A 54,523-nucleotide genomic window follows, 5' to 3' on the forward strand; every position below is an offset into this window, starting at 1 on the left:
GGCGGTACACCCGCCTCCGGCGGGCCCAACCCACCCCCCCGCGGCCCCCCCCCCCGCGGCCGGGGGGCCCCCGGCGGTGCCGTCTCGGCCGACGTACGTGACGCCTCGACCGACGGGGGTGACGCCTCGGCTGGGGTCAGCCGCCGAAGGCGTGGGTTGCGGTGGCGCCGCCGTCGATGGCGATCTCGGCGCCGGTGACGAAGCCGGACTCGTCGGAGGCCAGGTAGACGTAAAGGGGCGCGATGTCCGCGGGGTGGCCGACACGCTTGAGAGCGACCTTCGAGGCGCCGAACTCCATGGCGGCATCATCGGCGCCGACACCGCGGGTCATGGAGGTGTCGATCATCCCGGGATGGACGGAGTTGACCCGGATGCCGCTGGGGCCGAGCTCGAGGGCGGCGGCCTTGGTCATGCCGCGGATGGCGAACTTGGTGGAGGTGTAGCCGGCCACGAACGCCATCCCGGCCAGGCCCTCGATCGAGGAGGCGTTGATGATCGAGCCGCCGCCGTTGTCCTTCATGGTCGAGATCACCGAGCGCATCCCGAGGAAGCAGCCGAGGGTGTTGACCCGCCACAGCAGCTCGAACTCCTCGACCGGCTGGGTCAGGATCTCGCCGAAGCGGAGGATGCCGGCGTTGTTGGCAAGGATGCTGACCGGGCCGTACGCAGCGGTGGTCTCGGCCACCAGCGAGGTCCAGGACTCCTCCGAGCTCACGTCGTGGTGCACGAAGAGCGCGGACTCCCCCAGCTCCTCGGCGAGCAGCTTGCCGGGCTCGTCGGCGACGTCGGCGATGACCACCTTCGCGCCCTCGGAGACGAAGGCGCTCGCGATGGCGGCCCCTTGTCCTTGCGCGCCACCGGTCACGATCGCGATCTTCCCGTCGAGGCGGAGCCCTCGACATCCAGCATCGTCGAGACGTGCCATCACTGCTCCTTGTCGTCCTTCAGCTTGAGCTGCATGATCGAGTCGGCCGAGAACCCGGCCGCGGGGTCACGGTCGGCGAACCAGCCGCCGACCTGCTTGTCGAGCGAGTCCTGGTCCCAGGCGGCGTTGTCGAAGCGCTCGGCCACCGTGGGCGGCGCGAGGACGGCGATCATCCCGCCGTAGACGACGAAGACCTGCCCGGTGATCGCGGCGGCCGCCGGCGAGGCGAGGTAGGTGACCAGCGGCGCGACGTGCTCGGGCCCGTAGGAGTCGCCCGAGAGCACACCCTCGGTCATCGCGGTCGCGGCCCGCGGGCAGATCGCGTTGGCGCGTACGCCGGAACGGCCCATCGAGCGCGCCGTCGACATCGTCAGCGCGGTGATCCCGGCCTTCGCGGCACCGTAGTTGGCCTGTCCGGGAGGTCCGGACAGGAACGCCTCCGAGGAGGTGTTCACCACCGCGGCGTCCACCGGTGCGCCCGTCGACTTCGCCACCGAGCGCCAGTGCGCCGAAGCGTTGCGGGTCAGCAGGAAGTGGCCACGGAGGTGGATGCGTACGACGAGGTCGAACTCCTCGTCGGACATGTTGAAGAGCATCTTGTCGCGGGTGATGCCCGCGTTGTTGACCACGATGTCGAGCCCGCCGAGGCCGTCGACCGCGGCAGCCATCATCGCGTCGGCGGTGGCACGCTCGCTCACGTCGCCGGCCGCGATCACCGCCTCACCACCGAAGCCGCGGATCTCCTCGGCCGTCTCCTCGGCCGCACCAGGCAGGTCGTTGAGCACCACCCGGGCCCCGGCCCGGGCCAGCGCGACGGCCTCGGCACGCCCGAGACCCGCTCCGGCGCCCGTGACGATCGCCCGCTTGCCATCCAGATCAACGCTCACGTGGTGCTACTCCTCGATCCTCAGGGCCGCCTTGGGGCAGCCGGCCACGGCCTGCTCGACGCGGTCGCGGTTCTCGTCGGTCACCGTCGGGTCCTCGATCTGCAGGTAGTCGTCGTCATCGATCTCGAACACGTCGGGAGCGAAGGCCTCGCACATCCCGTTGGACTCGCACAGGTCGAAGTCCGCGATCACCTTTGCCATGTCGGTCTCCTTTGTCCCTTCGCCATCATTGAACTCAGCCTTGGCCGGGCAGCGCACCCAGCTTGCGGTGGTCCCAGCTTGCGATCTTGTCGGGCTCGATGACGATGCCGACGCGCTTGTGCGCCTGCTTCGAGACCAGGTCCTCGCCGAGCTCACCCAGGTCGGCTCCACCGGCCATCCGGGTCATCACCCGCGACCCGATGCGCTTGATCTCGTCGTAGTCCTCGACGAGTCTCGCCCGCCCGGTGATGCTCACCCCGCGCAGCTCGAAGTAGTCGACGCCGTCCTCGACCAGGCAGGTGACCCGCGGGTCACGCCGCAGATTGCGGACCTTCTGCGATGACCCGTAGGTCCAGAAGACGATCTGGCCCTCGTCGAGCACGTAGAACAGCGTGGTCAGGTGCGGAGCCCCGTCGGGACCGACGGTCGCGACCTGCACCTTCATCTGCGAGCCGAGGAAGTCCTCGATCTCGGCCTCGGTCAGCTGTACGGACTGGCGGGAGCCGGCCATGTGCCCTCCTCGAGCAGAAAAACTAGAACACGTTCTACCATATCAGGGTGGAGCGACCCCGAGACGGGGTCTCATGGTGAGACTAGGCCCCGCCTCGGGCTCCGCTTCGACTAGGAGGCGGCCTTCATCTCGGAGATCAGCCAGCCGCCGTCGCCCTTCACCAGCGTCAGCACCTCCCAGGTCGGGCTGACCACGGTGTTCTTCGTCTTCGGCGCGGTCGCGCTCTGGTTGACGAAGAGCAGCACCTTCGCCGACTCCTCGGTCGCCGAGATGATGGAGGCAGCACAGTCCTCGTCGACGCAGGCCTTGCCCTCCTCGGCGGCCTTCGCACCCTCCTCGGAGAGCGGCGCCACCTCGGCGTCGACCTTGATGCCGAGGTCAGCCTGCTCCTCGCGCTTGTCCTCGCCGGGCAGCGTCTTCTCGTAGTCCTTCTGCATCGCCGGCGTCATCAGCTTCTTCGCTGCCGCGATGTCCTTCTCCGCGCTGGCGGCCTGGTACGACATCACCGTCTGCGCCAAGTCGACCGAGTGCTCCATGATCGCCGCCCGGGACCCGGCCGCGGTCAGCTCCCTGCTCGGCGACACATCGTCGTTCGACGCCATGTCGATGGCCAGCCACAGCAGACCACCGGCCACCAGGAGGAGTACGCCGAGAACGGCCGTCAGCACCCGGCTGCCGTCACCCAGCCACCGCTCGGCGAGCCCGGTGCGCTCCTCGAAATCTCCCTCACCCTCAACCTCAGCTTGAGGCTCCATCTCGGTCTCGTCGGCCCCGGAGTCCACCGCAGAGGCCTCGCCCTCCTCCGGAGCAGCGACCTCGTCGCGTACGTCCTGGTCCTTCTGCTCCTCGGCAGGAGGAAGCAGGTCGGACCCGCAGTAACGGCACTTGATCGCGGCGGCCTTGATCGTCTCCGCGCAGAAAGGGCACTCCTTCTGGCCGGTGGAGACCGATCCGTTCGCTCGTACGCCTGTCATCAGTTGACTCCTGCCAGGTCGGACATGCGCCATCCGTCCTTCGTCTTGGCCAGCGACACCTTGAAGCGGTACTTCGAGCACCGCGCACCCTCGTAGGGGCAGGTGTCGCTCTTCTTCAGCTCAGCGGTCTGGCTGCTGGTGACGACCGAGTCCACGGCGACCAGCACGACCGCCTTCTTCGACCCGATCGCACGGATGCCGACCTGCTTGACCTTGCCCTTGGAGATGGTCTGTGCGGGGATCGCGGCCTGCCGGATCTGCTCGGCGATGGCGGTGTACTCCTTGCCGAAGGTGCCGGTGGAGATCTCCTTGACGGCCTGGATCCTCGGATCCATGTCGCGGTAGTCGACATCGAGGAAGGCGATCACGCCGTCCTCGGCGACCGCCTTCACCTCGTCGTATTCGGCGGCCGCGGCCTCGGCGGGCGTCGTCCAGGGCAGCACTCGGGCGCCGCCGATGAAGACGGCCGCGGCCAGCACCACCAGGATCACCACCACCGCCGCGAGCACGGTGTTGACCCGCCCCAGTCTGGCAACGGAGAGCCTGACATCGAGGGGGTTGTCGGCAGGGTCGGCAGGTTCAGGCACCGGACTCACTCCTCTCCCAGGATCATTGATCGCCAGGAGTCGTCGGACAGGGCGGAGACGAGGCCTCCGTCATCGGTCGGGGTGGACATCGTGACCGTCTTTCCATCGGGAAGCTTCGTGCGGCCGGTCTTCGGGTCGTAGGTCGTGACGTACTTCCCCACACCCTCCGGCTTCGGCACCATGTTGACGCCCCGCTGCATGATCGGGTTGTCGCCCTCGTAGCCGGGCTGGGCACGCTCGTCGGTGCACTTGGCCGGATAGAGCGGCTGGTCCTCCATCACGGTGCCGGGGATCCATTGGTCGGCGGGCTTGTAGCCCTCCTGGCACGGCGGTGTTGTGTAGACGAAGCCCATCGACAGGTGACCGTAGCCGTCGCCGGGCGAGCCGGTCCACCCTGTCGCCACGACGCGCGGGAAGGTCACCAGGGTCTGCTCGATCGCGGGCAGCCGGGCGGTGAGCACCTCGTTGACGGTGCTGAGGTTGGCCAGGAAGACCGGCAGGAGCGGCTGCAGACCGTCGAGCAGCGACTGCACCTGCACCGCGGTCGCCTCGCCGCCCTGCAGGATCTCGCGCAGCTCCGGGTCGCGCTTGTCCAGGGTCGCGGTGACCTCCTCGAGCCCGTCGGCGAACTCGCGGATGTCGCCGCTGTGCTCCTTCTGCGTCTGGAGCACGGTCTGGCTGGTGTTGAGGAGACGGATCGTTTCCTTCTGGTGCGCCGAGGCCTCGTCGACCAGCGTGGAGCCCGAGTCGAGCAGCGTACGCAGGTTCTCGGCGTTGCCGCGGAACAGCGTGCCGAGCTCGGCGACGACGGTGCTCAGGTCCTCGCCGTTGATCGAGGTGGTGAAGCTGTTGAGCTCGGTGAGCAGCTCGTCGGTGGTGCCGGGCATCGACTCCGGCCCGGCGGTCACGACGTCGCCCTCGGCGAGGTAGGGCCCGGCGGCCGAGTCGGGGATGAAGTTGATGTACTGCTCCCCCACCGCCGAGAGGTTGTGCACCTCCACCTCGGCGTCCCGCGGAACCTCGGTGCCGGGGTCGAGCTCCAGCTCGGCGCGTACGCCCTCGTCGGTGACGGTCATCGACGCGACCCGGCCGATGCCGACGCCGCGGTAGTTGACCTCGCTGCCCTCGTAGAGGCCACCTGACGCCGGCAGGTCGACCGACACGTCCACGTGGCGGCCCAGGACCCGGTCGACGAGGCCGAGGTAGGCGGCCGAGACGTAGAAGATCCCGACCGCGGCGAGGATGAGGAAGATGACCAGCTTGTTCCGGACGCTCCGTGTCATCAGCTACCGCCTCCCAGCAGTCCGAGGAGGCCGGCCAGGCCTCCGGTCGTCGGCTCGGCCGTCGGCGACTCGGTCTCGGTCGGGCCCGAGAGACCCTCGGCGATCTCCGGCACCAGATCGTTGAGCCCCGGCGTCTTGGTAGAGGTCGAGCTTTTCGGCAGCAGGTCGGAGATGTCGGGCAGCTTCGGCGTCTTCTCGCCCGGCTTCGCCGCGGTGTCCTCCTTGCCGACCACCGAGCAGACCAGCTGCAGGTTGGTCAGGTCGCACAGCGCCTTGGCCAGCGGCTGGATCGCCTCGCAGCCCTTGGAGTAGGACAGGCAGATCTGGAAGACCTGCGGGAGGATGCCGCTGGACTTGCCGTTGGTGAGGCTGCCGACCAGCTTGCCGAGGTCGAGGTCCATGTGGAACAGCGCGTTGGAGTAGTCACCCATCGCCAGCCCGGAGGCGTTCTCGGGGAACGGGAAGCTGGCCGCCATCATCAGGCCGCGCGGCAGCGAGTCACCGGCGTCGGCGAGCTCACGCAGCGTCGGTGCCAGCTCGTCGAGCGCGGTGGTCAGGTTGGCGCCGCTCTGGTTGATCACCCGGGTCGCGACGACGCCCAGCTTGTCGAGCGACTTCATCATCTTCAGCAGGTCGGCGTGCTGCTGGCGGAGCACCTCCAGCGCCGGACCGAAGGAGTCGATCGCGGCCTCGATCGACTTGGACTCCTTGTTGAGGGTGCGGGTCAGCCGGTCGACCTGCTCCATCGCCTTGATGATGGAGCCCTTCTGCTGGTTGAGCGAGGCGACCGTGGTCTCCAGGTTGCCCAGCAGCGCGCGCATGTCGCCAGTGCGCCCGTCCATCATGGTGTTGAGCTCGTCGCTGATCGTCTTCAGCTGCCCGACGCCGCCTCCTGCCAGCAGGAAGGAGAGCGCTCCGAGCACCTCCTCGACCTCGGGGTTGCGGTTGGTGCGTTCGAGCCCGATGGTGGCGCCGTCGCCCAGCTTCCCGGCGCTGGCGATGGTGGACCCCTCGGGCGCCACCAGGGCGATGTACTTCTCGCCGAGCAGGCTGGTCTGGCGTACGTTGGCCAGCGCGTCGGCCGGGAGCTCGATGTTCTTGCGCAGCGTCATGGTGACCTTCGCGTGCCAGCCCTCCCGCTCGACCTTGTCGACCTGGCCGACAGGTACGTCGTTGGCCATCACCTTGGTGCGCGGCACCACGTCGACGACGTCGTTGAACTCCGCGGTGACGACGTAGCCGTCACCCTCGCCGACCTCCTTGCCGGGAAGCGGCAGGTCATAGGCCTGTACGCCGCACCCGCTCGCCACCGCGACGATGCCGAGCATGGCGATGACTGCCCATGAGCGCTTCATTTCTTGCCTCCCGACATCAGGTCCTGGAGCGAGCCGCTGAGCTCGGTGATGCCACCCTGGGTGACCACCTCGGGCTCCACCTCCGGCTGCTTGGACTGGGTGCCGGTGTCGAGCGGCAGCCCGGTGGCGGTGTCGCGGTCGGTGGGGGCGCTGGCATCGGTGAGCGCCTTGCCGGCCGGTGCGGTCGACCCGGTCGGCAGCAGCGCCTTGAACAGGGCGCAGATCTCCTTGGCCCCCGGGATCTTGTCGTTCTCCACGACCATGCACAGGATGTTGGACAGATCAGAGCCGATCGGCCCGACCTGCAGCCGGAAGCCGACCGAGCCCGACGCCGGGTCGAAGGACTCCGCCAGGTTGCCGATCCCGAGCGGCGCCAGGTCGATGACGGTGCCGAGGGTCTCCTTCTCCTTGGCCAAGATGTTGAGCGTCTTGTTGAGCTCCTTCACGTCGCCGACCAGGGCGTCGCGGTTGTTCTCGACGAAGGACTTCGTCACCTTGACCGCCTGCGCGATCGCGGCGAGCGCCTGGTCGAGCTCGTCGCTCTCCCCTGCCAGCTGGGTGGAGACGGTCCCGAGGTCGGTCAGGAACTTCTCGGTGGTGTCGTCGTTGCGGGCCAGCGTCCGGGTGACCTCGGAGAGCTGGGAGAGGGTGCTGAAGAGCTGCTCGGAGTTGCCGCCGAGCACCTGCGCCGCCTCGGACATGTCGGCGATCGCCTGGTTGCCGATCTTGCCGTTGCCCTCCAGGGCGTCGGCGCCCTCACGCAGGACGTCGCTCAGCGCGCCGTTCTTGTTGGCGCCGTTGGGTCCCAGCGCAGTGGTGAGCTCGGAGAGGCTGGCGTAGATGCGGTCGAGCTCGACCGGGACCGCCGTACGCTCGATCGGGATCGCCCCGCCGTCGGCCATGGCCGGCCCTCCGGTGTAGGCCGGGGTCAGCTGCACGAACCGGTCGGCGACCAGCGTCGGGGTGACGATCGCCGCCTTCACGTCCTTGGGGAGCTTGTAGTCGCTCTCGTACTCGATCACCGCGTCCACGTGGTCGCCCTTCGGCTCCAGCGAGGTGACCTTGCCGACCTTGACGCCCATGATGACCACGTCGGAGCCCTCATAGACGCTCACCGCCTGGGGGAAGCTGACGGTCACCATCTTGGTGTCGGGCGCGGCGACCTCGGAGACGAGCAGCAGCCCGCACATCACCACCAGCGCGATCGGCAACGCGGCCCACTTTCGGCCCCAGAAGTTCTTTGTCATTCCACGATCCCTGGTCGTCGTCCGGGCACGAACTCGCCGCTCACGATGCCGGTCAGGTTGGCGAGGTAGGCGTCGAACCAGGGGCCGGTGCCGATGATGTTGATCAGGATCGACGCGTACGGCCCGTAGTTCTGGATGGTCTTGGTCAGGTCCTCGTCGCGGGCGTTGAGGAACTTCAGCGCCTGGTTGAGCGCGTCCAGCGCGGGCCCGATCTGCTTCTGATTCTCCTTCACCAGGGCCTGCAGCTGCTCGGCCAGGGCGGTGGCGTTGACCAGCAGCTGGTGGATCGCCTGCCGGCGTTGGATGAGCTCGGCGAAGACCTGGTCGCCGTTCTCCATCACGCTGACGATGTCCTGCTTGCGCTGGTTGACGAGCTGGACAACCTTCTCGGCGTCCTCCAGCAGCGACTCCAGCTCGTCGCCGCGGGCGGCGATCGTCTGGGAGAGCGCGGCGATGCCCTGGAAGGCGCCCTGCACCTCGGGCCCGGCCTTGTCGAGCGTGCCCGACATCGTGGTCAGCGCCTTGGCCAGCTGCGGGGTGTCGATCGCCTCGGTCGTCTCGGCGAGATCGCCGAAGGTGCCGACGATGTCGCTGCCGGCGCTGGTGCGGGCCAGCGGGATCTTCGAGCCGGCATCGAGCATGCGGCCGCCCTGCGGAGTGATGTCGAGGTATTTCTCCCCCAGCAGGTTGAGCACGCCGATCGAGGCCTCGCTGCGATGGCCGATCTCGGTGCCCTCGACCGAGAAGGAGACGACCACCTTTGCGCCCTCGATCTCGATGTCGCTGACCCGGCCGACCCGGATGCCGGCGATCTCCACCCGGTTGCCCACGTGCAGGCCGCTGGTGTCGGAGAACTCGGCCTGGTAGGTGGTGCCGGAGAACCACGGCAGCTTGCGCAGGTTGAACGCCGCGGTCAGCGCCAGCGCGATCGCCACGATCGTGATCACGCCGGTGCGCTTGAGCTGGGTGTCGCTGTGATGTGCCATCAGAGCTTGCACCTCTCTGCGCGGCTGTAGAAGGCCACGTTGTCGAGCTGCTTCTGGATCGCCTTGACGGCGGGTGAGTTGTCGAGCAGCTCACCGAGCGAGGGCAGCTTGATCGAGAAGTCGAGGTCGCAGAGGTAGTAGTTGTACCAGGAGCCGTAGCTGCCGATCCGCGCCTGCGACTCGAGGGTCTCCGGGAGCCGCTCGAGCGTCTTGTCGAGCAGCTTCTGGTTGCCCGGCTTGTTGAGGATGTCCACCACCCGCTTGAGCTGCTTGATGTCCTCCTTGAGGAACGGGCGTACGTCGGTGAGCAACCCGGCCAACTCGTCGGTGAGGTCGCCGATCGAGGAGATCGAGTCGCCGATCGCCTCCTTGTCGCGCGCCAGGTCCTTCATCCAGCCGCTGAGCTGCTGGATGAGCTCAGCCAGCTCGGTGTGGTGCTCGTTGACGGTGTTGAGCGTCTTGGAGAGGTTGGTGATCACGTCGCCGATCAGCTGGTCGCGCTCGGCGAGCGCACTGGTCAGCTCGGCCGTCTCCGAGAGGAGGCTGGCGACCGTGCCACCCTCCCCCTGAAGCACCCGGATCAGGTTGAGGGAGAGCTTGTTGACGTCCTTGGGCTGCAGCGCCTGGAAGAGCGGCTGGAAGCCGTTGAAGAGCTCGGTCAGGTCGAGCGCCGGGGTGGTGTTGGCCATCGCGATGGCCTGCCCCTGCCGCAACGGGCTCGCATCCGCTCCGGCGTCCTTTGCACCGGCGTCCTGGGTCAGCGCCAGGTAGCGGTCGCCGACGAGGTTCAGGTAGCGCACCTGGGCGCCGCTGGCGGTCGTCAGCGGCACCGTCCTGTCGACCCGGAAGGTGACCATCGCGTGGTCGCCGTCCTCGATCTCGACGGCGCGCACCTCCCCCACGGTGATGCCGGCGACGCGTACGTCGTCTCCCTCGCTCAGGCCCGAGGCGGTCGTGAACTCGGCCCGGTAGGGCACCCGGTCGCCGAAGCCGACGTTGCCCATGATCGAGGCCAGGGTGCCGGTGACGATGATCGAGAGGACGGTGAAGATGACCAGCTTGGTCCCGGCCGCCGCGGTCTTCAGATCGCGCTTGTTCACTGCAGACCCCCGTTCCCGGGTGCCCACGGGACGTCCTCGGTGCCGTTCTCCAGCTCGTTCGGGCCGGCCGGCACCTGCGGGTTCGGCAGGCCGTCGCACCACGGGCCGTGGCCGATCTCGCCCCATTCGGGGCGGTCGTCACGGCCGTACGCCGGCTTCTGGGTGCCGTCGAGGACCATGGTCTGGCGCACGCGGTTCTGCTGGAAGACAGTCGCCAGCAGCTCGGTGTAGTCGTCGAGGCCCTTGAGCAGGCAGGTGTACTCCGGTGAGTAGTCGGAGAGCAGCTTGAGCAGCGGGACCGCCAGCTCGGTCTCGTACCTGATCGCCTTCTCGTTCTCGGCGAGCAGGTTCTTGGAGGTGTCGGCGACTCCGGTCACGGAGGTCAGCAGGCCGCCCAGACGGGCGCGCTGCTCGGTGACGGTGTTGGCGGTGGTCGTGGTGTTCTCGAGGACCTTGACCAGGTCGGGCGCGGCCATGGAGTAGGTCTCGGCGACGTCGGCCATGTCCTCGAGATCGCGTTCGAGTGTGGGGAGGTGGACGTTCATCTCTTCGAGGTAGTCGTTGAGCTGGACCATGGTCTCGCCGAGCTTCTCCCCGTTGCCGGAGAGCGCAGTGGCGAGGGCGTGCAGGGTGCTGTTGAGGTCCTGGGGACGGATCGACTTCAGCAGCGGGAAGAGCCGGGCCAGGATCACGTCGAGCTCGACGCTGGTGCGGACCCGGTCGGCGGGGATCACGGTGCCGTCGCTCAGCGCGCCGGTGCGCTCCCCCTCGGGGTCGATGAACTCGACGTACTTCTGCCCGAACAGCGTCGTCGGCTTGATCGCGACGCTGACGTTGGCGGGGATCTGCTCGGCCTGCTCCGGCTCCAGACCGAGCTCGATGACGGCCTTCTTGCCGTCCTGGTCGATCTCGCGGATCTGGCCGACGATCACGCCGTGCATGCGTACGTCGCCATAGCGAGGCAGCTGCAGGCCGGCCCGGTCGGCCTCGACGCTGACGGTGGTGAACTGCACGAACGCCTTCTGGTAGATCGCGATGCACAGCGTGATCAGCAGGGCGAGGGTCACCGTGAAGGCGATCCCGGAGACGAAGAGCTTGGTGTGTTCGGCGCGGGTGTCGCGCTGGATGCCCATCAACATCTGGCTGCCCACCTCATCCCGTGATCCGGACCGTGGTCGTCGAGCCCCAGATCGCGAAGCTCAGGAAGAAGTCCGCGACGACGACGGTGACGATGGACGTACGGATCGCCTTGCCGACCGCGATGCCGACCCCGGCCGGGCCGCCGGAGGCGGTGTAGCCGTAGTAGCAGTGGATCAGGATGATCGCGACCGCGAGGATGATCAGCTTCAGGAAGCTGTAGAGGATGTCGATCGGTGGCAGGAACGCCAGGAAGTAGTGGTCGTACGTCCCGCCCGACTGCCCGTACATCAGCGTCGTGATCAGCCGCGGGCTGAGGTAGGAGGCGCACAGGGCGACGATGTAGAGCGGGATGACGGCCAGGAACCCGGCGATCATCCGGGTGGTGACCAGGTAGGGAAGGCTCGGTACGCCCATCGCCTCGAGGGCGTCGATCTCCTCGCTGATGCGCATGGCGCCCAGGCGGGCCGTGTAGCCGCAGCCGACGGTCGCGGCCAGCGCGATCGCGGAGATCAGCGGGGCGACCTCGCGGGTGTTGAAGAAGGCCGAGATGAAGGCGGAGAACTTCGCGACGCCGATCTGGCTCAGGCTGGCGTAGCCCTGGATGCCGACCTCGGACCCGGCGAAGAAGGCCATGAACGCGATCACGCCGACCGTGCCGGCGATCATCGTCAGGCCGCCGGCACCGAAGGCGACCTCGGCCAGGATGTTGAGCACCTCCCGCTTGTAGCGGCGGATGGTGCGGGGCGCCCAGGCCAGGGCCTTGACGTAGAAGAGCAGCTGGTCGCCATAGCCCTCGACGGCATGGCGCTGCTCCTTGACGATCTGGTTGCCCACCTGGGCAATCGTGTTGGTCACCGGGGGATCACAACCCGTCCTGAGGAACGATCTGGAAGTAGACAGCGGTCATGATGGAGTTGAGGACGAACAGCATCATGAACGCGATGATCACGGCCTCGTTGACCGCTCGGCCGACGCCGCTGGGACCACCCTGGGCGTTGAGGCCGTTGTAGGCGCCGATGATCGCTGCCAAGAACCCGAACAGGGCCGACTTGACCATCGAGATGTAGAGGTCGGGAAGGCTGGCCAGCGCGGTGAAGCTCGACAGGAACGCACCGGCCGAGCCGCCCTGGATGATCACGGTGAAGAAGTAGCCGCCACCGATGCCGGTCGCGATCACGATCCCGTTGATCATCACCGAGACGAACAGGCACGCGAGGACCCGCGGGATCACCAGCCGGATCACCGGGTCGATGCCCAGCACCTCCATCGCGTCGATCTCCTCACGGATCTTGCGCGATCCCATGTCGGAGCAGATCGCCGACCCGGCGGCCCCGGCGATGATCAGCGCGGCCGCCATCGGCGCCGCCTCCCTGACCACCGCGAGCACCGCCGTCGCCCCCGCGAACGACTGCGCTCCGAGCTGGCCGGCGAGGTTGCCGACCTGCAGCGAGATGACCGCCCCGAACGGGATCGAGACCAGCACCGCGGGCAGCAACGTGACGCTCGTGATGAACCAGGCCTGCTCGAGGAACTCCCGCATCTGGAACTTGGTAGTGAACGTCCCCTTGACGACCTCTCCGGTCATCAGGCCCATCCCGCCGACACCTCGGACCAGCGATGCGAACTGCACTGCCATCCTTCACCTTTCGCGTGGTCTTGTGACTCGGCTCACGTTTCAAGCCTGTAGTAGAACATGTTTCAGTTCTGAGGGCAACGACCCGCCGCGACATGCCCGGGAACAGGGTGGGAGGTATTCCTGCACAACGACTTACCGGCCGGTAGGTGACGCGGATCACAGGATCCACCACCCCTGCGCCACGGTCGGAGAAGGCCTGCTCTCGCATGCCGGGTCTGAACGTGCGATCGCACCCGCCGGAGCCCTCGACGGGGCCAGAAGTCCGCACCGGTGTGTCTCGCCGCGCCGAGCCAGTTAGATTGGGGACTGTGATGAGACTGTCGCCGGGGGGCGTCATGAGGTTCCTACGCCGCCTGCTCCTCGCCGTCTTCGGCGTGCCGGTGGCGCTGGCTGTCGTGATGAGCCTCGTTGACGGCTACCGCACCCGAGGAAAGCGCGGCCTCAGGGGCAAGCCGTTCCCGGTGACGCCACCGCTGACCAACAGCGTCGGCGACGGCACGGTCACCACCTACACGTTCGGCAACGACCTCTACGAGGACATGATCGCCGCCATCGACGGCGCGAAGAAGCAGATCTTCCTCGAGACGTACATCTGGAAGGGCGACGAGGTCGGCCAGCGGTTCAAGCAGGCGCTGGCCTCGGCGACGGAACGAGGCGTCGACGTCTACTGCATCTACGACGAGCTCGCCAACCTCGTGGTGCCCTCCCGGTTCAAGCGCTTCCCCGAGGGGATGCACGTCCTGCGCTATCCCACCTACGCGGCGGGGTGGCGCTTCTTCGACCTCTCCCGCTACGGACGCGACCACCGCAAGATCCTGGTCGTCGACGACACGGTCGGGTTCGTCGGCGGCTACAACATCGGGACCGCGTACGCCACCGAGTGGCGCGACACGCACGTGCGCATCACCGGCCCCGGTGTATGGGACCTGCGGCGCGCCTTCGCCGACTTCTGGAACCTCAACCGGCGGCGGCCGCACCCGCTGACCCACAGCAACGGCACCGAGGGGCCGCTGCTCATCGAGACCGCACCGTCGTGGGAACCCGATCTCCGGTTCCACCGCAACGTGCCCCGGTTGTGGATGTTCCCGATCCGGTCGATGTACCTGGAGGCGATCAACCGGGCCTCCCGCAACATCTACCTGACCACCGCCTACTTCGTCCCTGACGAGGACTTCGTGGACGCGCTCAAGGCCGCGGCGCAGCGCGGGGTCGACGTACGCATCCTGCTGCCGCTGAAGTCGAACCACATCGTCGTCGACTGGATCTCGCGCGGCTACTTCTCCCAGCTGCTCGGTTCAGGAGTGCGGATCCTGCGGTTCAAGGACGCGATGATCCACGCCAAGACCGCCACCGTCGACGGCTTCTGGTCGACGGTCGGCACCGCCAACATCGACCGGCTCTCGCTGACCGGCAACTACGAGATCAACCTGGAGATCTTCGACCGCGACGTCGCCAAGCAGATGGAGGAGATCTTCTCCCGCGACGAGTCCAACGCGATCGAGCTGACCGCCGACGAGTGGGCCTCCCGCGAGATCCACCGCAAGTTCACCGAGCTGGTCCTGACCCCCCTACGCCCCCTGCTCTGACGCGCGGGCCTGTCGAGTCGACTCGGCAGTAAATCAGGTGGTCAAGAAGGCAGATGCGTCCGCGGCGACATCCTCGGCCCCCGGCGAGGCCGCTTCCCGGCACCTCGATAGATGAGCGCGACCACGCGAGCACGATGCGGGCGAAAGGCTTCCAGATAGTCGCGAAGCCGGTCGTCGTCCCAGGCCTCGTTGGTCAGCGCCCAGCCGACGTCCTTGGCCAGGTGGTAGTCGCCGAAGCTGACCGCGTCCGGGTCGCCGAGCGCGCGCTGGCGCACCTCGGCGACGGTCCACTCGCCGATGCCCGGGATGGTGGTGAGTCGCCGCTCGACCTCCTCACCCGGGAGACCGGCGGTCCGCTCGACCGCTTTCGCGACCCGGGCGGCCTGGAGGACGGCCTTGGACCGGGCCGGATCGACCGGCAGGCGCAGCCAGTCCCAGCTGGGGATGGTCCGGAGCGTCTCGGGTGTCGGCTGCAGGCGCAGCCCGTGGTCGGCGCCCGGGCCGGGGGCGACCTCACCGAAGCGCCTGACCAGGTTGCCGAAGCCGCGGAACGCCTCGTTACTGGTCACCTTCTGCTCGATGATCGAGGGCACCAGCGCCTCCATCACCAGTCCCGTACGCCCGAAGCGTGGCACCTCGAAGCGCTCCAGCAGGCCCGCGAGCAGCGGGTCGTCGGCATGGAACTTCTCGGGGCGGTCGCCCGCACCCAGCAGTCCGGGGACATGCTCCAGCGCCCACTCCGCGCCCTCTCCCCAGGCCTCGGACTCCACCTCGGCGTCGCGCTGGCGCAGCCTGAGCGTGGCGGGGCCCTGTGGCGTACGGATGGCTCGCCAGTGATCCTCGCCGAGGATCTTGTACGTCGGGTCGCCCAGCCCACGCCGAAGCGGCCGCAGCATCGAGGCGAGGCCGACGGCGTAGCCGGGACGGACCGTCCGCTGCGCGCTCATATCCCGAGGTTAGCCCGCGGGAAGACCCGGCTGGTGGTCAGATGGGTCGCCCGGCCGGCGGGGTCGCGGCCGGTGAAGCCGAAGACCCGGTGTACGCCGTGGAGCGCGTGGGCGATGACCAGGCCGTCCGGGAGCACTCCGACAGCCGCCGAGGGCACGCGGTGCCGGGCCAGCAGAGCGGGCAGCGCTTCCAGGAGCCAGGCTTGGGCGGCGGCGAGCGTCATCGGGCGAGGGCCGTCAATGCGCGCTCGAACGCCGCCCGGTCGGCCGGGTCGAGATCGGCCAGCAGCTCGGTCTCCATGGCGCCGATGGCGTCGCGGCAGCTGCGGAGGACCCGAGAGCCGGCCGGGGTCAGGGACACGATCCGGTTGCGGCGGTCGGCCGGGTCGGGCTCGCGCTCGACCATGCCCTGGGCCTCGAGGCGGTCCAGGTTGCCGATCAGGCGCGTCTTGTCGCGGCCGGTCGTGGCGGCGAGCTGCGCCTGGGTGGGTGCATCCGAGTCGGCCAGCGCGCTCAGCACCGCGTAGTCCCACATCTCCAGCCCCGCGGCGTCGAGGATCGGCTTCTCGCGGGCCATCACCTCGCGCATCAGACGGGACAGCAGGAAGCCGAGCTCGGGTCGATCCACCGCAGAATCCTAACCGCTCGACTTATCATCTACGTCTGCTTACGATCTACGTATGCTTACTTTTACGGAGATGCTCACTGCCTACGACCGCGCCCTAGACGACATCACGGTGCTGGCTTCCGGGGCCGGCGATCTGACGGCGCCCACCCCGTGCGCGGGGTGGGACCTCGCGGACCTGTTCGGCCACATGGTCGGACAGAACCTCGGCTTCACCATCGCGGTCGCCGACGGCGACGCGCCGGTGGGTGCGTACGAGTCCGTGCCGGTCGTCGGCGACGACGTCGCTCGGACGTGGCAGGACTCGGCCACCCGGGTTCGGAACGCGTTCGGCACCGCCGACCCGGAGGCGACGATCCACCTCGCCGAGTTCGGCTTCCACCCGACCGTCACGGTCGCACTGGGCATGCAGCTCCTCGACGCCGCCGTGCACGCCTGGGACGTTGCGACGGCACTCGGGCAGACCTACCGGCCGACCGACGCCACTGTCACCGTCGTCCTCGACATGGCCCGGCAGATCGCTGCGAGACCGGGTGGGACACCGGTGTTCGCCGCACCGCTCGCCGCGGGCGGAGAAGACCCTTGGGGCGACGCGCTGCGCCTTCTCGGTCGCGATCCGAACCAGGCGGCGGCCGCCTGACGTTCCTGGGAACTGTCGGTGGTGTGATGTTCACTGGAGGCATGCTGCTCGCCGACATCGTCTCCACCTCGAACGCCGTCGCCGCGACCCGGTCGCGGAAGGCGAAGGTCGCCGCGCTGGCGGAGTGCCTCGGCGCAGCAACGCGCAACGAGCTGCCGGTGGTGACCGCCTACCTCGCCGGCACGCTGCTGCAGCGACGTACGGGGCTGGGGTGGCGCTCGCTCACCACACTCCCCTCGCCCGAGGCCGAGGCGACGCTCACGGTGAGCGACGTGCACGAGGCGTTCGAGCGGATGTCGCTGCTGGCGGGCTCAGGATCGCAGGTCGCCCGGGCCGCCGAGGCCGAGACGCTCTTCGGCGCGGCGACCACGGCGGAACAGGTGTGGCTGCGAGGCGTGGTCACCGGCGAGGTACGCCAAGGGGCGCTCGACTCGCTGGTGCAGGAGGCGCTCGCGGTGGCCGCCGGGGTGCCGTTGCCCGCCGTACGCCGCGCCGCGATGCTGGCCGGCTCGACCGTGGTGGTCGCCGGGCTGGCCTTCGACGGCGAAGAGGCACTCGCCGAGGTCGGCCTGGTGGTGGGGCGGCCCGCACTGCCGATGCTCGCCTCGTCGGCGGGCTCGGTCGAGGAGGCGATGGCCAAGCTCGGCGAGGCGGTCGTGGTCGACACGAAGCTCGACGGCATCCGGATCCAGGCCCACAAGTCGGGCTCGGAGGTACGCATCGCGACCCGCACCCTGGAGGACATCACCGCGCGGCTGCCCGAGGTGGCGGAGATCGTCGCCTCCTTCCCGGCCGACACGCTGGTGCTGGACGGCGAGGCCATGACGCTCGGTCCCGACGGGCGGCCGCGGCCGTTCCAGGAGACCGCCTCCCGCACCGCGACCCGGTCGGCGGCGGACACGGTCGTCGCGCCGTACTTCTTCGACATCCTCCACGTCGACGGCCGCGACCTCATCGACCTGGCGCTCGACCAGCGCCTCACCGAGCTCGACCGGGTCGTCCCCGAGCGGCATCGGGCGCCGCGGCTGGTCACCGTGGACACCGAGGAGGCGGAGCGGTTCGCCACCGACGTACTCGCCGCCGGCCACGAGGGCGTCGTCGTCAAGGGGGTCGGCCTGCCCTGGGAGGCGGGGCGGCGCGGCTCGGGCTGGATCAAGGTCAAGCCCGTCCACACCCTCGACCTGGTCGTCATCGGCATCGAGTGGGGCTCGGGACGTCGCAAGGGCTGGCTCTCCAACATCCACCTCGGCGCCCGGGGCGCCGACGGCGAGTTCGTGATGATCGGCAAGACGTTCAAGGGCATGACCGACCAGATGCTGGCGTGGCAGACCGAGCGTTTCACCGAGCTCGCCGTCGGGGGCACCGACGACTGGCAGGTGAAGGTCCGCCCCGAGCAGGTGGTCGAGATCGCCTTCGACGGGGTGCAGCGCTCGACGCGCTACCCGGGCGGCGTCGCGCTGCGGTTCGCGCGGGTCGTGCGCTACCGCGACGACAAGACAGCCGCCGATGCCGACACGATCGACACCGTCAGAATGTATCTTCAGTGACCTGATCGGGATACCGGGTGCAGGTGGCCCCGATCGATCCTTTAACCTCACTGCGCGTGCCCCCACACGCCTATGCCCGCCTCGCTGCGATTCTCGCGACGCTGACGCTGATCCTGGGGCCTGCCGCCGTCAGCCCGGCCTCAGCCGCCACCGGCGCCTCCACCGAGCTCTCGGTCGCCGCACCGAGCGCCAGCGTCTCCCGGCCGATCTTGGGTGAGTCGTTCAGGCTGAGCGGCTCGCTCGGGCCCAGCGTCAGCCGGGTGGTCCGGCTGCAGCGCTACCACGACGGCGACTGGGAGCCCGTACAGAAGCAGTTCGCCGCACGGACCGGTCACTACTCCTTCGTCGTGAGCCAGTCCTCATGGAGGATGCGCTGGCGAGTCCTCGCCCCCGGCGTCGCGCGTGAGGGGCGGAACTGGGCGGAGCGGGTCTCGGCCCCGCGTACGCTCTTCGGGCAGCAGCAGGCCGTCACGACCAGCATGGCGAGGTCGGTGCGTGCCGGAGGCGCGGTGCGACTCACCCTCTTCGCCGCTCCGGCCCGCCCCGGACGGGTCCTCACCCTCCAGCGCGACAGCGGCGACGGGTGGACGAACATCGCCCACCTCACCACCGGTCCGACCGGCCATGCGGCGTACGCCTTCAGGACCCGGGAGGTGGCGAAGACGCGATTCCGGACGATCGCCCGGGCGCATCACGGGGCGCCGGCGTTCGTGGGGTCCTCGGCGGCCGTCTACGCCCTCGGGAGCAGACCGGTCGGGGTGATGGCCTGGCGCGGCGACTCGCTCAACCACCCGGAGAACACCCTGGACGCGTTCCGCAGCGCCGTGCGGCAACGTGCCGACTTCATCGAGATGGACTTCCAGCCGACGGCCGACGGCGAGTGGGTGCTCCTGCACGACGGCGACTTCAGGCGTACGACCGATGTCGAGGACCGCTTCCCCGAGCGCCGGAGGGCGAGCCCGCGAGAATTCACCCTCGCCGAGGTGCAGTCGCTCGACGCGGGCTCGTGGATGGGGTCGCGGTTCCGGGGTGTCCGGGTGCCTACCATCGAGGAGACCTTCGACGCCATCGAGTCGGCCGAGCGACTCCACGGCCACCGGGTCCAGCTCGTGGTCGAACTGAAGGGCGAGAGCGCCGCCGAGATGCGCGCGCTCTACCGCAAGGTCGTCTCGCTGCGTCCGGACTGGGTCTCCAGGAAGGGCCACGGCGACAAGGCGATCTTCATGAGCTTCGAGGCGAGCCACTTCGACTTCCCCGGCTTCGAGCGGACCGGGATGGAGACGGTCGCCGTCAAGGACGAGCCCGATCCCACGGATCTCCACGACGGCGAGTTCACCCAGGTACACCTCCACACCCGGCTGCTCGACCCGGCTCTCGTGGACCGCTACCGCAGCCAGGGAGCCGAGGTCGGCACCTGGCCGGCGGTCAGCACCGCGTCCGTGCTCCGCGCCGCGGTCTCGGGGGTCGACTACGTCACCACCGACGACGTCGCGGGGGCCCGCCGAGCACTGCTCCACTAGGCCGATGTGAGGACGGACACTCACAGTGCAACTCCGAGTTGCACACCGCGTACAGTGTTCTTGTGAGCAGCCGAACAAGCACCTCCCAGTCCGCCTCGGGCTCCGCTTCGGCCCCCGGCTCCGGGTCTGACGGCCGCCGCTCGGCCGCCGCCGCCCGGCGCCGTGCGCGCGAGGCAGACATCGTCGCCGCGACCCGCAAGCTCTTCGACGAGCGCGGAGTGAGCGACGCCCAGATCGAGGACATCGCGAAGGCGGTCGGCATCAACCGCGCGATCGTCTACCGGCACTTCACCGGCAAGGACGAGATCTTCGCGCTGACCCTGGTCGGCTACCTCGACGAGCTCCGCGGGCGGATGCTGACCGCGACCGAGGGCGACAGCGCGCCTACCGACGTGGTCCGCGACGTCGTCGGCACCTTCGTCGACTACGGGATCGAGCATCCCGCCTTCGTCGACTGCGCCCAGACGCTGATGCGCCGCAGCGGCTCCGACCTGCTCGACGAGCTCTCCGAGAGCGCCCTGTTCCGCCTGGGCCGCGCGATGAACGGCTGCCTCACCATCCTCACCACCGTCTTCGAGGACGGTGCCGCCACCGGCGAGCTCCACGTCAAGGACGCCAACCTGCTCGCCAACACCCTCTACGCCTCCGGCCTCGGCGCCCTCCAGCTCGCCCGCGTCGGCATCCTGGTCTCCGAGTCCGCGCCCGGCGTACCCACCGTCGGCTCCGTCTCCCCCGACCAGGTCCGCGACTTCCTCGTCACCTCCGCCCTGGCCCTCACCGCCAAGTAGCCCTCGCCGAGGCGTCTCTCCCGTCGGCCGAAGCGTCACGTACGTCGGCCGAGGAGGCAGCCAGATGCCAACTCGGCCGACGCGAGTGACGTCTCGAACGACGGGGTTGACGTCTCGGCCGGGCAGGGTTCTACAGCGCCACGGACGAAGGGCTGAGACGTCACGTACGACGGCCGAGTTGGCAATCAGGTGCCAACTCGGCCGACCGGAGCGCCGCCTCGACCGACCGGAGCGCCGTCTCGACCGACCGGGGTGACGCCTCGGCTGACTCGGGTCGCCTCGGCGCGAGGTTCTACTTCTCCAGGATGGCGACGACGCCCTGGCCGCCGGCGGCGCAGACGGAGATGAGGCCGCGGCCGGAGCCCTTCTCGTCGAGCAGCTTGGCGAGGTTGTTGATGATCCGGCCGCCGGTGGCGGCGAAGGGGTGGCCGGCGGCGAGGCTGGAGCCCTTGACGTTGAGCTTCTCGCGCGGGACGGTGCCGAGCGGGGCGTCGAGGCCGAGCTTGTCCTTGCAGAAGTCCGGGGACTCCCAGGCGGCGAGGGTGGAGAGGACCTGGGATGCGAACGCCTCGTGGATCTCGAAGAAGTCGAAGTCGTCGAAGGTCAGGCCGTTGCGGGCGAGCAGGCGCGGGACGGCGTAGGCGGGAGCCATCAGCAGGCCTTCGCCGCCGGCGACGTAGTCGACAGCGGCGACCTCGGCGTCGACGAAGTAGGCCAGGACCGGCAGCTTCTTGGCGGCGGCCCACTCCTCGCTCGCCAAGAGCACGGCAGAGGCGCCGTCGGTCAGCGGCGTCGAGTTGCCGGCCGTCATGGTCGGGTTCTCGCCCTTGACCCCGAAGACGGGCTTGAGCGTCGCGAGCTTCTCCACGGTCGAGCCCGGGCGCAGGTTGTTGTCCTTCTCCAGACCGCGGAACGGGGTGATCTGGTCCTCGAACCAGCCGGCCTCGTACGCAGCGGCGAGCTTCTGGTGGGAGGCGGCGGCCAGCTCGTCCTGGGCCTCGCGGGTGATGCCCCACTCCTGTGCGGTCAGCGCGGCGTGCTCACCCATCGAGAGCTTGGTGCGCGGCTCGACATTGGCCGGGATGTTGGGGATGACGTCGGCGGGGCGGAGCTTGGCGAAGGCCTTGACGCGGTCGATGTTGGTCTTGGCGCGGTTGGCCTCGAGCAGGACCTTGCGGAGCTTCTCGCCCAGCGCGATCGGCGCGTCGGAGGTGGTGTCGGTGCCACCCGCGATGCCGGAGTCGAGCTGGCCGAGCGCGATCTTGTTGGCGATGTAGGTCGCGGCCTGGAGGCCGGTGCCGCAGGCCTGCTGCAGGTCGACGGCGGCCGTCTCGGGGGCCAGCCTGGAGCCGAGAACCGACTCGCGGGTCAGGTTGAAGTCGCGCGAGTGCTTGAGCACCGCGCCGGAGGCGACCTCACCGATGCGCTCGCCCTCGAGGCCGAAGCGGGCGGCGAGGCCGTCGAGGACGGCGGTGAACATCTCCTGGTTGGACGCGGTCGCGTACGCACCGTTGGAGCGGGCGAAAGGAATACGGTTGCCGCCCACGATGGCGACACGACGAGTGGTGGTCATGAGTTCATCCTTGTCTGATGAAGCGCTTTGGAGAAGGGTATGTCAGGGAGATCACGAAAAGTGGACACCGAGTTACACCTGTAGTTACAACTGGCCAGTAACATACCAACGTACGCCTCAGAGACCACGTCCAGAAGGATCAGAGAGACCATGAGCGACAAGTACCAGAGCTTCACCCAGTCGGCGATCGGCAAGGTCCTCGTCAAGAACCTCGGGCTGCCGAGCCCCGCCAAGCTCGAGCGGTACGCAGCCGGTGCCCCGCTCGTGAAGGGCCCCGTCCTCGTCGGCGGGCGTGGTCGTCTGGCCGAGTCGCTGGGCGGGCTCCTCGGCGAGCTGGACATCACCTCGACGGACTCCGCCACCGCCGGCGCCAAGTTCAAGGGCCTCGTCTTCGACGCCACCGGCCTCACCTCGACCGCCGACCTGGTCGCGCTGCAGGAGTTCTTCACCCCGGTGCTTCGCAGCCTGGAGAACAACCCGCGCGTGGTCGTGATCGGCACCCCGCCCGAGCAGCTCGAGGGCGCGGAGCGGGTCGCCCAGCGCGCTCTGGAGGGCTTCACCCGCAGCCTCGGCAAGGAGATCGGCAAGGGCGGCACCGTCCAGCTCGTCTATGTCGCCGAGGGCTTCGAGGGCTCGCTGCTCTCCACGCTGGCCTTCCTGCTCTCCCCGAAGAGCGCCTACGTCTCCGGCCAGGTCGTGCGGATCGGCACCAAGAACGCCTCCCCCGCCGCTGAGCAGGTGGACCCGAAGAAGCCGCTGACCGGCAAGGTCGCGCTCGTCACCGGCGCCGCCCGTGGCATCGGCGAGGAGATCGCCAAGGTGCTGCAGCGCGACGGCGCGACCGTCGTCGGTCTCGACATCCCACCGGCCGAGGACGACCTGAAGAAGGTCACCCCCGACTACATCACCGCCGACATCACTGCCGAGGACGCGCCCGCCAAGATCGCGGAATACCTCCAGGAGAAGTTCGGCGGCGTCGACATCGTCGTGCACAACGCCGGCGTCACCCTCGACAAGAAGCTCGCAAACCAGAAGCCCGACCGGTTCGGCAAGGTGCTCGAGATCAACATCACCGCGCCCGAGCGGATCACCGCCGAGCTGCTCGAGCAGAAGCTGGTCCGCCCCAACGGCCGCATCATCGGCGTCTCCTCGATCGCCGGCATCGCCGGGAACCTCGGCCAGACCTCCTACGGCGCCTCGAAGGCCGCCGTCATCGGCTTCGTCGACTCGCTGGCCGAGGAGCTTCCCGACGGGATCACGATCAACGCGGTCGCGCCGGGCTTCATCATCACCCAGATGACCGCAGCGGTGCCGTTCGCGACGCGTGAGGTCGGCCAGCGGCTCAACGCGATGGCCCAGGGCGGCCTGCCGGTCGACGTAGCCGAGACCATCGCCTGGTACGCCTCGCCTGCCTCCACCGGCGTCAACGGCAACGTCGTGCGGGTCTGCGGCCAGATGATGCTGGGGGCCTGATGAGCACGCCCAAGACCGAGCCCAGCTTCACCGGCAGGTCCGGTCCCGCCCTGCTCGTCCGGGCGGCGCTGCCGGCCATCCCGGGCATCAACGCGCTCCCGGGGATCAAGAAGACCGGCGTCGCCTACGAGGAGCTCAGCCTCACCCGCGAGCCGGTCGCTCTCGAGCGGACGGCGGTCGACGCGTACGCCGAGCTGTGCGGCTTCCCGATCAAGGACACCGTGCCGCTCCCCTACCCGCACATGCTGGCCTTCCCGCTGCACATGGCGCTGATGTCCTCGCCCGACTTCCCCTCGCCCGCGATGGGGATGGTCCACATCGAGAACTCGATCAGCGGCTACCGCCCGATCTCGGTCGGCGAGGCGGTCGCGGTCACCGCGACCGTGGGGCAGCCCGAGCCGCACCCGGTCGGCAAGGCGTACCGGTTCCTGACCGTCGCGACAGTCGAGGGCGAGGTCGCGTGGGAGTCCACCTCGACGTACCTGGTCCGGGGGAAGCGCAACGCCGACGTGACCTGGCTGGGTCCGACTCCGGGCCGAGATCTGATCGAGGTCGACCCGTCCGGTCCCGTGTTCCCGCTCAAGGCCGACCTCGGGCGGCGCTACGCCAAGGTCGCCGGCGACTACAACCCGATCCACCTCTACCCGCTGACCGCGAAGGCGCTGGGCTTCAGGCGCCAGATCGCGCACGGGATGTGGACCAAGGCGCGCTGCATCGCGGCGCTGGAGAACCGGCTCCCGGGCGCGGTGCGGGTCGATGTCGCCTTCAAGAAGCCGGTCTTCCTGCCGTCCTCGGTGGCGTTCGGGTCGCTCAAGGACCTGGACGGCTACGACTTCTCGCTCCACAGGCGCGGGTCGGACACGCTCCATCTGGTGGGGCGTACGACCGCGCTCTGAGCCCGGCTTGCGGTTCAGCGGCGAACGGCGGTGACCCAGTAGGGCGTGTCGGGCTCCGGGGTGGTGGTGAACCGGGCGTTGGGCAGGTAGAGCCGGTCGCGGTAGGCGGCGACGGTCGTCGGCACGTCGAAGTCGTCGCTCGTCAGGGTATCGACCTGGACACCGCGGGAGCCGGACCTGTCCAGATGGATGACGGCGATCTGGTTGAGGCGGTTGCGGACGACGTACAACGTCCTGCCGAGCAACAGCATGCCGTCGCCGCTTGTGAGGCTGGCCCCACCGAGGCCGACGACACTGGTCGCGCCGGTGCGCGGGTCGACGCGGTGAAGGAGACCCGTGGTCGAGTTGACCACCAGCAGGCCGCGACCGTCTGGAGTGGCGGTGATGCCGTTGGCGTTGAAGCCCTCCACCTGCTCCCAGTCCCCGGTGAGCGGGAGGGTCCGGACCGGGCCTCGGCCGAGCGGCACGGCGTAGAGCTGGGCCTGCTGGGAGTCGGTGAACCACGCGGAGTGGCGGGTGAGGACGACGTCGTTGACGAAGCTGGTCGCGGTGGTGAGCTGGTGGTCGGCGAGGAGACGGCCGGTGCGGGTGTCGATCACCCGGGCGGTGCCGCTGGGGCCGCCAGAGGCGAAGAGGCGACCGTGGCGGTCGACCTTGATGCCGACGGTGGCGGTGCCGGGGCCTTGGGAGACCACCTTGCCGCGGCCGGTGCGCAGGTCGACGCGGTAGATGTCGCCGTCCACGCGCGACCCGAACCAGGCCGTCGGCCCGCCTCCGATCGCGATGCCTTCGGGCTGGAAGCCGGGCGGGAGGTCGAATCTCTTGGGGAAGACCGTGTGTGCGTCGGCCGTGGCTGGGACGAGGGCCGCGACCATTGCCGCGGCGAGCAGGGCGATACGAATCCGGAACATCGTTTGCTCCTGACGGGGGTCGGCGCCGCCGAGCCGGCGTGGAGGACGGCTGCTAACGCCTACCGTACGCCGCTGACCCGATAACCCGTGGCGACTCAGGGTGAGCAGGTGGGACCGTGTGTCTCATGACCCCGATGACCCTTCCCACCGGCTATGCCGAGCGGCCGTTGGTGCTGGCCGATGCCGCCACCGTCACCAGGGTGATGGCCGCCAACGAGCTGGCCACCGTCGGCGAGGTCGTCATCGAGCTGGCCGACATCGTTTCGGAGTGGCAGCGGCCTTCCTTCGACGTCTCCGCCCGGACGGTCGGTGTCATCGATGCCGACGGCGACCTGGTCGGCTACGCGGAGTGCTCCGGTGGCTCCCGGGCCGATGCCGCGGTACATCCAGACCACTGGGGCCGTGGTCTCGGCACCGCCCTGGCCGGCTGGCTCGCCTCGAAGGCGGGTGAGCTCGGGGAGCCGGTCATCGGCATGCCGGTCCCCCAGGGCTCACCTGGCGACCGGCTGCTGGAGTCCCTGGGCTGGTTCCCACGCTGGGAGTCCTGGGTGCTGGCGCTGCCGCCGGACGCGGCGATCCCGGTGCGGGAGCTGCCGGAGGCGTACGCCATCCGGGCCGCCACGCAGCAGGACCACGAGCAGGTGTGGACCGTGATCGAGGACGCCTTCCTGGAGTGGTCCGAGCGCGAACGCGAGCCCTACGCAGACTGGGTCGCCACGACCATCGAACGGCCAGGCGCCGAGCCGTGGAACGTCCGCGTGGTGACGGGCCCGGACGGCGCTGTGGTCGCCGCCGCGGTGCTGGTGATGACCGAGGACGGCGGGGAGGGGTACGTCAGCAGGCTGGCCACCCACAAGGACCAGCGCAACCGCGGCCTGGCCCAGGCGCTCCTCGCCGACGCGTTCGGTGCTGCCCGCGCTCACGGAGCCACACGCGCGACCCTGTCGACGGACTCCCGCACCGGCGCCCTCGACCTCTATCTCCACGTCGGCATGGAGGTCGAGTCCACCTGGGTCCACCGGGCGACCCGGCCCTGATCCCACTTCGACGCCCCGGCCTCGGCTACCATCTTGCGTCCAGGAGGTGGACAGACATGTCCGACGTACTGATCCGAGGACTCTCGGATGACGAGCTCGCGCGCATCGACACCGAGGCGACGCGGCTCGGGCTCACCCGCAACGAGTATCTCCGCCGATGGTTCACGCCTGACGCTCTGCGTCCGCTGCCACCGGCGCGACCCGTGGCCGGCGGCGACTTCGCGAAGTTCGCCCCGCTCGCCGACCGGGGTCTGATGCGTGACGCATGGTCGTAGCCCGACCCTGGCTGATGCACCGGTCGGCCCTCGCCCGGATGTCCACCAGCCCCGACGCTGAGAAGTGGTCCCGCCTGATCGAGCTGGGACAAGTACGCATCACCACCACCACACTGCTCGAGATCGGCCATCTGGCCCGATCCGAGCGGGAGTGGTCCGATCTCGTCGAGGACGTGCCGGTGATCCACATGCCGCTCGCGACCCTCACGCCGCGTACGGAGGCACGGGCGCTGGAGATCCAGCGCATCGTGCTGCGCGACGGCCGCCACCGGGCGCCGTCGGTGCCTGACCTGCTGGTGGCGGCGGTCGCCGAGGAGGCAGGTCTCACCGTCCTCCACGCCGACAACGACGTCGATCTCATCACCCGCACGACCGGCCAGCCGGTCGAGCGGCTGCGTGCCTGAGGTTCAGAAGAGCTCGCGGACCTTCTCGATCGGCCGGGCGAGCACGCCGCGGTCGCCCTTGAGCACGATCGGGCGCTGCAGCAGAGCAGGGTGCTCGACCATCAGCGCGACCAGCTCATCCTCGGAGAGGTCGCGATTGCCCAGGTCCAGCTCCTTGTAGACCGGCTCCCGCTTCCGCAGCACGTCACGAGCACTCAGGCCGGTCTTGGCGAGGATGTCCTTGACCTCCTCGGTCCGCAGGCCGAGCACGTGGTAGTCGACCTTCTCGAAGTCGACGCCCTCCTCCTCGAGGAGAACGAACAGGTTCCGACACGTCGTGCAGGTCGGCTTCTCGTACACGGTGATCTGATCCACGGCGCCACCTTAGCCCGCGGTTCGGGTGCGCTATCGCGGCAGGCGACCAAGGTGTGCGATAGTGCGCCGACCTATTTCTGGGCGCGATGGTGAGACAGACGAGCCGAGTCGACGAAGGGTCAGGCTCGGGGCGGGCGGATGAGGCCCTCTTGAGCGACCGTGGCGGCCAGGATGCCGTCGGCGGTGAAGACCCGGCCGATGGAGAGGCCGCGGCCACCGTAGGCCGAGGGGCTCTCCTGGTCGTAGAGCCACCACTCGTCGGCACGGAAGGGGCGGTGGAACCAGATGGTGTGGTCGAGCGAGGCCATCTGGATGCCCTTGTGGTCCAGCGAGTGGGCCGCGAGGGAGGCGCCGAGCAGCGAGATGTCGGAGGCCCAGGTGAAGGCACCACGCTGGATGTCGGGATCGTCGGGCAGCGAGGCGCCCAGGCGGATCCAGAGACGCTGCTGCGCGGGATGGACCGCATCGGGCTTGATGCCGAGCAGCGAGTTGCCGACGGCACGCACCTCGACCGCCTCCCACTCGCCCGCCAGCGAGACGGCCTCCGGGCTGCCGGAGTCGGCCATCATCTTCAGGAAGTCGATGCACTTCTCGGGCGCCGGGACCGACGGCATCGCATCCTGGTGCTCGAACCCGGACTCCTCACGCTGGAAGTTGGCGGTGAGGTAGTAGATGTCGCGCCCCTTCTGGCGCGCCCGGACCCGCCTGGTCTCGAAGGAGCGCCCGTCGCGGATCCGCTCGACGTCGTAGACGATCGGGTAGGACGGGTCGCCCGGCAGCAGGAAGTAGGAGTGCATCGAGTGCACCGTGAAGGCCGGGTCGGCCGACCGCACCGCGGCCATCAGCGCCTGAGCTGCCACCTGGCCGCCGTAGGCGCGCCCCCGCGAGTTGCGGGTGGTGGTGGCACCGTGGAAGAGGTCCTTGTCGATCTCGACCAGGTCGAGCACGCCTACCAGCTCGGCCACTGCCTGATCCGCCGCTACGGCGTCGGTCGTCATGCGTTGAGTTTCTCTCAATCCTTCTCAGGGCTGTCATCGGGGTCGGGACCGTTGAGCCCGGCCAGGAACTGCTCGAACTGCTCACCGAGCTCGTCACCGGTCGGCAGCGGCTCGTCGGGTGCCAGCAACGAGCGTCCGGACTCCTCGCCGCGCTGGAAGGTGTCGTACTGCTGCTCGAGAGCGGCCACGACCTCCCGCACCTCGGCATTGTCCTCGATGTAGGAGGCGATCTCCTCCTCGCGGCGCTGGGCCTCCGCCTCCAGGTCGGAGACCGGGATCGTCAGCCGGGCCGCGCGCTCGAGCTCCTCGACGAGCACGACCGCAGCGGCCGGGAAGTCGCTCTGAGCCAGGTAGTGCGGCATGTGCACCACGTAACCGCCCGCAGGGTGGCCCCACTCCCCCAGGCGTACCTCCACCAGGGCCTGGGCTGAGGCCGGGATCCGGATCTCGCCCTTCCACGGGCTCTCCCAGACCTGGCCGGCGAGCTCCTGTGCCGGGTCGTTGGCGTGCCTGGTCGCGGTCAGCGGGCGGGTGTGCGGCACCGCCATCGGCACCGACGCGAGCGAGATCACCTCGGTCACGCCGAGGCGCTCGATGACCTCGCGTACGGCGCCGGCGAAGGCCTCCCAGCGGTTGTCCGGCTCGGGGCCGTGCAGCAGGAGGTAGGGATTGTCACCGGTGTCCTTGAGCAGCCGGACGACCAGCCGCGGCGCATCGAAGGACTCGTAGTGGTCGCTGACGAACGAGATCGCCGGTCGGCGGGCCCGGTAGTCGTGGAGCTCGTCGACATCGAAGGTCGCCACCACCGGCGCTCGCCTCGACGTCTGGATCAGATGAGCCGCGGCCCGCTCGGCGGCCTTGCCCGCGTCGAGGAAGCCGTCCAGGACGACCACCAGCGGAAGCTGGTCACCTCCGGCCAGGATGATCTCCTCGGGCAGGTCGTCAACGATGTGCACCAGTCGTGATCCGGCCATCGGTGTCTCCTCCCGTTGCGTACGGCCCTCGTGGGCCTCGTCGTCGCTCGCCTCGCCAGGGATCGCGACCCTGGGGCTCAACCTTCTCAATACACGCTTCCACATGACGACAGCGCAGCATCCTGGACGCCCCAGTTATTCCCAAGCCGACGCGCGGAGACCGGCGACCTCAGCTGCGAGAGGCCGTGTGACCTCCCCCTCGGTGCGGCCGTTGTTACTAGCGGGTAATGTAGGCGCCGGGCACCACCCGTGCCCGCACCAACAGCGCCGCCAGGCGACAACCGACCGGCAACCCACATGGAGTGACACGGTGACCCGACAGCTGCGAGAAGTCGTCTTCGTCGACGGCGTACGCACACCTTTCGGCAAGGCCAAGGGCCAGTACGCCGAGACCCGCGCAGACGACCTGGTCGTCAAGCTCATCCGTGAGCTCACGCGCCGCAACCCCGAGCTTCCCCCCGAGCGGATCGACGAGGTCGCCATCGCCGCGACCACGCAGATCGGCGACCAGGGCCTGACGATCGGCCGCACCGCCGGCCTGCTCGCCGGGCTCCCGCAGTCCGTCCCCGGCTACGCGATCGACCGGATGTGCGCCGGCGCGATGACCGCCGTCACCACCACCGCCGGCGGCATCGCCTTCGGTGCCTACGACGTCGTCATCGCCGGCGGTGTCGAGCACATGGGCCGCCACCCGATGGGTGAGGGCGTGGACCCCAACCCGCGGATCATCTCCGAGAAGCTCGTCGACCCCTCGGCGCTCGTCATGGGCAACACCGCCGAGAACGTCCACGACCGTTACCCGGCGATCACCAAGGAGCGCACCGACGCTTTCGCCGTCCGCTCCCAGGAGCTGGCGGCCAAGGCGTACGCCGACGGCAAGATCCAGCCCGACCTGGTCCCCGTCGCCACCCGCTCCGCCGAGAACGGCTGGGGCCTGGCCACCACCGACGAGCCGATGCGTCCCGGCACCACCACCGAGGACCTGGCCAAGCTGAAGACCCCGTTCCGCCCGCACGGCCGCGTCACCGCGGGCAACGCGGCGGGCATCAACGACGGCGCGACCGCCTCGCTGCTGGCCTCCGAGGACGTCGCCCGCGAGCTCGGTCTGCCGATCAAGATGCGGCTGGTGTCCTACGCCTTCGCCGGCGTCGCCCCCGAGGTCATGGCCGTCGGCCCGATCCCGTCGACCGAGAAGGCGCTGGCCAAGGCCGGGCTCACGATCGACGACATCGAGGCCTTCGAGGTCAACGAGGCGTTCGCGATCCAGGTGCTCGCCTTCCTGGACCACTTCGGCATCGCCGAGGACGACGAGCGCGTGAACCCGTACGGCGGCGCGATCGCGTTCGGTCACCCGCTGGCCTCCTCCGGTGTGCGGCTGATGATCCAGCTCGCGCGCCAGTTCGAGGAGCGCCCCGAGGTCCGCTACGGCCTCACCACCATGTGCATCGGCCTGGGTATGGGCGGCACGGTCATCTGGGAGAACCCGAACTGGACTGGGGAGTCGAAGTGACTGACATCAACACCCTTCTCGCTGATGTCGAGAAGCTCTTCTCCGACGACGAGGTCGTGACCGCGGCCAAGCTGGCGAAGGTCACCCTGCCCTCCGGCAAGGTCCTCGGCCTGGTCACCCTCGACAACGGACACGACCACACCCGGCCGAACACGTTCGGGCCGAAGTCGCTGGTCGAGCTCAACACGGCGTACGACGCGGCCCTTGCTGATCCCGAGATCGACGCGATCGCGGTGACCGGCAAGCCGTTCATCCTCGCGGCCGGCGCCGACCTGACCTCGCTGCAGGCGGGCGGCCCGGACGGGATCCGTACGATCGCCGAGCTCGGTCACGCGGTCTTCCGCAAGCTCGGTGACGGCGCCAACGGCGTCAAGAAGCCGTCCTTCGGCTTCATCAACGGGCTCGCGCTCGGCGGTGGCCTCGAGGTCGCGCTGCACGCCGACTACCGCACGATCCAGGACTCGGTGCCGGCCGTCGGCCTGCCCGAGGTCATGCTCGGCCTGATCCCGGGCTGGGGCGGCGGCTACCTGCTGCCGAACCTGATCGGTCCGGCCAAGGCCGCCAAGGTCTTCATCGAGAACCCGCTCAACAACGGCAAGGTGCTCAAGGGCACCGAGGCCTTCGAGCTGGGCATCGCGGACGCGATGTTCGGCGGCGCCGACTACCTCGAGCAGTCGCTGCTGTGGGCCGACGGCATCCTGTCCGGCGCCGTGTCGGTTGAACGTGAGGAGATCGACCGGGGCGAGGCCTGGGACGAGGCCGCCAAGAACGCCAGCTTCTTCGCCTGGGCCAAGACCGGCGACGCCTCCCCGGCCGCCAAGAAGGCCGTCGAGCTGCTCACCCTGGCCAAGACGGCGACCCGCGACGAGGGCTTCGCGGCCGAGGACGACGCCCTCGTGGCGATGTCGAAGACCCCGCAGCTGCTCGCCTCGCTCTACTCCTTCGACCTGGTGCAGAAGCGCGCCAAGCGTCCCGCCGGCGCCCCCGACAAGGCGCTCGCGCAGAAGGTCACCAAGGTCGGCATCATCGGTGCCGGTCTGATGGCCTCGCAGTTCGCGCTGCTCTTCGTCCAGCGTCTCAAGGTGCCGGTCGTCATGGTCGACCTGGACCAGGACCGTGCCGACAAGGGCGTGGCGTACGTCCACGCCGAGCTCGACAAGAAGCTCGCCAAGGGCCGTGCCTCGCAGGACGCGACCAACCGCCTCAAGGCGCTCGTGACGTCGTCGATCGACTACGCGGAGGCCTTCTCCGACGCCGACTTCATCATCGAGGCCGTCTTCGAGGAGATGGGCGTCAAGAAGACCGTTTTCGCCAACGCCGAGGCCGTCGCGCCGGAGACCGCGGTCTTCGCCACGAACACCTCGAGCCTCTCGATCACGGAGATGGCGGCCGACCTGAAGAACCCCGAGCGGGTCGTGGGCTTCCACTTCTTCAACCCGGTCGCGGTGATGCCGCTGCTGGAGATCATCCGCGGCGAGAAGACGTCGGATGCCGCCCTGGCCACGGCGTTCTCCGTCTCGAAGTCGCTGAAGAAGACCTCGATCCTGGTCAAGGACAGCCCGTCCTTCATCGTGAACCGGCTCCTGGGCCGCTTCATGGGCGAGGTCTCCAAGGTCGCCGACGAGGGCACCCCGATCGACGTCGTCGAGTCCGCCTTCGCCGGCGTCGCGCCGATGGGCCCGTTCGCGCTGATCGGCCTGGTCGGTCCGGCGATCGCGTACCACAACAACGAGACGCTCGCGAAGGCCTTCCCGGACCGGTTCCACCTCTCCGAGAACCTGCACCGGGTCGTCGAGGCCAAGAAGAGCTCCTTCTTCGGTCCTGACGGGCGCACCCTCGACCCCGAGGTCGAGGCGCTGCTCGTCTCCGGCGACACGGTCAAGACCGCCGAGGAGGCCCGCCAGCAGGCCCTCGAGGCCATCGCCGACGAGATCGGCCGGATGCTCGAGGAGGGCGTCGCCCAGGCCGCCGAGGACATCGACCTGGCGATGATCACCGGGGCCGGCTTCCAGTTCTGGAACGGCGGCATCACCCAGCTCCTCGACCGCGAGGGCATCTCCGAGAAGGTCACCGGCAAGAAGTTCCACTGACCGACGCAAGTCCGCCCCCGACCGATCTGATCGGTCGGGGGCGGTCCCATGCTGGGCCGGGTCAGTCCCGGACACACCTCAGTAGGGACTCAGGCCTTGTCGGTGGCCACCTTGCCGCCTCCGACCGCCGTCTCCGGCTTGCCCATGTTCTGCCGCGCACGGGGCCGCTGCTGGCGACCCGAGGCCTGCGCTGAGCCGCGCCGGCCCTCGATCTTCTTGCGGATCTGTTCGTCCGCCGCTCTGAGGTCGAACGGCGCCGACATCTGCTCAGGTGACCAACGGAACTCGGCCACGAGGTCGTCATAGAGCATTGAATCCCCCGAGTGCTGTGTGGTGACGATACCGAGGGCCCTCGTCGCCCCCGACAGACCCACCCTAAGCCCAGAACGATCGATCTTCGCCAGGGGCTCGACCAGAGAGACCGACCCCGTAGGGTCAAAATTCGACGTCTCGGCGTCAGAAACTGACGTCTCGGGGCAGGGGGGTGGGGGTCAGGGCGCCCAGACGTTCGATGGTGTCGAGCGCGACCGCCTGGGGGGTCAGGCCGATGCTCTCCAGGATCTTGGGCCGCTTGGCGTGGTCGAGGAACTCCTGCGGGATGCCGTGGATCTTCACCGGGGTGCGTACGTCGGCAGCAGTCAGGGCCTGCAGGAAGGACGCGCCGACACCGCCGGCGACGCCGTTGTCCTCGATGGTGACGACCAGGCTGTGGTCGGCGGCCGCCTCGATGAGGGCCGGGTCGATCGGCTTGACCCAGCGCGGGTCGACGACGGTGACGCCGATGCCCTGGGCGGTGAGCCGCTCGGCGACGCCCACGGCGACCTCGGCCATGGAGCCGACGCCGAGGACCAGGACGTCCTTGGTGCCGTTGCGCACGAGCACGTCGGCCTCGCCGAGCTTGGCGATCGTGGCGATGTCCTCGGGCGGCGGGCCCTTCGGGAAGCGAACGACCGTGGGCGCGTCGTCGACCTCGACGGCCTCGTCGAGGAGCTCGTTGAGGCGAGCGATGTCGCGCGGCGCGGCCAGGCGGAGCCCGGGGACGACCTGGAGCAGCGACATGTCCCACATGCCGTTGTGGGAGGCGCCGTCGTCGCCGGTCACGCCGGATCGGTCGAGGACGAACGTCACCCCGGCCCGGTGCAGCGCGCAGTCCATCAGCACCTGGTCGAAGGCACGGTTGAGGAAGGTAGCGTAGACCGCGAAGACCGGGTGCAGGCCACCCATCGCCAGGCCGGCGGCCGAGGTGGCGGCGTGCTGCTCGGCGATGCCGACGTCGAAGGTGCGCTCGGGGAACCTGGCCTGGAACGCGTCGAGGCCGACCGGGTGCATCATCGCCGCGGTGATCGCGACGATGTCCTGGCGGCTCTCCCCCAGCCGCACCATCGCGTCGGAGAAGTGGTCGGTCCAGATCCGGCCCTTGGGCTTCTCGGCGCCGGTCTGGACGTCGAAGGGACCCGGCGAGTGGAACTGGTCGGCCTCGTGGCGCTCGGCCGGGTCGTAGCCGTAGCCCTTGCGGGTGATCGCGTGCACGATCACCGGACCGCCGAACCGCTTGGCCGAGGTCAGCGCCTGCTCGACGGCGTGCCGGTCGTGGCCGTCGACGGGGCCGACGTACTTCAGGCCGAGGTCCTCGAACAGACCCTGGGGCGCGACCGCGTCCTTGAGCCCCTTCTTCACCGCGTGCAGCGCGTCGTAGGCCATCGAGCCGATCCCCGGCACCGCGTTGAGGCGGCGCTTGACCATGTCGAGAAGGACCTCGTAGCGGGGGTTGGTGCGCAGGGAGGTCAGCGCCGTGGCCAGGCCACCGATGGTCGGGGTGTAGGAGCGGCCGTTGTCGTTGACCACGATGACCAGCTTGGAGTCGTGCTGGATCGCGATGTTGTTGAGCGCCTCCCAGGCCATCCCGCCGGTCAGCGCGCCGTCGCCGATCACCGCGACGACGTGGCGGTCCTCGCCGCGGATCGTGTAGGCCTTGGCCAGCCCGTCGGCGTAGGAGAGCGCGGTGGAGGCGTGGGAGTTCTCGACCACGTCGTGGTCGGACTCGGACTGGCTCGGGTAGCCGCTCATCCCGCCCTCGCGGCGCAGCGTGCCGAAGTCGCCGGCCCGGCCGGTGACGAGCTTGTGGACGTAGGACTGGTGACCGGTGTCGAAGACGATCTTGTCGCGCGGGCTGTCGAAGACCCGGTGCATGGCCAGGGTCAGCTCGACCACGCCGAGGTTCGGCCCCAGGTGGCCGGTGTTGGTGGCCACGGTCCGGATCATCAGGTCCCGGATCTCGCTCGCGAGGAGCTCGAGCTGGTCGTCGGAGAGATCACGAAGATCCTGCGGCGCGGCGATGCGTTCGAGGAGACCCATGGCCCGGATTCTACGTCTCGACCCTGAAGGACTTCGACCCGGATAGCGACGCGTGCTGAGGCGATCCGAGGAACGGCGTCAGCCCGATCCGGGCCGAGTCGCTGAGGTCCAGGTCAGGCGCCTTCACGGGGTCGACAAAGACGATCTGGCGACCCTCGTGGCACACGATGTCGGCGTCGGTGAGGTCGACGCCGGCGGCGTAGAGGTGGATCTTGTCGTCGGTGCCGGTCTCGGGGTGGCGGAGCTCCTGGACGGCGACCAGCTCGAGGGCCTCGGGGCCCAGGCGCACCTCGGTCTCCTCCTCGAGCTCGCGGACAGCTCCGGCCAGCGGGTCCTCCCCGGACTCGAGGTGGCCGCCGCAGAAGGACCACTTCTCCGGCGCGATCGTCGGATGCTCGTCGCGCTCCTGGAGCAGCACCCAGCCACGACGGTCGACAAGGATCACGGCGGCGAACTCGGTCATGAGGGGCGAGCCTAGTCCTCCCGCGGCCGCACCGATGCCCGCGGTCTGCCCAGCTCCCTCGTCAGTACGTCACCGACCTGCTCGAGCCCGACGGGCTCCTCGACCAGCTCCGCCCATGGACGATCGGACGCGACGAGGAAGGCGACCGCCTGTTCCAGGTGGCGCGGCTCGTAGTTGTGTACGCCGCTGACCGACCGCCAGCCCCGCACGATCGCCTCGGGGTCGACCGAGATCGCGCGCCCCGGGGAGACCGAGCCGACCAGGACGAGGGACCCGCCGATGTCGAGCGCCCCGAGCGCCGCCTCGACCGCCGAGGCAGCGCCGGAGAAGTCCATCGCCACGTCGACCGGCGGAAGCGCCTGCCCCGCGGACAGCGTCGACGTCGCGCCGAAGCCGACGGCCAGCTCCAGCCGCACGGGCTCGACGTCGCTCACCACGACCTCGGCCGCCCCGGCGTCGGCCGCAGCGGCGACCGCGGTTAGCCCGAGCATCCCGGCGCCGATCACCAGCACCCGCTTGCCGCCCAGCGAGCCGACCCGCTCCAGGGCCGCCATCACGGTGGCGGTCGCGCAGCCGGCCGGCGCGGCGACCTCGTCGGCCAACGTGTCGGGGACGGGCACGACGGCGGTGCCGGCGGGCAGGAGCACGTGGGTCGCGTAGGTGCCCGACAGCGGCCAGGCCGGCTCGTAGGGCTCGTGGCCGAGCTTGCGCACCGAGCGGCACTTCGCGGTGAGCCCCCGCCCGCAGCGGTCGCAGGTCCCGCACGAGACGGTGACGCCCCAGACCACGCGCCGGCCGGTGCCCACGATCCGGCCGACGCCCTCGTGCCCGAGGACGCTCGGACAGGCTCCGGGACGCCGCCCGGAGACCGTGTGGTGGTCGGAGCCGCACACGGTCGCGAGGTCGATCTCGACCAGCGTCTCCCCCGGCCCCGGCACCGGCAGGCCCACGGTCTCCAGCCTCACCTCGGCGCCACCGCGCCACACCGCGACCCGTGCCATGAGCCGTGCCATCAGACCGCGCCGACCTTCCGGCGCAGCCAGGCGCTGAACAGGTCGATGACGATGATCAGGACGATCACCATGCAGACGTAGGTCATCATCGTGTCGAAGTGGAAGCTGTCCACCTCGGTCTTGATGAAGAACCCGATGCCGCCGGCTCCGACCGTGCCGAGGATGACCGAGCTGCGTACGTTGGTGTCGAAGCGGTAGAGGAGCAGGCCGAGCAGCGACGGCATGACAGCAGGCAGCACGGCGTGCGCGGCCGACTGCGCGGGCGAGGCTCCGGCCACGCGGAGCGCCTCGACCGGCCCCTGGTCCACCTCGTCCATCGCCTCGGACCACAGCTTGCCCATGACCGCGACGTTGTGGATCGCCAGCGCGATCACACCCGGGAACGCCCCGAAGCCGACCGCGGCGATGAACATCAGCGCGTAGACGGTCTCCGGCACGGCCCGCAGCACCGACATCACCGCGCGACCCAGGAGCCACAGCGGCACGAACCGGTTGGTCGTACGCGAGGAGATGACCGCGAACCCCAGCGCCACCGGAATCGAGAGGGTCGTGCCGAGCAGGCCGATCCAGATCGTGAGCAGGCAGTACTCCAGGCCGGGCCGGATGGTCTCCGACCAGCGCAGATCGAGCGGGAAGGCACCGTCCTGATGGATGGTCCTGCCGTTCGGGTAGGTGCGGTCGACCCCGAACAGGAAGTTCCACAGGCCGCGCCAGCCCTCGAGCAGTTCCTTGGGCGAGGTGTTGGTCTGCACCGCGGCGTACCAGTGCACGAGGACCAGGGCGGCCGTGATCGCCGCCCCGACGGCGATGCCGGAGGGCCGGAAGCGGGGCGGGATGTCCAGGCGCGGTTCGGGGGCCTTGGTCAGGCTGGTCATGCGTACTCCCTCATCTCAGCGGCCTCCAGCGCCTCCAGCGCCGGCCGGTAGAGCCCGGCCACGGTCTCGTCGGTGACCTCGGCGCTGTTGCTGTCGAAGACGAGCCGGCCCCCGGCCAGCCCGAGGATCCGGTCGGAGAATCGGCGGGCGAGGTCGGGTTGGTGGAGCACCGCCGCCACCGCCAGACCGTCGTCGGCCAGCGAACGCAGCAGGTTCATCACCTGCTCGGAGGCGGCCGGGTCGAGCGCCGAGACCGGCTCGTCGGCGAGCAGCACCTTGGCGCGCTGGCACAGCGCGCGGGCCACCGCGACCCGCTGCTGCTGGCCACCGGAGAGACGACCCGCCTTCTCCCGGGCCCGGTCGGCGAGACCGACCCGGTCCAGGCAGGCCATCGCCTCGGCCTGCACCTCGCGCGAGAAGGCCAGCACCGACCAGGACCGGCTCAGACCGAGCCGCCCGAGCGCACCCGCGCAGACGTTGTCGAGCACGCTGCGACGGGGCACCAGATGGATCTTCTGGAAGACCATCGCGACCGTCGGCACCGCCTCCGCGCTTCGCGCGGTTACTCCCTCGCTCGACCTCGCTCCCGTCGTCTCGCCGGGCTTGACCCTGAGGCCGTCGACCGTGATCGTGCCGCCGTCGGGACGCTCCAGACCGACCACGCAGCGCAGCGAGGTGGACTTGCCGGAGCCGTTGGCTCCGAGGAGGCTGACCACCTCCCCGGAGGCGACCTCGAAGGTCAGGCCGTCCAGGACCGTCTTCTCCCCGAACGACTTCCTCAGGCCGTCGATACGCAGGGCCGCACCGGAGAGGTGATCAGCGCCCATCAGAGGTCGTCCGTGGTCAGGTCGAGCGCCTCGGCGAGGTCGGACACCGGCCGGTAGTCCTCCTCGGTGACCGCCACCAGCGCCGGCTTGCCGGCTGGCGGGGTGAAGTCGAGGTACTCGCCGATCTCTGCGACCGACTCGGCCGGCAGGTTCAGCAGCGCGTCCTGCACGGCCTTGGACACCTCGGGGGTCATGTTCGGGCCTGCCGCGATCGGGTCGTTGAGGATCGGCTCGGACTTCCAGACCTGGCGGAAGGCGGACTCATCGAACTGGCCCTCGGCCGTCGCCGAGGCCAGGGTCTGGCTGTTGATCTCGGCGGCGTCGACCTTGCCGTTGACCAGGGCCAGCAGCGCCTCGGTGTGACCACCGGCGTACTCGGCCTTGACGTCCTTCTCGATCCCGGCGTCGATGAGCGCCTTGCGCGGCACCGCGTCACCGGAGGTGGAGCCGGACTCGGACAGCGCCAGGGTCGTGCCCGCGAGATCCTCGACGGACTTGATCGGCAAGTCCTCGGGCACCCAGATGCCACCGGTGTAGGAGGAGACCTTGCCGTCCTCGCCCGCGAAGGAGGCCAGCGGCGTGGCGCCGGCCTGCTTCTGGGCGAAGACGTAGCCCAGCGGCCCGAACTGGCCGATGTCGAGCTTGCCGTTCTGCATGGCCAGGATCTCGGCGACGTACGTGTCGGAGATCTGCACCTCCACCTCGCAGCCGAGCTCTTCGCCGAGGGCCTCGCCCAGGGTCTCGTAGACCGGGATCAGGTTCTTGGGGTCCTCGAAGGGCTCGACGCCCATCTTCAGAGTGCCGTCGGGGCAGATCTGGTCGGGACCGACCTCGCCGCCCGCGGCGGCCTTGTCGGTCGTCGCCTCGCTGCCGCAGGCGGCCAGGGCGAGAGTCAGTGTGGCGGCGCCGGCGAGGGCGGTGAGGGAGCGCAGGGGGGACATGTGAGGTTTCTCCTGTGGTCAGAACAGCTGGTCGAGGACGGTGGGCGCGAGTCCCAGTGCGGTGGTCATGCCGATGCCCGACGTCACCGAGACGACCCGGAGGCCCGGGAACGGCTCGGTGTCGAGGAAGTCGGTCCGCGGGGAGTCCGCGTAGACCCCTCGCCAGCGACGTCGGACGGTGAGCGGAGCCCCGAGCAGCCGCGCCCCTTCCCGCAGCACCAGCTCGGCGACGTGCTCGTCGTCGAAGGGCAGGTGGGTGCGGTCGTAGTGGTGGGTGTCGCCCAGGACGATCGAGCCGGGGCGGCCGCCGCTCCCGGGCCGCTGGGTGAGCATGAGATTCATGACGACGTCGAGGAGCTCGGGCGCGGTCGCCCCGAGCTCATTGCGTACGTCGGCGGCCGCCGTGGTCTCGGCGAACCCGCCGTAGCGCAGCATCGAGAGCCCGGTCAGCACCGCCGGCCCGATCTCGACATCGCCCGGAGGCGCGACCTCGAGCATCTGCAGCCGGCAGCGGCGTACGGCTGCCTCCTCGGCGACCTGCGGGAAGAGCCGGTCGATGTCATGGCCGGCGGCGTGGACGACCCGGGCGGAACGGATGGTTCCGCGGCTGGTGCGGACGTCGATCCCACCGGCGGCCGGGTCGATGGCACCGACGTGGGTCGACCAGCTGAACCGGACGCCCTCGGACTCCAGCCACGCGGCGATCGCGGGCAGCGCCTCGCGCGGATCCACCCTCAGGTCGAGCGACAGGTGTGCGCCGCCGAGGACCTCCGCGGTGGCCGGCGGGAACAGCTCGCGGGTCGCGTCGGCGTCCAGCAGGCGGGCCTGCTCGGTGCCGCGGATTCCGGCGAACTCCTCGAGCACGGCCATCTCGGCCTCGGTCCGCGCGACGACGACCGTGCCCGTCTTCCGGAGACCGAAGCCCGCCTTAGCTGCGAGGGTGAGCCAGTGCTCGCGGGCCGTGAGGGCATAGGCGAGCGACTGGCCCGACTGGGCGGTGGTGCAGATGTGCCCGAAGTTGCGGATCGAGGCGCCGACGGCGCGCTCGTCCCGCTCGATGACATGGATCTTCAGGCCGCGCGCGAGCCCTTCGACGGCATGCGCGAGGCCGACGATCCCGGCACCGACGACGACGAGGTCGGCGGCACCGTCGGGGGTGGTCGTATGAGTTGGCACGGCCCGAACACTTCTGTCTCGCGGCAGCCCTGGTCAACAGGCTCGACGAACATGTACAGACAAGTTAACCGGTCGTTCTCCTGCGCACTGCTGGGTCCGCTGAGCGTTATCCGTGCGTTCACGAAGCGCTTCATCACACTTGTCTGATCAAGTTGTAGCCTGCTGCCCATGAGTAGCCCGCTGCACGTCCAGGTCGCCGAGGCCATCCGTGCCCGGATCACCGCCGGCGAGCTGCCGACCGGCGCCCCGATCCCCTCCGAGGCGCAGCTGTGCGAGCAGTTCGGCGCCTCCCGCGGCACCATCCGTACGGCACTGGCGAGCCTGCGCCGCGAGGGCCTGCTCAGCGGCGGCCAAGGACGTCCGCCGACCGTGCGCGACACCGCACTCGGTCAGCCCTTCGAGCAGCTGATCTCGTTCAGCGCCTGGGTGCAGCAGATCGGCCACACCGCCGGCCAGCGCACCATCGAGGTCGCCCGGCGCGGCGCCACCGCCGCTGCCGCCGAGGCGCTCGACATCGACGAAGGTGACCCGGTGGTCGACGTGCTCCGGCTCCGTCTTCTCGACGGTCGTCCCGCGATGCTCGAGCGCAGCACCTTCGTCGAGCGCGTCGGGCGGCTGCTCTTCGACTTCGACCCCGACACCGGCTCGCTCTACGCCCACCTGATCGCGGCCGGCGTCGACCTGCACGCCGCGCGCCCCACCATGGACGCGGTGGCGGCCGACGAGACCGACGCCGACCTGCTCGACATCGCGGTGGGCAGCCCGCTGCTGCGCGAGCGCCGCCGGGCGACCGCCACCGACGGCACGCCGCTGGAGTACGCCGACGACCGCTACCGGCCCGACCGGGTCACGTTCACCATCGACAACACCCGCCCGTCCGCAGCGGGGATCCGCACCGACGTACGCATCCTCAAGGAGATCTCGTGACCGCCTACGACCCTGCCGACCGTCTCGGGCTCCGCTTCGACCTAGCCGCCCTCGACATGGCCGGCACCACCGTCGACGAGGGCGGACTGGTCTACGACGTGCTCGAGTCGACCGTCGCCGACGCCGCCGGCGAGCCGGTCCCCCACGACCTGCTGCTGCGGTGGAAGGGCACCTCGAAGTGGGAGGCGATCCAGGGGCTGCTGCGCGGGCTGGGCCAGGACCCGACCACCGCCCAGGTCGACAAGATCTTCGACGGCTTCGGCGAGCGCCTCGTCACCGCCTACCGAGAGACCCCGCCGCAGCGCTTCCCCGGAGTCCTCGAGATGTTCGCGACGCTGCGCTCACGCGGCGTGAAGGTGGCCCTGCAGACCGGCTACTCCACCGAGATCGCCGCCGCCATCCTCGACGGCCTGGGCTGGACCGTCGGTTCCGACCCCGAGTCGACCGTTGACGCCGTCGTCACCTCCGACCTCGTCGCCGCCAGCCGCCCCGCCCCCTACCTCGTCTTCCACTGCATGGAGGCCACCGGCGTCCAGGACGTACGCCGCGTACTGGTCGCCGGCGACACCCCCAACGACCTCGGCGCCGGCACCAACGCCGGAGCCGGCTTCGTCGTCGGCGTCGCCACCGGCTCCTTCACCCACGACCGGCTCGCCACCGAGCCCCACACTCACCTGCTCGCCTCCACCGCGGACCTGCCGACACTCCTGTAGAGCGTGTTCGGGGACCCGGCGTCGAGTCGGGCGTTGTCCAGTGCGTGCGATCGCAAGGCGGAGGAGGGAGGCGGCCCGGCGTTGGCCGTCGACCGACGAGAACGCCGCGAGCGTGCGCACTGGGCAGCGCCCGGCCGGCGCATCCGGGTTCTCGAACACGCTCGAAACGTACGTTCCTTGACTGGACACAAGCCAAGGCAAAGACTGGCTCCATGGCACTGACCAAGAAGCAGAAGACGATCCTGACCACCGGCGCGCTCGTGGCCCAGGCGGCAGTCGCTCCGGTGATCCTTCGCGACCTGCAGACGCGCTCCGACGACGAGATCCGCGGGCCGCGGACGCTGTGGCGGCTGTGGGGCAGCACCAACCTGCTCGGCGCGGCGGTCTACTGGTTCTACGGCCGCAAGCCGGCCGCCGCCTAGGCCCTCGCCACGCCGCGAGGCTCGGTGAGGAGCCGGATCGCGAAGATCAGCTCCTCGACGTCGGCGAACCGGCGCAGGTCGCAGCCGGTTCGCTCGGCGATCCGCTCGAGACGGTGGTAGGCGGTGTTGACGTGGACATGCAGACGCTCGGCGGCAAGCTTGGCGTTGAGGTCGCAGGCGACGTACGCCAGCATGGTCTCGATCATCACGCTGTCACGCGCGAGGTCCTCCTCGACGAACTGGCGAAGCGCCGGGCGCACCAGGCGGCGCGCGGTCGGATCCTCGCGCAGCACCAGGTAGTCGACCGTCGAGATCATCGGCAGGGCCACCACGCCGGGATCCGCGCCGAGGACGTCGCGAGCGATCGCGGCCTCTGAGTACGCAGCAGGTGCCGCACCCAGGCCGGTGTGCACGGTGCTGGCGCCCACGGCCAGCTCGAATCCCTCCCGGGCGAGCTGGCGGTAGATGCGCCTCAGGTCGGGCACGATCGTCCTGACGTCGTCGGTCGCGACGGGCAGGATCCCGACGAGCTGCTCCTGGCGGATCACCGTGACCCCCTCCCGCGCCGGGCCCAGCACGGTGCGCACGTGCCGCAGCGCTTCCCGCAGGCTCCGTCCCGGGCGTAGCCGCCGCACCGGCACTGCGACCAGGACGACGATCCGGTCGTCGGGTTCGAGCCCGCACCGGCGGGCCACCTCGAGCATCGGGCCGGGCCGGGCCCCGCGCCCGGCGAGCAGGTCCTCGACGAGGTCCCGGCGGATCCGGTCACCCTCGGCGAGCTCGACCTGATGGGCGGCGAGGTAGGCCTCGGCCGCGACCGTGCTGCCGACCTCGATCACCTGCATCACGTGCGAGGCCACCGGGAGCGCCGCGCGGCTGGTCTCCGGGTCGGCGGCAGCGATCTCGACGATGCGCTCCCACAGCGCCACCTGGCCGATGCGGAATGCCTGCAGGAAGTCGGCGAGCGCGACACCCTGACGAACCCGCCGGGTCGCCTGGTCCACGGTGAACTGGAAGTCCTCGCGTACGGCCGCCCGTCCTTCCTCCAGCGTGGTGAGCACCGCCAGGAAGACCGCCTCGGCGTGGTCGCCGACCTCCTTGCGCAGCTCGGGATCGGGGCTGACGCCGTAGGCCAGCACCTGGTCCCAGTTGTGCTTGAGGAACAGCTCCACGGTGTGCGGGAGATCCTCCCTGATGCCCGCGACGATGCGTTTGATCGGCTCCGTGCTCATCGCGCTCCCTCGGTGTTTCGCTGGCGGTTGCGGCGTCAACCAGATCAACGCACGAGTGTGGCGGCAGTCACGCTCCAACCGGTTTGTGATCTGTCTCCATCCGCGTTGTCGCGCCCTCACACATTTCCCGACGCGCCCTTCCCAACCGAGATCTGGCTGGTGAATGGTGCTATGTGTCGGGGGTCACAAAACTCGGACCCTGCCCACGCCAGGAGTGATTACACATGGGGACGCACAACCCGGAGGGCCCTGCACGGGTCTCCAGACGATCGTTCGTCGGATACGTCATCGGCGGCACGACGCTGATCGCAGCCGCAGACCTAGGCCTGGCTCCGCCGGCCGCCCACGCCGCACCGGTCCCGTCGGTGCCACAGATCCCCGAGGTCTATGACCTCAACGACTTCCTCACCCACTGCGCGATGCCGACCTCGAACCTGATCGCGATCGAGGTCGACGAGAAGGGGCACGCCCACTTCGCACTCCCGCGGATGGAGGTCGGCCAGGGCATCACCACGGCCGTGGCCATGCTGATCGCCGAGGAGCTCGACCTTCCGGTCGACCACGTGCACGTCACCTTGGCGCCGGCCCGTCCCGAGCTGCTCTTCAACCAGCTGACCGGCGGGTCCAACACCATCATCTCGATGTACACCCCGGTCCGCGTCGCCGCCGCCATCGCCCGCAAGGCGATGTTCGAGGCAGCCGCGATCCTGCTCGGGACGACCGCGGCGCAGCTGATCGCCAAGGGCGGCGTGATCAGCGTCCCGGGTGGCTCCTCGGTGACGTACGGCGAAGCGGCCGCCAAGGCGGCTCAGCCGACGACCGAGAAGGTCGAGGTCGAGCTCAAGGAGACCTCCGAGCACACCGTCGTCGGCAAGCCCCATCGCCGCGTCGACGCGCGCGCCGCTGTCACGGGCAAGAAGAAGTTCGCGATGGACCTCGACGTCCCCAACGCGCTGCCCACGATGATCTGTCGCGCCCCCGAGCTCAACGGCACGCCGGATTCGATCAACAACAAGGGCGACGTCGAGACGATGCCGGGCGTCACCCACGTCGCGATCGTCCCCACCGGCGTCGCGGTCCGGGCCAAGACCTTCGGTCAGTGCATCGACGCCGTACGCGCGCTGGACGTGACCTGGAACTCCGGCACCGTGACCACGATGTCGGCCAAGCACATCAAGCAAGAGCTCAAGGCCGGCCAGATCCCGCTGGCGGTGCCGAAGATCGGGGCGACCTCGGTCGACGGCGAGTTCACCTTCCACTTCCGCAGCGGCTCGGCCCTCGAGCCCAACTGCGCGGTCGCCGACGTACGCGACGGCAAGGCCACGGTCTGGGGAGGCCTGAAGTCACCGATCGACGCCCAGGGCAGGATCGCCAAGGCGCTCGGCATCCCGCAGAACAGCGTGACGGTCAACGTGGTCCAGGGCGGCGGCTCCTTCGGGCGCAAGCTGTTCAGCGACGCCGCCGTCGAGGCCGCCCACGCGTCCAAGGCGTTCGGCGCGCCGGTCAAGCTGATGTGGCACCGCGCCGACGAGCCGCGCCAGGGCCGGGTGCACCCGATGGCGGTCTCCCAGATCCGGGCGACCGTGCTGGCCGGCAGCATCCTCACCTTCGAGCAGCGCCACGCCAGCGTGGCCTGTGACTTCACCCATGGGCTCGGGGAGCGACTGACCGCCGAGGCGGCCGCGCTGCCGACCGGTCTCTCGAACCTGACCTTCTCGGAGTCGATCTTCATGCTCGCCACCGAGCTGCCCTACAACTTCGGGGTCGTCACCCAGCTGCTCAACGAGCCGAAGCCCGCGGTCGACCGGTTCAACACCAGCTCGGTACGCAACATCTACTCCCCCGACGTCGCCACGGCCAGCGAGCTGATGGTCGACCAGCTCGCCAAGAAGCTCAAGCAGGACCCGGTCGCCTTCCGACGCAGGTACCTCAAGAGCGACACCGTCAAGCGGGTGCTCGACCGCGCCGCCGAGCTCGGCGACTGGGGCCGCTCGATGCCCGCCGGCACGGCGCAGGGCATCGCCATCCACAAGGAGTACAAGGGCGCCACCGCCGTCCTCGTCGAGATCGACTGCCGCCCCGAGACGGTCAACCGCGAGGTGCGCGACGCGGTCACCGGACCTCGGATCACCAAGGCCGTCGTGGTCGCCGACGTCGGCCTGGTGATCAACCCGGCCGGGGTCAAGGCCCAGATGATGGGTGGCTTCTCCGACGGCATGTGCCAGGCGCTGACCTACAGCAACCACCTGGTCGACGGTCACTTCCTCGAGGCCAGCTGGGACAACTCGGCCTACACCCGGCAGTGGAACGTGCCGTTCGAGTTCGAGTGCGAGGTCATGGAGTCGCACGGCAGCCAGCCGGGCGGTGTCGGTGAGGCAGGTGTGGCCGCCTCCATGGCCGCGGTCGCCTGTGCCTACACCCGGGCGACCGGGAAGATGCCGACGGAGTTCCCGATCAACTTCAACGAGCCGCTCCACTTCGAGCCCAAGTCCTTCATCCCGTCCGTCCCCGAGTCGCCGACCGACGGCCTCGCCTACACGTTCTGAGGTCTTCGATGCCTTCTCACACCTTCCAGCTCAACGGCGAGACCGTCACCGTCGACGTCGAGGACGACGTACGCATCCTGTGGGTGCTGCGCGATGTCCTCGGCGTCACCGGCCCGAAGTACGGCTGCGGCATCAACGTCTGCAAGGCCTGTACGTCGCACATCAACGGCAAGGCGTTCAACCCGTGCTCGGTGCGTGTCGCCGACATCGGCGCCGACGACGAGATCACCACCATCGAGGGGCTTGCCGACACCGCGCCCGGCGACGGCCTGCACCCGATGCAGGAGGCCTGGCTCGAGCACGACGTCGCCCAGTGCGGCTACTGCCAGCCCGGCCAGATCATGGCCGCCGTCGCCCTCGTCAACAAGGTCCGCAAGGACGGCCGCGCCATCACCGAGGCCGACCTCGACGCGATCCGCAACGTGTGCCGCTGCGGGACGTACTCCCGGATCCGGGAGGCCATCAAGACCGGACAGGACGCGATGGCCCGGGGTCTCTAGTCTCGGTCAAGCTCCTGCTCGATCCGCTCGACCTTCGCGGTGAGCTGGCCGGTGTAGCCGGGCCGGATGTCGGCCTTGAGCACCAGCCCGATCCGCGGGGAGACGGCGGCGACCGCGTCGACGCACTGCTTGATGACACCCATGACCTCGTCCCACTCACCTTCCAGGTTGGTGAACATGGCGTTGGTCTCGTTGGGCAGTCCGGACTCGCGGACGATGCGGATCGCCTCCGCGACAGACGCGGCCACCGAGCCATCGGGGTCGTCGGTGGTCGTGGGGGCGATCGAGAAGGCGACGAGCATGTCGAAACACTATCCAAACCCGGCACGCCCCACCTCGGCCTGCATATAGTGGCGCCGCCGGGGGCCGAAGGTGCACCGCCGGCGGGAAGGAACCGATGAGTGAGGGACTCGACCGGCTCGCTGCCACGCTGGGCGTACCGGCCACGCGGCTCGCGCCGCTGGAGGCGTACGACGACCAGCAGCTGGGCCGATTCGACGATCTGGTCCAGGGCGCGATGACCGCGGAGGACAAGGCCTTCGACGCCTCCCTCGACGAGGCGCTGAAGCTGGTGCCGAAGATGCTGCGCGGGGTCGTCCAGAAGATGCTCGGAGGTAGCCGATGACCGCCCTGACCAGCGGGCTGGAGATCACCAAGCTCGCCCACGAGATGCACGTGGACGAGGCCGAGCTCGCTTTCCTCGCCACCACCTCCCCCGACAACCTCCGCGACCTGCGCGGGATCGTGTCGCACGCGATGTTCAGCCGTCACGAGTCCCGGGTGAAGGGGCTGGCCGCGGTCAGCAAGAAGCTTCCCGCGGCCGTCACCGCGAAGATCACCGAGATCGCGATGGGCCCGATGCTCAGCGCCCGGGTGGCCGCGGTGATGGATCCGACCGACGCCGCGAAGCTGGCCGGCCACCTGAAGCCGCATTTTCTCGCCGAGCTCTCCGTCCACCTCGACCCGAGCCGTGTCGAGGGCATCATCGCCAAGCTCGACAGCGCGCTCGTCGTCGAGGTCGGCCGCCGCCTGCTCGGCGCGGGACACCTGCTCACGCTGGCCAGGTTCACCGGCGTCGTACCTCCTGAGACGTCGCTCGAGGTCGTCGACGGCGCCTCGGGCGCCGAGATCCTCCAGCTCGCGCTCTTCATCGACGAGCCCTCCGTGGTCGACCCGATCCTCGCCGGACTCTCCGACGAGACCGTCGCGGAGATCGCCGCCGCCACCGCCGAGCACGGCGAGGCCGCCGATGCCCTCCTCGCCGCACTCCACGAGGACAGCCGCGCCAGGATCGCCTCTCTCACCTGAAGCCGAGGCGTCACCCCCGTCGGCCGAGGCGTCACCCCCGTCGGCCGAGACGTCACTCGCGCCGGTCGAGACGGCACACCGCTGCCACCTCGACCGACGTACGTGACGCCTCGGCCGACCTGGCTGACGGCTCGACGGGATGGGGAACGGCCCGCCACCCACTCGGGTGACGGGCCGTTCGGCAGATCAGACTCAGGCGTTGACCAGGCTGCGCAGGACGTACTGCAGGATGCCGCCGTTGCGGTAGTAGTTGGCCTCACCGGGGGTGTCGATGCGGACGACCGCGTCGAACTCGACGCCAACCCCACCATCAGGTGCAGTGGTGGTGACCTTGACCGTCTTCGGGGTGACACCCTCGTTGAGCGCGGTGATGCCGGAGATCGAGAAGGTCTCCTCACCGGTCAGGCCGAGGCTGTCGGCGTTCTGGCCCGCGGGGAACTGCAGCGGGATGACACCCATACCGATGAGGTTGGAGCGGTGGATGCGCTCGAACGACTCGGTGATGACCGCCTTGACGCCGAGCAGCGAGGTGCCCTTGGCGGCCCAGTCGCGCGAGGAGCCGGAACCGTACTCCTTGCCACCGAGGACGACCAGCGGGGTGCCGGCCGCGGCGTAGTTCTGCGCCGCGTCGTAGATGAAGCTGACCGGAGCCTCGGGCTGGGTGAAGTCGCGGGTGTAACCACCCTCGGTGCCCGGGGCGACCTGGTTCTTGATCCGGATGTTGGCGAAGGTGCCGCGGATCATGATCTCGTGGTTGCCTCGGCGCGAGCCGTAGGAGTTGAAGTCCCGCTGCTCGACACCGTGCTCGATGAGGTACTTGCCGGCAGGCGAGTCCTTTTTGATGTTGCCCGCGGGGCTGATGTGGTCGGTGGTGACCGAGTCGCCCAGCTTCAGCAGCACGCGGGCACCCTCGATGTCGGTGACCGGCGCCGGGCTCTTGGCCATGCCGTCGAAGTAGGGAGCCTTGCGGACGTAGGTCGACTCCTCGTCCCAGGTGAAGGTGTCACCGGTCGGGGTCGGCAGGTTCTGCCAGCGCTCGTCGCCCGCGAAGACGTCGGCGTAGTCCTTGGTGAACATGTCGGAGGAGATCGCGGTGGCGATGGTCTCCTCGACCTCGGCCGGGGTCGGCCAGATGTCCTTGAGGAAGACGTCGTTGCCGTCCTGGTCCTGGCCCAGCGGGTCCTCGAACAGGTTCAGGTTCATGTTGCCGGCCAGGGCGTAGGCGATGACCAGCGGCGGCGACGCGAGGTAGTTCATCTTCACGTCGGGGTTGATGCGACCCTCGAAGTTGCGGTTGCCGGAGAGCACCGAGACGACGGCGAGGTCGTGCTCGTTCACCGCGGCCGAGACCTCAGGGATGATCGGGCCCGAGTTGCCGATGCAGGTCACGCAGCCGTAGCCGACGAGGTTGAAGCCGACCTTCTCCAGGTAGGGCGTGAGGCCCGACTTGTCGTAGTAGTCGGTGACGACCTTCGAGCCCGGCGCGAGGGTGGTCTTGACCCACGGCTTGCGGGTCAGGCCCTTCTCGACGGCCTTCTTGGCCAGCAGCGCCGCGCCGATCATGACCGACGGGTTGGACGTGTTGGTGCAGGAGGTGATCGAGGCGATCGTGACCGCGCCGTTCTCCAGGTCGAACTGCTGACCGTCGGCCAGGGTGACCGGGATCTTCGCGTCTACTGCCTTGGAGGTGTACGTCGGCAGGTGCCCCAGATAAGAGGTCTTGGCGTCGGTGAGCGAGACGCGGTCCTGCGGGCGCTTCGGGCCGGCGATCGAGGGGACGACCGTGGAGAGGTCGAGCTCGAGCTTCTCCGAGAAGCGCGGCTCGGCGGCCGGGTCGTGCCAGAGGCCCTGCTCCTTGGCGTACTTCTCCACCAGCGCCAGCTGCTCCTCAGAGCGGCCGGTGAGCTTGAGGTAGTTGATGGTCTCCTCGTCGACCGGGAAGATCGCGATGGTGGAGCCGAACTCGGGGCTCATGTTGCCGATGGTGGCGCGGTTGGCCAGCGGCAGCGCCGTGACGCCGTCGCCGTAGAACTCGACGAACTTGCCGACCACACCGTGCTTGCGCAGCATCTCGGTGATGGTGAGCACCAGGTCGGTGGCGGTCGAGCCCTCGGGCAGGTCGCCGTTGAGCTTGAAGCCGACCACGCGCGGGATCAGCATGGAGACCGGCTGGCCGAGCAGCGCGGCCTCGGCCTCGATGCCGCCGACGCCGAAGCCGAGGACGCCAAGGCCGTTGACCATGGTGGTGTGCGAGTCGGTGCCGACGCAGGTGTCGGGGTAGGCCTGCAGCTCGCCGTCCACCTCGCGAGTGAAGACCGTGCGGGCCAGGTGCTCGATGTTGACCTGGTGGACGATGCCGGTGCCCGGCGGGACGACCTTGAAGTCCTCGAACGCGGTCTGACCCCAGCGCAGGAACTGGTAGCGCTCGCGGTTGCGCTCGTACTCGATCTCGACGTTGCGCTCGAAGGCCTCAGGGGTGCCGAAGACCTCGGCGATCACCGAGTGGTCGATGACCATCTCGGCGGGCGAGAGCGGGTTGATCTTGGTCGGGTCGCCACCGAGCTCGGCCGCGGCCTCGCGCAGGGTGGCCAGGTCGACGATGCAGGGCACGCCGGTGAAGTCCTGCATGATCACGCGCGCCGGCGTGTACTGGATCTCCTTGTCGGGCTCGGCGGTCTCGTCCCAGCCCGCCAGCGCCTTGATGTCGTCGGCGGTGATGTTCGCGCCGTCCTCGGTGCGCAGGAGGTTCTCCAGCAGCACCTTCAGCGAGTATGGGAGTGACGCGACAGCACCCTCGGGGAGCCCCTCACCCTTGACCGCATCCAGGCGGAAGATCTCGTAGGACTTACCGTCCACGTCCAGGGTGCTCTTGGCACCGAAGCTGTCCTTGCTGGCCAACGCGTTCATCTCCTTGCTCGCGTCCACAGTGACGTACGAATTCAAGTCTTTGAAGCCCATCCTGCCCCGGCTACCTACGCCGGGAAAACAAAGGCTCACCTAACCTTTTACCGACGGACACGCCGCCGATCTCTTGATATCAAGATACATGATGTCGAACGATATTTCGAATCACCCCGGCGCGCCGTGTTGTGACCACCGCCGCTGACAGCGATCCTCGGATGCTCCATGATTGGTCCGACCAGACCCGCCGGGCCGCTGCTCGTCGGGCACTAGTGATGCGAGGAGAGCCTTGAGCACCCTGATCGCCCTCGTGGCGCTGGTGATCGCCGTGGCCGCCGCCGCTGTCGCCTGGCGCCTGCGTCGCGCCAACAAGGCGCTGCGCGCCGAGACCATCGGTCTGCTGTGGCGGCTGGAGCAGGCCGACCTCTCGGCCCCGCGCACCGCCTACGCCGAGCTCCCGCCCGAGGACCGGCTGCTGAGCATCCGCATCCTCAACCCGCTCGAGCTGGCCTCGACCCAGACCAAGGCGGCCTCGATGCTGCACAAGGTGCGGCCGGCGCTGCTCTCGAAGATGGTCTACGACCAGGCCGCCGAGTCCCTGCGCGAGCGGCTCGCCGACGAGGGCGTGGTGGCGGAGGTCAAGGTCCATGCTGGTCGCTAGCCTCGCGCTGCTCGGTGTGCTCAGCGCCGGTGTCGCGGTCGCTCTCGCCTTCTTGGAGCAGCGTCGTCTCGAGCAGGCCCTGGATGACGTACGCCTCGCGGACCTGAAGGCGCGCACCTCCCTCGCCGAGGCCGAGCGTGCCGCCGACTGGCTCGGTCCCATCACCGACCCGATCACCGCACCGTTCGCGGAGGCGACCCGGTCGGTGGCCGGGGCCCTGGCTCGGGTGGTGCCCTACTCCGGACGCCGTGGGCCGCGGGTGCTCAACGCGATGCCGGCCACCACGACCGGTGAGCTGCTCGGCACTCTCGGCCCGCACCTGGACGAGGCCGTCCTGGACCGCCGGCAGCTGATCACCGACCTCTCCGAGGACCCGACGATGGCGATGCGGATCATCACCGACGACGCCAGTCGCTAGTCCAGCGTCTTCAGCCGCTCACTGAGGCGGGCCCGCTCGTCGTCGGTGAGCGGCACCTCGAGCTCCTCGACGAAGCCCATCACCTCGTCGAGCCCGATCTCTCGGTGCTCGGTCTCCTCGCCCTCACGACGGATGGTGACGGTGTTGTTGGTGAGGCTGAGGTGTCGGTCCTCGAGCAGCCTGGTCACGATCATCCGGTGACGGAAGTGCACCGACGGGTGGGTGCTGGTGTAGTGGTGGCCGATCGCGACGTCGCTGGGCACCACCAGCGCCTCGTCGTGGGTGTGCATGAGCTCCCAGCCGTCGTCCTTGGACCGCTCCAGCGCCCAGCCGTGCTCGCTCCACCGCACCCGGTGGGTGACGCCCTGGACCGCGTCGACCGCGCCGTCGACCAGCGGGATCGGACGCCAGAGGCTCAGCCCGAACCCGGGATCGACCAGCAGCCGTTCGCCGTCGAGGCGATGTCCTGAGCTTGTCGAAGGGCCGATGACGACCACCAGATGCGTACGTCCCGCCGCGGTCGGGTCGGCGCCCACCCGCGCCAGCCGCCGCTCGACAGCGAAGCCCAGCCGGTCCAGCACCGCCGCGAACAGCGTGCCGTGCTCGAAGCAGTAGCCGCCTCTCCCCCGGCCCACGAACTTTCCCTGCACGTCGGGAAGGTCGACGCCGGGATGCTGTTCGAGCAGGACGTCGATGTTGTCGAAGGTGAAGGTACGCAGGTGGGCGTTGTAGATCTCCTCCAGCGCCTCCCGGGACGGGCCGGGCGGCTCGGCCACCCCGATCCGATTCAGATACGCCTTCAGGTCGAGCCGGGCGGTCCCCCACAGGTCATCGCTCACAGGATGAATCTGTACCGGCATCTCGCCATACCCGCAACGGACTATGCGTCCGCGCTCGCCGCACCCGCGTCACCGACATGAGCGCTCGCCGGCACGGCTTCCGCTTGCTGACCTGCCGAAACATAACTGCCGCCGCTCCGCGCTGAGTCGTGGTGTGCCCGAAACGTGCTTGCCCACGACAGAACACTTGGGGATCGAGCGCGGGTAGCCCGATGGTGTGCACGCACCCATGCGCGACCGCCCAAGTAGGCGTCAGACGTTTCCCGCCGCACTCCCCTCTGGGGCCGGTTTCTGTTTCTGCACCTCATGCGGCAGGTCCCTGGTGAAGGCCAGTGAGAGCAGGGCGAGGAATGCCGCGGCGAGCAGCCCGGCTTTGAGTGCTTGCAGCTGTGCGGACTCGTAGCCCTCGACGAGCGCCTCGGTGGTCGGCTCGTCCAGGCCAGCCTTCTGGGCAGCTGCTCCGATCTGGTCAGCGGACACGAAGTCGATTCCGGACCCGACAGCCACACCGACCTGCTCGGAGACCACGCTGCTGATCCGGTCATCGGTGGAGATGTTGGATACGAAAGCGCTGGTGAGCCCGGACAGCACGATCGCCCCCAGCAGGGCCACACCCAGTGACGAGCCGAGCTGCTGGCCGGTGAACTGCAGCCCGCCGGCCTCTCCCCGACCCGACGCGTCGACCGAGGACTGCACGACGTTGCCGAGCTGCGACGCGATCAGACCCATCCCCACGCCGAGCACCGCCATCGACCAGGCGAAGCTCGAGTTGTCCAGCTCCGGCTCGATCGTGGCCAAGAGCAGCACGGCTGCGACCATGCTGGTCGCCAGACCAGCCCGCACGATCGACCGGATGGGGAAGCGGCGCGACAGCCGAGAGCCGGCTGCCGAGGCGAGGAACATGGTGATGGAGACGGGCAGCATCCTGAGGCCTGTATCCAGGGCATCGAGCCCGATCACCAGCTGCAGATACAACGGGATCGTGAAGAAGATGCCCATCAGGATCAGGTTCTGGCTGAACAGGCCGACCAGGCCGGATCGCAGCGGCGCGATCTTCAGCAGCCCGAGGTGCACCAGCGGGTCGCGTCCACCACTCTCTCGGCGAGCCTGCCACGCCTTGAAGCCCCACAACAGGACCGCCCCGAGGCCGATCACGAATACCGTCAGTGAGAAGCCGAACGGCGTCACCGGGGAGTCTTCTGTCGGCTTGACCCACCCCCAGGTGCTCGACTGCAGCACCCCGAGCACGACCAGGCCGAGACCTGTGGCAGACAGTACGGTGCCCACGATGTCGAGTCTCGGTGCCGGTCCGGTCCTCACTGCGTCGACCACCTTCGGGGTCATCACCAGGATGAGGGCCACCAACAGCACCTCACCGGCGAAGATGATCCGCCACGAGTACTCGGTGGTCGCCCAACCGCCCAGG

Annotated in this window: 56 protein-coding genes (1 of these 56 cut by a window edge); 21 read left to right on the top strand and 35 right to left on the bottom strand. The window is 69.2% G+C overall.

Annotated features, from left to right (window positions below):
- Positions 1-136: 136 nt before the first annotated feature.
- From ACFWQC_RS05220 to ACFWQC_RS05285, 14 genes are all read right to left on the bottom strand, one after another.
- Positions 137-925, bottom strand: a complete 789-nt coding sequence (locus tag ACFWQC_RS05220; RefSeq protein WP_378674047.1) for a glucose 1-dehydrogenase — start codon at positions 923-925, stop codon at positions 137-139.
- Positions 925-1,812, bottom strand: a complete 888-nt coding sequence (locus ACFWQC_RS05225) for an SDR family oxidoreductase (RefSeq protein WP_378674050.1) — start codon at positions 1,810-1,812, stop codon at positions 925-927. The genes ACFWQC_RS05220 and ACFWQC_RS05225 overlap by 1 nt, the downstream gene beginning before the upstream one ends.
- A 6-nt stretch (positions 1,813-1,818) precedes the next feature.
- Entirely contained in the window at positions 1,819-2,013 is a 195-nt protein-coding gene (locus tag ACFWQC_RS05230; RefSeq protein ID WP_378674053.1) for a ferredoxin, read from the bottom strand.
- Between the two features lie 34 nt (positions 2,014-2,047).
- Entirely contained in the window at positions 2,048-2,524 is a 477-nt protein-coding gene (locus ACFWQC_RS05235; protein ID WP_378674056.1) for a pyridoxamine 5'-phosphate oxidase family protein, read from the bottom strand.
- Positions 2,525-2,634: 110 nt separating this feature from the next.
- Positions 2,635-3,498 (bottom strand): hypothetical protein, encoded by an 864-nt coding sequence (locus ACFWQC_RS05240; RefSeq protein ID WP_378674059.1) that lies wholly within the window; start codon positions 3,496-3,498, stop codon positions 2,635-2,637.
- Positions 3,498-4,085, bottom strand: coding sequence for a hypothetical protein (locus ACFWQC_RS05245; protein ID WP_378674062.1), 588 nt, complete (start codon positions 4,083-4,085; stop codon positions 3,498-3,500). The genes ACFWQC_RS05240 and ACFWQC_RS05245 overlap by 1 nt, the downstream gene beginning before the upstream one ends.
- A 5-nt stretch (positions 4,086-4,090) precedes the next feature.
- Entirely contained in the window at positions 4,091-5,368 is a 1,278-nt protein-coding gene (locus ACFWQC_RS05250; RefSeq protein WP_378674065.1) for an MCE family protein, read from the bottom strand.
- Positions 5,368-6,723: an MCE family protein gene (locus ACFWQC_RS05255; RefSeq protein WP_378674068.1), complete on the bottom strand. Its 1,356-nt coding sequence runs from the start codon at positions 6,721-6,723 to the stop codon at positions 5,368-5,370. Before ACFWQC_RS05255 ends, ACFWQC_RS05250 begins: the two co-directional genes overlap by 1 nt.
- Positions 6,720-7,970 carry an MCE family protein gene (locus ACFWQC_RS05260; protein ID WP_378674071.1) on the bottom strand — a complete coding sequence of 417 codons (1,251 nt, stop codon included), beginning with the start codon at positions 7,968-7,970 and terminating at the stop codon, positions 6,720-6,722. The genes ACFWQC_RS05255 and ACFWQC_RS05260 overlap by 4 nt, the downstream gene beginning before the upstream one ends.
- Positions 7,967-8,956 (bottom strand): MCE family protein, encoded by a 990-nt coding sequence (locus ACFWQC_RS05265; RefSeq protein ID WP_378674074.1) that lies wholly within the window; start codon positions 8,954-8,956, stop codon positions 7,967-7,969. The genes ACFWQC_RS05260 and ACFWQC_RS05265 overlap by 4 nt, the downstream gene beginning before the upstream one ends.
- Complete coding sequence (locus tag ACFWQC_RS05270; protein WP_378674077.1) at positions 8,956-10,056, bottom strand: MCE family protein; 1,101 nt, start codon at positions 10,054-10,056, stop codon at positions 8,956-8,958. The genes ACFWQC_RS05265 and ACFWQC_RS05270 overlap by 1 nt, the downstream gene beginning before the upstream one ends.
- The gene (locus tag ACFWQC_RS05275) at positions 10,053-11,195 is read right to left on the bottom strand and encodes an MCE family protein (protein ID WP_378674080.1); all 1,143 of its coding nucleotides are present in this window, start codon (positions 11,193-11,195) and stop codon (positions 10,053-10,055) included. Before ACFWQC_RS05275 ends, ACFWQC_RS05270 begins: the two co-directional genes overlap by 4 nt.
- Positions 11,196-11,208: 13 nt before the next feature.
- Complete coding sequence (locus tag ACFWQC_RS05280; protein ID WP_378674083.1) at positions 11,209-12,051, bottom strand: MlaE family ABC transporter permease; 843 nt, start codon at positions 12,049-12,051, stop codon at positions 11,209-11,211.
- Between the two features lie 7 nt (positions 12,052-12,058).
- Positions 12,059-12,790 (bottom strand): MlaE family ABC transporter permease, encoded by a 732-nt coding sequence (locus tag ACFWQC_RS05285; protein ID WP_378674480.1) that lies wholly within the window; start codon positions 12,788-12,790, stop codon positions 12,059-12,061.
- A gap of 377 nt (positions 12,791-13,167) precedes the next feature.
- Here ACFWQC_RS05285 and ACFWQC_RS05290 point away from each other — a divergent pair, with 377 nt between their 5' ends.
- On the top strand, positions 13,168-14,418 hold the full coding sequence (locus ACFWQC_RS05290) for a phosphatidylserine/phosphatidylglycerophosphate/cardiolipin synthase family protein (RefSeq protein WP_378674085.1): 1,251 nt from the start codon (positions 13,168-13,170) through the stop codon (positions 14,416-14,418).
- Between the two features lie 41 nt (positions 14,419-14,459).
- Here ACFWQC_RS05290 and ACFWQC_RS05295 read toward each other — a convergent pair whose 3' ends face one another.
- The 3 genes from ACFWQC_RS05295 to ACFWQC_RS05305 are packed head-to-tail and all read right to left on the bottom strand — an operon-like array spanning position 14,460 to position 15,993.
- Positions 14,460-15,365: a DNA-3-methyladenine glycosylase family protein gene (locus ACFWQC_RS05295; protein WP_378674088.1), complete on the bottom strand. Its 906-nt coding sequence runs from the start codon at positions 15,363-15,365 to the stop codon at positions 14,460-14,462.
- Positions 15,362-15,589 carry a hypothetical protein gene (locus tag ACFWQC_RS05300; protein WP_378674091.1) on the bottom strand — a complete coding sequence of 76 codons (228 nt, stop codon included), beginning with the start codon at positions 15,587-15,589 and terminating at the stop codon, positions 15,362-15,364. The genes ACFWQC_RS05295 and ACFWQC_RS05300 overlap by 4 nt, the downstream gene beginning before the upstream one ends.
- Entirely contained in the window at positions 15,586-15,993 is a 408-nt protein-coding gene (locus ACFWQC_RS05305) for a MarR family winged helix-turn-helix transcriptional regulator (RefSeq protein WP_378674094.1), read from the bottom strand. Before ACFWQC_RS05305 ends, ACFWQC_RS05300 begins: the two co-directional genes overlap by 4 nt.
- Before the next feature lie 70 nt (positions 15,994-16,063).
- On the opposite strand from ACFWQC_RS05305, the gene ACFWQC_RS05310 reads away from it, so the two are divergent.
- The 4 genes from ACFWQC_RS05310 (at position 16,064) to ACFWQC_RS05325 (ending at position 20,485) form a co-directional block, all read left to right on the top strand.
- The gene (locus ACFWQC_RS05310; RefSeq protein WP_378674096.1) at positions 16,064-16,630 is read left to right on the top strand and encodes a TIGR03086 family metal-binding protein; all 567 of its coding nucleotides are present in this window, start codon (positions 16,064-16,066) and stop codon (positions 16,628-16,630) included.
- A gap of 41 nt (positions 16,631-16,671) precedes the next feature.
- Positions 16,672-18,177 (top strand): ATP-dependent DNA ligase, encoded by a 1,506-nt coding sequence (locus ACFWQC_RS05315; RefSeq protein WP_378674098.1) that lies wholly within the window; start codon positions 16,672-16,674, stop codon positions 18,175-18,177.
- Positions 18,178-18,233: 56 nt separating this feature from the next.
- Positions 18,234-19,697, top strand: a complete 1,464-nt coding sequence (locus tag ACFWQC_RS05320; protein WP_378674100.1) for a glycerophosphodiester phosphodiesterase — start codon at positions 18,234-18,236, stop codon at positions 19,695-19,697.
- A 62-nt stretch (positions 19,698-19,759) separates the two neighbouring features.
- Positions 19,760-20,485, top strand: a complete 726-nt coding sequence (locus ACFWQC_RS05325; protein ID WP_378674103.1) for a TetR/AcrR family transcriptional regulator — start codon at positions 19,760-19,762, stop codon at positions 20,483-20,485.
- Between the two features lie 292 nt (positions 20,486-20,777).
- Here the strand turns inward: ACFWQC_RS05325 and ACFWQC_RS05330 are convergent, their stop codons facing one another.
- Positions 20,778-22,058 carry an acetyl-CoA C-acetyltransferase gene (locus ACFWQC_RS05330; protein WP_378674106.1) on the bottom strand — a complete coding sequence of 427 codons (1,281 nt, stop codon included), beginning with the start codon at positions 22,056-22,058 and terminating at the stop codon, positions 20,778-20,780.
- A 150-nt stretch (positions 22,059-22,208) separates the two neighbouring features.
- On the opposite strand from ACFWQC_RS05330, the gene ACFWQC_RS05335 reads away from it, so the two are divergent.
- Positions 22,209-23,531: a 3-oxoacyl-ACP reductase gene (locus ACFWQC_RS05335; RefSeq protein ID WP_378674109.1), complete on the top strand. Its 1,323-nt coding sequence runs from the start codon at positions 22,209-22,211 to the stop codon at positions 23,529-23,531.
- Complete coding sequence (locus ACFWQC_RS05340) at positions 23,531-24,427, top strand: MaoC family dehydratase (RefSeq protein WP_378674111.1); 897 nt, start codon at positions 23,531-23,533, stop codon at positions 24,425-24,427. The genes ACFWQC_RS05335 and ACFWQC_RS05340 overlap by 1 nt, the downstream gene beginning before the upstream one ends.
- Positions 24,428-24,441: 14 nt before the next feature.
- Here the strand turns inward: ACFWQC_RS05340 and ACFWQC_RS05345 are convergent, their stop codons facing one another.
- The gene (locus tag ACFWQC_RS05345; RefSeq protein WP_378674114.1) at positions 24,442-25,338 is read right to left on the bottom strand and encodes a superoxide dismutase; all 897 of its coding nucleotides are present in this window, start codon (positions 25,336-25,338) and stop codon (positions 24,442-24,444) included.
- Positions 25,339-25,463: 125 nt separating this feature from the next.
- On the opposite strand from ACFWQC_RS05345, the gene ACFWQC_RS05350 reads away from it, so the two are divergent.
- The 3 genes from ACFWQC_RS05350 to ACFWQC_RS05360 are packed head-to-tail and all read left to right on the top strand — an operon-like array spanning position 25,464 to position 27,054.
- On the top strand, positions 25,464-26,375 hold the full coding sequence (locus ACFWQC_RS05350) for a GNAT family N-acetyltransferase (RefSeq protein ID WP_378674117.1): 912 nt from the start codon (positions 25,464-25,466) through the stop codon (positions 26,373-26,375).
- A 56-nt stretch (positions 26,376-26,431) separates the two neighbouring features.
- Positions 26,432-26,650 carry a hypothetical protein gene (locus ACFWQC_RS05355; RefSeq protein WP_091041496.1) on the top strand — a complete coding sequence of 73 codons (219 nt, stop codon included), beginning with the start codon at positions 26,432-26,434 and terminating at the stop codon, positions 26,648-26,650.
- Entirely contained in the window at positions 26,641-27,054 is a 414-nt protein-coding gene (locus ACFWQC_RS05360; protein ID WP_378674121.1) for a PIN domain-containing protein, read from the top strand. The genes ACFWQC_RS05355 and ACFWQC_RS05360 overlap by 10 nt, the downstream gene beginning before the upstream one ends.
- Positions 27,055-27,057: 3 nt before the next feature.
- Here the strand turns inward: ACFWQC_RS05360 and ACFWQC_RS05365 are convergent, their stop codons facing one another.
- The 3 genes from ACFWQC_RS05365 to ACFWQC_RS05375 form a co-directional block, all read right to left on the bottom strand.
- Entirely contained in the window at positions 27,058-27,408 is a 351-nt protein-coding gene (locus tag ACFWQC_RS05365) for an arsenate reductase family protein (RefSeq protein ID WP_378674124.1), read from the bottom strand.
- A gap of 119 nt (positions 27,409-27,527) precedes the next feature.
- Entirely contained in the window at positions 27,528-28,406 is an 879-nt protein-coding gene (locus tag ACFWQC_RS05370) for an acyl-CoA thioesterase (protein WP_378674127.1), read from the bottom strand.
- A 14-nt stretch (positions 28,407-28,420) separates the two neighbouring features.
- Complete coding sequence (locus ACFWQC_RS05375; RefSeq protein WP_378674130.1) at positions 28,421-29,380, bottom strand: PAC2 family protein; 960 nt, start codon at positions 29,378-29,380, stop codon at positions 28,421-28,423.
- Positions 29,381-29,690: 310 nt separating this feature from the next.
- Between ACFWQC_RS05375 and ACFWQC_RS05380 the strand changes: the two genes are divergently transcribed.
- Both ACFWQC_RS05380 and ACFWQC_RS05385 read left to right on the top strand, forming a co-directional pair.
- Complete coding sequence (locus ACFWQC_RS05380) at positions 29,691-30,890, top strand: acetyl-CoA C-acyltransferase (protein ID WP_350658645.1); 1,200 nt, start codon at positions 29,691-29,693, stop codon at positions 30,888-30,890.
- On the top strand, positions 30,887-32,980 hold the full coding sequence (locus tag ACFWQC_RS05385) for a 3-hydroxyacyl-CoA dehydrogenase NAD-binding domain-containing protein (protein ID WP_378674134.1): 2,094 nt from the start codon (positions 30,887-30,889) through the stop codon (positions 32,978-32,980). The genes ACFWQC_RS05380 and ACFWQC_RS05385 overlap by 4 nt, the downstream gene beginning before the upstream one ends.
- Positions 32,981-33,069: 89 nt before the next feature.
- On the opposite strand, the gene ACFWQC_RS05390 is transcribed toward ACFWQC_RS05385, so the two are convergent.
- The 8 genes from ACFWQC_RS05390 to ACFWQC_RS05425 form a co-directional block, all read right to left on the bottom strand.
- A complete protein-coding gene (locus ACFWQC_RS05390) occupies positions 33,070-33,291 on the bottom strand; it encodes a hypothetical protein (RefSeq protein WP_378674137.1) in 222 nt (73 codons plus the stop codon).
- Between the two features lie 145 nt (positions 33,292-33,436).
- Positions 33,437-35,335, bottom strand: coding sequence for a 1-deoxy-D-xylulose-5-phosphate synthase (gene dxs, locus ACFWQC_RS05395; protein WP_378674140.1), 1,899 nt, complete (start codon positions 35,333-35,335; stop codon positions 33,437-33,439).
- A gap of 10 nt (positions 35,336-35,345) precedes the next feature.
- Entirely contained in the window at positions 35,346-35,798 is a 453-nt protein-coding gene (locus tag ACFWQC_RS05400; protein WP_378674143.1) for an NUDIX domain-containing protein, read from the bottom strand.
- 11 nt (positions 35,799-35,809) lie between these two features.
- Positions 35,810-36,811, bottom strand: a complete 1,002-nt coding sequence (locus ACFWQC_RS05405; RefSeq protein WP_378674146.1) for a zinc-binding dehydrogenase — start codon at positions 36,809-36,811, stop codon at positions 35,810-35,812.
- Positions 36,811-37,686, bottom strand: a complete 876-nt coding sequence (gene phnE, locus ACFWQC_RS05410; RefSeq protein WP_378674149.1) for a phosphonate ABC transporter, permease protein PhnE — start codon at positions 37,684-37,686, stop codon at positions 36,811-36,813. The genes ACFWQC_RS05405 and phnE overlap by 1 nt, the downstream gene beginning before the upstream one ends.
- Entirely contained in the window at positions 37,683-38,513 is an 831-nt protein-coding gene (locus ACFWQC_RS05415) for a phosphonate ABC transporter ATP-binding protein (protein ID WP_378674152.1), read from the bottom strand. Before ACFWQC_RS05415 ends, phnE begins: the two co-directional genes overlap by 4 nt.
- Entirely contained in the window at positions 38,513-39,454 is a 942-nt protein-coding gene (locus ACFWQC_RS05420) for a phosphate/phosphite/phosphonate ABC transporter substrate-binding protein (protein WP_378674155.1), read from the bottom strand. The genes ACFWQC_RS05415 and ACFWQC_RS05420 overlap by 1 nt, the downstream gene beginning before the upstream one ends.
- A gap of 18 nt (positions 39,455-39,472) precedes the next feature.
- Positions 39,473-40,630, bottom strand: a complete 1,158-nt coding sequence (locus tag ACFWQC_RS05425; RefSeq protein ID WP_378674158.1) for a TIGR03364 family FAD-dependent oxidoreductase — start codon at positions 40,628-40,630, stop codon at positions 39,473-39,475.
- 168 nt (positions 40,631-40,798) lie between these two features.
- Here ACFWQC_RS05425 and ACFWQC_RS05430 point away from each other — a divergent pair, with 168 nt between their 5' ends.
- The 3 genes from ACFWQC_RS05430 to ACFWQC_RS05440 all read left to right on the top strand — a co-directional run bounded on the left by ACFWQC_RS05430 (position 40,799) and on the right by ACFWQC_RS05440 (position 42,692).
- Positions 40,799-41,557 carry a GntR family transcriptional regulator gene (locus tag ACFWQC_RS05430; protein WP_378674161.1) on the top strand — a complete coding sequence of 253 codons (759 nt, stop codon included), beginning with the start codon at positions 40,799-40,801 and terminating at the stop codon, positions 41,555-41,557.
- A complete protein-coding gene (locus ACFWQC_RS05435) occupies positions 41,554-42,270 on the top strand; it encodes a phosphonatase-like hydrolase (RefSeq protein WP_378674164.1) in 717 nt (238 codons plus the stop codon). Before ACFWQC_RS05430 ends, ACFWQC_RS05435 begins: the two co-directional genes overlap by 4 nt.
- 212 nt (positions 42,271-42,482) lie before the next feature.
- Positions 42,483-42,692, top strand: a complete 210-nt coding sequence (locus tag ACFWQC_RS05440) for a hypothetical protein (protein ID WP_355230830.1) — start codon at positions 42,483-42,485, stop codon at positions 42,690-42,692.
- Here ACFWQC_RS05440 and ACFWQC_RS05445 read toward each other — a convergent pair.
- Positions 42,689-43,924 carry a PucR family transcriptional regulator gene (locus ACFWQC_RS05445; protein ID WP_378674167.1) on the bottom strand — a complete coding sequence of 412 codons (1,236 nt, stop codon included), beginning with the start codon at positions 43,922-43,924 and terminating at the stop codon, positions 42,689-42,691. The two genes, ACFWQC_RS05440 and ACFWQC_RS05445, sit on opposite strands and share 4 nt — an antisense overlap.
- A 224-nt stretch (positions 43,925-44,148) precedes the next feature.
- Here ACFWQC_RS05445 and ACFWQC_RS05450 point away from each other — a divergent pair, with 224 nt between their 5' ends.
- Together ACFWQC_RS05450 and ACFWQC_RS05455 are read left to right on the top strand one after the other, a co-directional pair.
- Positions 44,149-46,470, top strand: coding sequence for a molybdopterin cofactor-binding domain-containing protein (locus ACFWQC_RS05450; protein ID WP_378674170.1), 2,322 nt, complete (start codon positions 44,149-44,151; stop codon positions 46,468-46,470).
- 8 nt (positions 46,471-46,478) lie between these two features.
- Positions 46,479-46,970 (top strand): (2Fe-2S)-binding protein, encoded by a 492-nt coding sequence (locus ACFWQC_RS05455; RefSeq protein ID WP_378674173.1) that lies wholly within the window; start codon positions 46,479-46,481, stop codon positions 46,968-46,970.
- Here the strand turns inward: ACFWQC_RS05455 and ACFWQC_RS05460 are convergent.
- Positions 46,967-47,272: an MTH1187 family thiamine-binding protein gene (locus ACFWQC_RS05460; protein WP_378674176.1), complete on the bottom strand. Its 306-nt coding sequence runs from the start codon at positions 47,270-47,272 to the stop codon at positions 46,967-46,969. The genes ACFWQC_RS05455 and ACFWQC_RS05460 overlap by 4 nt on opposite strands.
- A 95-nt stretch (positions 47,273-47,367) precedes the next feature.
- Between ACFWQC_RS05460 and ACFWQC_RS05465 the strand changes: the two genes are divergently transcribed.
- Positions 47,368-47,595 carry a hypothetical protein gene (locus ACFWQC_RS05465; RefSeq protein WP_378674178.1) on the top strand — a complete coding sequence of 76 codons (228 nt, stop codon included), beginning with the start codon at positions 47,368-47,370 and terminating at the stop codon, positions 47,593-47,595.
- Complete coding sequence (locus ACFWQC_RS05470) at positions 47,592-48,278, top strand: hypothetical protein (protein WP_378674180.1); 687 nt, start codon at positions 47,592-47,594, stop codon at positions 48,276-48,278. Before ACFWQC_RS05465 ends, ACFWQC_RS05470 begins: the two co-directional genes overlap by 4 nt.
- Before the next feature lie 192 nt (positions 48,279-48,470).
- Here the strand turns inward: ACFWQC_RS05470 and acnA are convergent, their stop codons facing one another.
- The gene (gene acnA, locus ACFWQC_RS05475) at positions 48,471-51,185 is read right to left on the bottom strand and encodes an aconitate hydratase AcnA (protein ID WP_378674183.1); all 2,715 of its coding nucleotides are present in this window, start codon (positions 51,183-51,185) and stop codon (positions 48,471-48,473) included.
- A gap of 283 nt (positions 51,186-51,468) precedes the next feature.
- On the opposite strand from acnA, the gene ACFWQC_RS05480 reads away from it, so the two are divergent.
- Both ACFWQC_RS05480 and ACFWQC_RS05485 read left to right on the top strand, forming a co-directional pair.
- Positions 51,469-51,840 carry a hypothetical protein gene (locus tag ACFWQC_RS05480; protein ID WP_378674186.1) on the top strand — a complete coding sequence of 124 codons (372 nt, stop codon included), beginning with the start codon at positions 51,469-51,471 and terminating at the stop codon, positions 51,838-51,840.
- Positions 51,827-52,258, top strand: coding sequence for a hypothetical protein (locus tag ACFWQC_RS05485; RefSeq protein WP_378674189.1), 432 nt, complete (start codon positions 51,827-51,829; stop codon positions 52,256-52,258). Before ACFWQC_RS05480 ends, ACFWQC_RS05485 begins: the two co-directional genes overlap by 14 nt.
- Here ACFWQC_RS05485 and ACFWQC_RS05490 read toward each other — a convergent pair.
- Both ACFWQC_RS05490 and ACFWQC_RS05495 read right to left on the bottom strand, forming a co-directional pair.
- The gene (locus ACFWQC_RS05490; protein WP_378674192.1) at positions 52,255-53,097 is read right to left on the bottom strand and encodes an arylamine N-acetyltransferase; all 843 of its coding nucleotides are present in this window, start codon (positions 53,095-53,097) and stop codon (positions 52,255-52,257) included. The two genes, ACFWQC_RS05485 and ACFWQC_RS05490, sit on opposite strands and share 4 nt — an antisense overlap.
- Positions 53,098-53,349: 252 nt before the next feature.
- On the bottom strand, positions 53,350-54,523 hold the 3' portion of the coding sequence (locus ACFWQC_RS05495; protein ID WP_378674195.1) for an MFS transporter. Its footprint extends 488 nt past the window's final position; the window shows 1,174 of its 1,662 coding nt (coding positions 489-1,662); the start codon falls outside the window, past its right edge; the stop codon is at positions 53,350-53,352.

The sequence above is a fragment of the Nocardioides sp. NPDC058538 genome, from assembly GCF_042719275.1.
In the GTDB taxonomy this organism is placed as follows: Bacteria; Actinomycetota; Actinomycetes; order Propionibacteriales; family Nocardioidaceae; genus Nocardioides.

Excerpts from the sequence above, each read along its gene's own strand:
- ACFWQC_RS05290 (WP_378674085.1), top strand. The coding sequence starts at position 13,168 with ATGAGGTTCCTACGCCGCCTGCTCCTCGCCGTCTTCGGCGTGCCGGTG.
- ACFWQC_RS05300 (WP_378674091.1), bottom strand. The coding sequence starts at position 15,589 with ATGACGCTCGCCGCCGCCCAAGCCTGGCTCCTGGAAGCGCTGCCCGCT.
- ACFWQC_RS05230 (WP_378674053.1), bottom strand. The coding sequence starts at position 2,013 with ATGGCAAAGGTGATCGCGGACTTCGACCTGTGCGAGTCCAACGGGATG.
- ACFWQC_RS05360 (WP_378674121.1), top strand. The coding sequence starts at position 26,641 with ATGGTCGTAGCCCGACCCTGGCTGATGCACCGGTCGGCCCTCGCCCGG.
- acnA (WP_378674183.1), bottom strand. The coding sequence starts at position 51,185 with ATGAACGCGTTGGCCAGCAAGGACAGCTTCGGTGCCAAGAGCACCCTG.
- ACFWQC_RS05420 (WP_378674155.1), bottom strand. The coding sequence starts at position 39,454 with ATGTCCCCCCTGCGCTCCCTCACCGCCCTCGCCGGCGCCGCCACACTG.
- ACFWQC_RS05310 (WP_378674096.1), top strand. The coding sequence starts at position 16,064 with ATGCTCACTGCCTACGACCGCGCCCTAGACGACATCACGGTGCTGGCT.
- ACFWQC_RS05265 (WP_378674074.1), bottom strand. The coding sequence starts at position 8,956 with ATGGCACATCACAGCGACACCCAGCTCAAGCGCACCGGCGTGATCACG.
- ACFWQC_RS05220 (WP_378674047.1), bottom strand. The coding sequence starts at position 925 with ATGGCACGTCTCGACGATGCTGGATGTCGAGGGCTCCGCCTCGACGGG.
- ACFWQC_RS05460 (WP_378674176.1), bottom strand. The coding sequence starts at position 47,272 with ATGCTCGTCGCCTTCTCGATCGCCCCCACGACCACCGACGACCCCGAT.
- ACFWQC_RS05440 (WP_355230830.1), top strand. The coding sequence starts at position 42,483 with ATGGCACTGACCAAGAAGCAGAAGACGATCCTGACCACCGGCGCGCTC.
- ACFWQC_RS05335 (WP_378674109.1), top strand. The coding sequence starts at position 22,209 with ATGAGCGACAAGTACCAGAGCTTCACCCAGTCGGCGATCGGCAAGGTC.
- ACFWQC_RS05405 (WP_378674146.1), bottom strand. The coding sequence starts at position 36,811 with ATGGCACGGCTCATGGCACGGGTCGCGGTGTGGCGCGGTGGCGCCGAG.
- ACFWQC_RS05375 (WP_378674130.1), bottom strand. The coding sequence starts at position 29,380 with ATGGCCGGATCACGACTGGTGCACATCGTTGACGACCTGCCCGAGGAG.
- ACFWQC_RS05445 (WP_378674167.1), bottom strand. The coding sequence starts at position 43,924 with ATGAGCACGGAGCCGATCAAACGCATCGTCGCGGGCATCAGGGAGGAT.
- ACFWQC_RS05415 (WP_378674152.1), bottom strand. The coding sequence starts at position 38,513 with ATGGGCGCTGATCACCTCTCCGGTGCGGCCCTGCGTATCGACGGCCTG.
- phnE (WP_378674149.1), bottom strand. The coding sequence starts at position 37,686 with ATGACCAGCCTGACCAAGGCCCCCGAACCGCGCCTGGACATCCCGCCC.
- ACFWQC_RS05330 (WP_378674106.1), bottom strand. The coding sequence starts at position 22,058 with ATGACCACCACTCGTCGTGTCGCCATCGTGGGCGGCAACCGTATTCCT.
- ACFWQC_RS05295 (WP_378674088.1), bottom strand. The coding sequence starts at position 15,365 with ATGAGCGCGCAGCGGACGGTCCGTCCCGGCTACGCCGTCGGCCTCGCC.
- ACFWQC_RS05470 (WP_378674180.1), top strand. The coding sequence starts at position 47,592 with ATGACCGCCCTGACCAGCGGGCTGGAGATCACCAAGCTCGCCCACGAG.
- ACFWQC_RS05340 (WP_378674111.1), top strand. The coding sequence starts at position 23,531 with ATGAGCACGCCCAAGACCGAGCCCAGCTTCACCGGCAGGTCCGGTCCC.
- ACFWQC_RS05250 (WP_378674065.1), bottom strand. The coding sequence starts at position 5,368 with ATGACACGGAGCGTCCGGAACAAGCTGGTCATCTTCCTCATCCTCGCC.
- ACFWQC_RS05285 (WP_378674480.1), bottom strand. The coding sequence starts at position 12,790 with ATGGGCCTGATGACCGGAGAGGTCGTCAAGGGGACGTTCACTACCAAG.
- ACFWQC_RS05315 (WP_378674098.1), top strand. The coding sequence starts at position 16,672 with ATGCTGCTCGCCGACATCGTCTCCACCTCGAACGCCGTCGCCGCGACC.
- ACFWQC_RS05240 (WP_378674059.1), bottom strand. The coding sequence starts at position 3,498 with ATGACAGGCGTACGAGCGAACGGATCGGTCTCCACCGGCCAGAAGGAG.
- ACFWQC_RS05235 (WP_378674056.1), bottom strand. The coding sequence starts at position 2,524 with ATGGCCGGCTCCCGCCAGTCCGTACAGCTGACCGAGGCCGAGATCGAG.
- ACFWQC_RS05260 (WP_378674071.1), bottom strand. The coding sequence starts at position 7,970 with ATGACAAAGAACTTCTGGGGCCGAAAGTGGGCCGCGTTGCCGATCGCG.
- ACFWQC_RS05455 (WP_378674173.1), top strand. The coding sequence starts at position 46,479 with ATGCCTTCTCACACCTTCCAGCTCAACGGCGAGACCGTCACCGTCGAC.
- ACFWQC_RS05430 (WP_378674161.1), top strand. The coding sequence starts at position 40,799 with ATGAGTAGCCCGCTGCACGTCCAGGTCGCCGAGGCCATCCGTGCCCGG.
- ACFWQC_RS05450 (WP_378674170.1), top strand. The coding sequence starts at position 44,149 with ATGGGGACGCACAACCCGGAGGGCCCTGCACGGGTCTCCAGACGATCG.
- ACFWQC_RS05370 (WP_378674127.1), bottom strand. The coding sequence starts at position 28,406 with ATGACGACCGACGCCGTAGCGGCGGATCAGGCAGTGGCCGAGCTGGTA.
- ACFWQC_RS05255 (WP_378674068.1), bottom strand. The coding sequence starts at position 6,723 with ATGAAGCGCTCATGGGCAGTCATCGCCATGCTCGGCATCGTCGCGGTG.
- dxs (WP_378674140.1), bottom strand. The coding sequence starts at position 35,335 with ATGGGTCTCCTCGAACGCATCGCCGCGCCGCAGGATCTTCGTGATCTC.
- ACFWQC_RS05390 (WP_378674137.1), bottom strand. The coding sequence starts at position 33,291 with ATGCTCTATGACGACCTCGTGGCCGAGTTCCGTTGGTCACCTGAGCAG.
- ACFWQC_RS05465 (WP_378674178.1), top strand. The coding sequence starts at position 47,368 with ATGAGTGAGGGACTCGACCGGCTCGCTGCCACGCTGGGCGTACCGGCC.
- ACFWQC_RS05350 (WP_378674117.1), top strand. The coding sequence starts at position 25,464 with ATGACCCCGATGACCCTTCCCACCGGCTATGCCGAGCGGCCGTTGGTG.
- ACFWQC_RS05400 (WP_378674143.1), bottom strand. The coding sequence starts at position 35,798 with ATGACCGAGTTCGCCGCCGTGATCCTTGTCGACCGTCGTGGCTGGGTG.
- ACFWQC_RS05345 (WP_378674114.1), bottom strand. The coding sequence starts at position 25,338 with ATGTTCCGGATTCGTATCGCCCTGCTCGCCGCGGCAATGGTCGCGGCC.
- ACFWQC_RS05355 (WP_091041496.1), top strand. The coding sequence starts at position 26,432 with ATGTCCGACGTACTGATCCGAGGACTCTCGGATGACGAGCTCGCGCGC.
- ACFWQC_RS05485 (WP_378674189.1), top strand. The coding sequence starts at position 51,827 with ATGCTGGTCGCTAGCCTCGCGCTGCTCGGTGTGCTCAGCGCCGGTGTC.
- ACFWQC_RS05275 (WP_378674080.1), bottom strand. The coding sequence starts at position 11,195 with ATGTTGATGGGCATCCAGCGCGACACCCGCGCCGAACACACCAAGCTC.